A 45,336-nucleotide genomic window follows, 5' to 3' on the forward strand; every position below is an offset into this window, starting at 1 on the left:
GGCGGGCTGCTATGGTCCAGGGTGTTTTCGAATGTCTGAACGTGAGCCGGTAGTGTCCGCTGAAGGAAACGACGAACGCCACCAGCCAGCCGACCAGGTTGGCCAGCAACGGGGCGGCGCCGAAGGCTTCCACGCAGGTGACGGCGACGCCCCAGTGTGTGGCGGCCGCTGCGCATCCGACGGCGATGAACAGGATGACTTGCTGGACCAGGGCGCGCATGTGGGGCGTGTCGACGAAGAAATGCGGGGAGAGGATTTGACCAAACGCATAGTGGTTTGCGGTGATGATTTTGGCATGAATGGCGACATTGATGAAGGCATGATCACGCTCGCCGCGATGGGCCGTTTGAGCGCGGTCAGTTGCCTGTCGCTGGGCCCGACCTTTCTGGCCAATGCCCCTCGGCTGGCGGCGCAGGACGCCGACCTCGGCCTGCATGTGAACTTCACCGAACCCCTTGGCGGCGGCGCCGATGCCGACCTGCCTTCGCTGCCGCGCCTGATCCTGCGCGCCTATGCCCGGCGCCTGCCGGTGGACTGGATCGACCGGCACCTGGCGCGCCAGTTCGACGCTTTCGAAGCCGCTTTCGGCCGCGCGCCCGATTATGTCGATGGCCACCAGCATGTGCATCAGTTGCCGGTGATCCGTGAGCGCCTGTTGGCCTTGCTCAAGCAACGCTACGGGGGCCGCATGCCCTGGTTGCGCCATACCGCGCCCGGCATGCTTTGCGGCATTCCGTTGAAGGAATCGATCAAGGCCCGCGTCATCGGGGCGCTGGGCGCGGCCGCGCTGGCCCGCAGCGCCCGTCGCGAAGGCCTGCGCACCAATCGCCGCCTGCTGGGCGTCTATGACTTCGAGGGTGGCAAGCGGCGCTATGCCGATCTGTTGCAGAACTGGCTGTTCAATGCCCGCGATTGCGATCTGCTGATGTGCCATCCGGCCAAGGATAGTCACGGCGACAGCGCCATGGCGCGCCAGCGCCGCGCCGAATACGAGGTGCTGGCCTGCCCCAAGCTGGGCGATTGGCTGGCGGCCAACGGCGTGCGTATCACGCGCCTGCCGCTGGACGCGCGCGCGGCGCCCACCAGCGGCCGATGCGCCGCGCGCGGCGGCGCGCTCCTCGGCGGACCTCGCTAGGCCTGGGTCAGGTTCTGCAGCAGCCAGGCGCCGGCCGGTCCCAACGGCCGGCGGGTCGACCAGACCGCGTCCACCCGGATCTGGCGCGGCCAGCCCGGCACCGTCAGTTCCACCAGTTGGCCGCCACCGAAGCGTTGCAGCATCCAGCGTGGCAGCTCGGTCCAGCCGAACCCCAGGGTGGCCATTTCCAGCAGCATCAGGTAGCCCGGCGCCGACCAGGTCGAATGCGATGGGGCGTTCTCCCGGTCATCCAGTTCGTAGGTGCTCAGGCGCAGTTCGCGTGCGCGCGTCAGATGGTCCTCGGTCACCGCCGGCAATGCCGCCAGCGGATGGCCACGGCCCACGCACAACACGATTTCCGACGCCTCGCGCAGTGTCGCGCGGGCCATGTCGGGAGGATAGCTGTCCTGCGCCGCCATCAGCCCCAGGTGGGCGCGGCCTTGCTGCACCAGCGCCACCACATCCTCGTATTCCGCGATCAGGCACTCGAAGCGCAGCGTCGGATAGCGCTGGTCGATCTGGCCGAGCATGGTCTCGAAGGTCTCCGACTGAAATGTGTCCGACAGCACGACGGTCAGGCGCGGTTCCAGGCCGGCCGAGAGTTGGCTGGCGCTGCGGTTCAGGCGGTCATTGGCCGCCAATACCTGTAAGGCCTGGTGCAGCAGCACCTGGCCGGCCTCGGTCAGGGTGGGCTGGCGCTGGCTGCGGTCGAACAAGGTCACGTTCAGGTCGACCTCGAGGTTGGCGATGGTCTCGCTGACGGTGGACTGGCTCTTGCCCAGCTTGCGGGCCGCGGCCGAAAACGTGCCTTCGGCGGCCACCTGGGCAAAGGTGGCCAGGGATTCCAGGGAATGGCGCATCATGGGCTGCCTGCGGTTGGTATCGGAATTTCCGATGGATTCTATCTTTATCGTACCGGAAATATCGTCGAAAATCGCCGTGTTCCCGAAGCAACCGACCTTAGAGGTGGGTCATGACGCAAGCCAAGAAAACCATCAAAGAGCGCTTTTTCCACGCTTTTCTGTTCGAAATCCTCGCCATCGGCCTGTGCGCGCCGGTCGCGGCCTGGGCCATGGGCAAATCGCTGTTCGAAATGGGCGTGCTGACCGCGGTGATCGCCTGGATCGCGCTGGTCTGGAACATGATCTACAACGCCGCCTTCGATCGCCTCGAAAATCGCCTGGGCATCACCCGCAACCTGCGGGTGCGCGTGATCCATGCCTTCGGCTTCGAACTGGGGCTGATCCTCATCGTGATTCCGCTGGCCGCCTGGTGGCTCGACATCAGCCTGTGGCAGGCCTTCGTGCTGGATATCGCGCTGGTGCTGTTCTACCTGCCGTACGCCTTTTTCTACAACCTGGGTTACGACCGCGCCCGGCCGCGTGTCATGGCGTGGCTGGCGCGTCGCGCCGACGCTCAGCCGGTCTTGCGCGGATAGGCACGGCTGGCGTCGCGCATGAACGCCTGCACGGCGTCATCGTATTGTTGGCCGCTGCGGAACGCGCCCGAATGGGAAGCGCCCTCGATCTTGACCAGCCGCTTGAGTTCAGGCGGCACGCCGCGCGCGGCGGCATACAGCGCATCGCTCATGGTATGCGGCACCACGCGGTCGGCCGTGCCGTGCAGGAACAGCATTGGTGTATGCAGTTGCGCCAGCGTCTGCACCGAGTCGAACGGTTGCGTGACCAGCAGGCTGGCGCCCGGTACGCGACCCCACTTCATGGTCGCCAGCATGTCGCTGATGCTGGTGAAGCTGGACTCGACGATCAGCCCGGCGAAATCCGGCTGTTCCGGGCGCGCCGCCAGTTTGATGGCGATGGCGCCGCCCAGGCTGTGGCCATAGATGAAGCGGCGCGACGGGTCGGGCTGCAACTGCGCCAGCTCCTTCAGTCCGGCCGTGGCGTCCTCCAGGGCGCTGGCCTCCGAGGGCAGGCGCGGCGTCGATGCGCCAAAGCCGCGGTAGTCGATCGCCAGCACGGAATACCCCTTGCGGGTCCAGCCATCGATCCGGAAAGCGCTGCCATTGAGGTTCCAGCGCGCGCCGTGCAGATACAGCACCGTGGGCGCGCCGGCCTTGGGGCTTTGCCAGTACCAGGCCCGGACCTGCTCGCCATTGGCCAATGCCAGATCGTAGACCCGCGTGCCTTTGGCCGGCTCGCGCCACCAGGTCTGCGGCTCGGATTGCGGCGAGAAAATCCTCTGGCGTTGCCAGGAATCCAGTTGCGAGCAGCCGACCACGCTGGCGGCGGCGAGGACGGCGGCGCCGAACAGACGGCGGACGGTGGGGCGGGGCAGGGCAGGCATGAGGGATCGGACCCACGCCGACGGGCGTGGTTGCGCCGCCAGCATACAACGCCAACTGTTGGCCGATCGCTTCAAGCGGTGTCCGGATGCATCTCGCGCGCCAATGCCAGCCAGGCCTGCGCCGCGGGCGACAGGTAGCCGCCACGGCGCCAGACCAGGCCCATCTCCCAGTCGGTGCGGGCATCGCGCAGCGGCACCAGCGCCACGCCGGCGTGGCGTTCTTCCTCGGCCTTGACGCGGGGCAGGAAGGCCACGCCCAGGCCGGCGCTGACCAGCGCCACGATGAAGTCGATCTGGCCGCTGCGGGCGGCGATGGCCGGGGCGAAGCCGGCTCGTTGGCAGGCGTCCTGGATGATGCGGTTCAGGGCAAAGCCGGTCTCGAACAGGATGAAGGGCGAGGCGCGCAATTGTTCCAGGCCGACGCTGGCGGCGCGGGCGTGGGCATGGTCGGCGGGCAGCAGGGCCAGCAGCGGTTCACGCGCCACCGGCTGCCAGTCGAAGTTGTCCGAGTCCGGCCGCAGCGACGCGGCCAGTTCGATATCGCCGGCCATGACCATTTCTTCCAGCCGATGGCCGCCATGTTCCAGCAGGCTGATCTCGATATGGGGGTAGCGGCCGCGAAAGCGCGCGAACATGGGCGCGAACAGGGTGCTGCTGCCCAGGGGCGGCAAGCCCAACCGCAGCACGCCCCGCCTGAGGCCGCGCAACTCGTCCAGCTCGGCATACAGGTCGTCGCGCTCGGCCAGCATTTTCAGCGCGCGCCGGTAGACGATTTCACCCGCCTCGGTCAGCTGCGGCGGCTGGGCCTGGCGGTCGAGCAGCGGCATGCCGATCTCGTCTTCCAGTTGGCGCACGGCCTTGCTGACAGTGGGCTGGGTGGCGAAAACGACTTTCGCTGCCTGGGAAAAGCCGCCATGGCGGACGACTTCCACCAGCGCGCGCAGGGGACGCAGCTCCATAGTTATGCCTGTTTCGAATAGGTAGATTCAACAAATTCATTTTATCTATGGGCTGGTCCGGCGTAAAACGGTGGGGTTCGCTGGAAATTCCCATGTCTCGCCGTCGCTATCGCACCATCCTGCGCAGCCTGCTGCGCCGCAGCCGCGCGCTGCAAATTGCTGTTCTCATCCTGTTTTCGCTGCTTGGCCAGGCGCTGGCCCATGCCGCCGGCCTGCCGATCCCGGGCGGCGTCATTGGCATGGCGCTGGTGCTGGCATTGCTGGCATCGGGCCGGTTGCGGCTGCGCAATATGCGCCGCGGCGCCAGCTGGCTGCTGGGCGAGATGCTGCTGTTCTTCGTGCCGGCGGTGATGTCGCTGCTGGATCACCGCGAATTCCTGGGCGTGCTGGGGGTCAAGCTGCTGGCCGTGATCCTGCTGGGCACGGCCCTGGTCATGATCGGCACCGCGCTGACGATCGACCTGTGCTACCGCTGGATGAACCGCCATGCGGGCTGACTTCAATCTGCTGTTCTGGCCGCTGGCCACGGTGCTGGCCTATGTGTGCGCGCGCCTGTTCTATCGCCGTTATGCCTATTGGTGGACGTCGACCCTGGTGGTCGCGCCGGCCCTGCTGCTGTTGCTGGCCTTGCTGTTGCATACCGGCTATCGCGACTACATGTCCGGCTCGCATTGGCTGATGATGATGTTGGGCCCGGTCATCGTCGCCTTTGCCCTGCCGCTGTACGAGCAGCGCGCGCTGATCCGGCGCTATTGGCCGGTGCTGGTGGCGGGCGTGGCGGTCGGCAGCGCCATTGCCGGCGCCAGCGCCTGGCTGCTGGGCGGCCTGCTGGACCTGCCGCCCGATCTGCGCTTGAGTCTGTTGCCGCGCTCGGTGGCCACGCCGTTTGCGGTCGCGGTGTCGTCGCACGTCGGTGGCGTGCCCGACCTGACGGCCGTGTTCGTCATCGTCACGGGCGTATTCGGCGCCGCCATCGGCCAGTTCATGCGCCGCTGGCTGCCGCTGCGCTCGGCTCTGGCGCGCGGTGCCTTGTTCGGCATGGGCGCGCATGGCGCCGGCACGGCCAAGGCGCGCGAACTGGCGGTCGAAGAGGGCGCGGTGGCGGGGCTGGTGATGGTGATGGCGGGCCTGTTCAACGTGCTCGTCACGCCCGCCGTAGTGGTAGCGCTGCTGGCCTGAGGGGGGGCGGCGCGCGCCGTTCAGGCCGGCGGCCGCGCGTGGGCCGGCTTGCCTAATGCAACGCTTCCTGCGCCACGGGATACAGCGAGGCGACCAGCAGCAACGCCATGGTGACGTTGAAGGCGCGGATCGTCTTGGGCTTGTGCAGCACCCGCCGCAGCGCCGTGCCGAAGGTGACCCAGATGCCGATGCTCGGCAGATTGACGATGCCGCAAACCACGGTGGCGATGACCAGGTTGGCGAAAAAACCCGTCTGCGGCGTGTAGGTGGCGATGATGCCCACCGCCATGACCCAGGCCTTGGGGTTGACCCACTGGAACGCCGCCGCCTGCAGGAAGGTCATGGGCTTGCCCCGCGCCTCGCCTTCTTGCATGCCGCCCGAGTTGGCGATCTTCCAGGCCAGGTACAGCAGGTAGGCAGCGCCCGCGTACTTCAGCACGGTGTAGAGCACCGGTATCTGCTGGAACGCCGAACCGAGTCCGATGCCCACCAGGAAAATCATCAGGGTGAAGCCCAGGTTCACGCCCAGCAGGTGCGGTACGCTGCGGCGCAAGCCGAAATTCAGGCCGGAGGCGGCCAGCATGACATTGTTCGGCCCGGGCGTGATCGAGCTGACCAGGGCGAACAGCGCCAGGGGGCCCAGCAACGACAGGGAGGCGAGCGGCACATCGGCCAGATTGGGGAACTGCATCATTTCTTGACTCCAACGATCGCGCGGCGGCCGCCGGCGATGACCACGATGACGGCAACGGCGAACAGAAACGTGGTCAGGTCTACCGATTCACCGAAAAACAGGGCTGCAGCCACGACCGTCAGGAACGGCTGCAGCAATTGGATCTGCCCGACGCGCGCGATACCGCCGGCGGCCAGACCGCGATACCAGGCGAAAAAGCCCAGGAACATCGAGCCGAACGCCAAGTAGGCGCAGGCCCAGAGGACGCCGGCGGCGGGCCAGCCCGCCTGGTTCGAGGCCATCCAGCCGACCGGCACGGCGAGCACTGGCGCGCTGATCGCCAGCGCCCAGCAGATGGTGCGCCAGCCGCCCAGCGTGCGCGAGGCGCGCGCGCCTTCCGCATAACCCATACCGCCCAGCAGCACGGCCAGCAACAGCCAGAAATCGCCCATCGCCAAGGTTCCGTGGCCCTCGCGCAGTGCAAATGCGCACACCAGCGCGGCGCCGACCAGGGCCCAGCCCCAGAACGCCGGCGAGGGCCGCTCGCCACTGCGCCAGGCCGCGAAGACGGCCGTGGACAGCGGCAGCAAGCCATTGAACACCGCGCCATGCGACGACGCCACCGTCTGCATCGCCAGGGTCGAGGCCAGCGGCCAGCCGACCACGATGCCGAGCGCGGCCAGGATGACGCCCGGCCACTCGCGGCGGTCGGGCCGCCGGCTGCGCGTCAGCCACAATAAGACCAGCGCCGGCACGGCCGCCAGCAAGGCCCGCCCCAGGCCCACCAGCAGCGGCGGCAGTTCGGCCACCGCGACCCGGGTCATGGGCAGGGTCAACGAGAATACCAACACGCCCAGCAGGCCATAGCCATAGCCTTCCCAGGGCGGGACGGAGGCGCCGGCTGGCGCGGCCTGGGGCGATGGGTACAGCGCGGAACGGGGCATCGTGGGCATCCGGAAATCGGGGGCGGCCCGCAGGGCTTGCAGGTCGGCGCCATTGCTGTCACTCTACGCATAGTCATCGGTACAGTACCGGTACACTTTTGCATGTCACTTTAACCACTGGCCTGGTGAAATCCCCATGACAGTTGCTTCCCCTTCCATGCCCTGGCAGCCGGTGCGCCAGGCCGACGCCACGCTGGTGGCGCAATTGGCCGACGGGCTGGCCCGTCGCATCGACGAACAGGGCCTGCGCCCCGGCACTCGCCTGCCGTCCATCCGGAAGATGGCGGAGCAATCCGGTGTCAGCCGTTTCACCGTGGTGGAGGCCTACGACCGGCTGGTGGCGCGCGGTCTGGTGCAGTCGCGGCGTGGCGCCGGATTCTTCGTGCGGGCCCGCAGCGGTCCGCTGGCGCCGGTCGCCAGCGCCGGGACGCCCGCCTCCCAGACCTTCGTCCCGCCGGCCCGCGTCGATATCGCCTGGCTGTTGCGCAGCATGTTCCGCGAGGGAGGCGGCCCCGGCATGCCGGGAGGCGCCGGGCTGTTGCCGGCCGACTGGCTCGATCCGGAAATGGTGGCGGGCGCGGTGCGCGCGGTCGGCCGTTCGGTGCGCGGCCACCTGGTGTCCTATGGCCACCCGCAGGGGTTTCTGCCGCTGCGCCAGCAGATCGCTGCCTCGCTGCAGAGCGATGGCGTGCCCGCCCATCCCGAACACAACCTGCTCACCACCAATGGCGTCACCCACGGGCTCGACTTGATCGCCCGCCTGCTGGTGCAGCCGGGCGATACCGTGCTGGTCGAGGATCCGGCCTGGTTCGTCATCTTTGGCCGCCTGGCGGCCTTTGGCGCGCGCCTGATCGGTGTGCCGCGGGGTCCCGATGGCCCCGATATCGCGCTGCTCGAGCAGCTGGCGGCGCAGCACAAGCCCAAGCTGTTCATCATCAACAGCGCGGTGCACAACCCCACCGGCCACACCTTGTCGGCTGGCGCCGCCTACGACATCCTGCGCATCGCCGAACGCCATGACTTCCTGGTGGTCGAAGACGACACCTATGGCGAGTTGCATCCCGGCGGCGCCATGAAACTGGCGGTGCTGGACCGGCTCAATCGCGTCATCCTGGTCAGTGGCTACTCCAAGATGCTGGCGGCCAGCCTGCGCGTGGGCTACCTGGCCGCCAACCCCGACATCCTGCAGAAACTCGCCGACCTGAAAATGCTGGCAGGCCTGACCTCGCCCGAACTGGGCGAACGCGTGGTGCACCGGGTGCTGATGGAGGGCCAGTATCGTCGCCATATCGAGCGCGTACGCCAGCGGGTGGACGAGGCCCGCCAGCGCTGCCTGAAAGGGCTGCTCAAGCTGGGCCTGACGATCGAGCATGAGCCGCAGGCCGGCATGTTCGTGTGGGCCGATTGCGGCCGCGACAGCGAAGTGCTGGCCCGGGCCGCGGCCGATCGCGGCATGTTGCTGGCGCCCGGCACCTTGTTTTCGCCGTCGCAGGAGCCATCGACCATGCTGCGTTTCTCGGTATCCATGGCCGACGATCGCGGCGTGTGGAATGTGCTGGAAAAGCTCTTCGCCTGAAGCCGCTCCTACAATAATATGCAGTTCTCTTCATCCAGGAATCGCCATGTCCGCACCGATCAAACCCCTTACCGAGAATTTCGCCGTCGCCCCGCAACTGGGGCCTGAAGATATGGCCGATGTGGCCGCCGCCGGTTACAAGAGCGTCATCATCAACCGGCCCGACTTCGAAGGCGGCCCCGACCAGCCGACCGCCGCCGACGTATCCAAGGCCGCCGCCGCCGCCGGCCTGAAAATCGAATACCAACCGGTGGTCGGCAGCGCCATGACGGCCGCCGACGTGGTTCGCTTCGCCGAGCTGCTGCGGACCCTGCCGGGCCCGGTGCTGGCGTACTGCCGCACCGGCACCCGCTGCACCAATCTGTTCGCCGCCGCCCAGCAACTGGGTTGATGCGCATCAAGGCCCCCGGGTTCGCTTGATGTGAACCTGGCGGGTTTCCGGTAGCATGGAACTTCCTCTCAAACAGGAGCAGGCAAGATGTTCAAGAAGATCCTGATTCCCACCGACGGCTCGCCGCTGTCGGCCCAAGCCGCCAACGCCGGCATTTCCTTCGCGCGCTCCGTCGGCGCCGATGTCGTCGCCCTCTACGTGACGCAGCCCTTCGCCGCCACCATCGGCTTCGACGGCATGGCCGCCGCCTACGCCATCACCGACGAAGACTACGAAAAGGCCTCGGCCGAACAGGCCGACAAGTACCTCAAGCAGATCACCGACCGCGCCGACACCGCCGGCGTGAAGTCCGAGGCGCGCGCCGTGTCCAACTTCAACGTGGCCGACGGCATCGTGCAGGCCGCCGCCGACGCCGGTTGCGACCTGATCTTCATCGGCAGCCACGGCCGCAGCGGCCTGTCGCGCCTGCTGCTGGGCAGCGTCACCGCCAAGGTGCTGTCGCTGGCCAGCACCGCGGTGCTGGTGTACCGCGTCAAGGAAGAAAAGAAGTAATTCCGCGGGCCGCCGCCGTTATCAGGGCAATGTCAGGCCCGCCGGCGCCGATGCCATGCCAAGCCCCTCCTCGCCGAGGGGCTTTTTCATGTCCGCCCGCACCCCTATGGCGCATGTGGCTAAAGCTTGTAATGCGGCTTGCGGCGCGTAATATTCATGGATAGTGCGGGCGCGGTTTCGCAATCCCCGAGCACACCTCTCAACGCGGCATGGCGCCCGCCGCGGCAGTATCCGGTCGGACCTGCCGCCCACTCCTGGTGATTACTGCAAGGAACGAGGCCATGACTCGCAAGACGCCTATCGAGCTATACCGGAATATCGGCATCAGCGCCCACATCGACGCGGGCAAGACGACGACCACCGAGCGCATCCTCTTCTATACCGGCATCACCCACAAGATCGGCGAAGTTCACAACGGCGCCGCCGTGATGGATTGGATGGAGCAGGAACAGGAGCGCGGCATCACCATCACCTCCGCCGCCACCACTGCGTTCTGGAAAGGCATGGCCGGCAATTACCCGGAACACCGCATCAATATCATCGACACGCCGGGCCACGTCGACTTCACCATCGAGGTCGAGCGCTCCATGCGCGTGCTGGACGGCGCCGTCATGGTCTATGACGCGGTCGGCGGCGTGCAGCCGCAATCCGAGACTGTCTGGCGCCAGGCCAATAAGTACCGCGTGCCGCGGCTGGCCTTCGTCAACAAGATGGATCGCGTCGGCGCCGACTTCCTGCGCGTGCAGCGCCAGATCAGCGAGCGCCTCAAGGGCGATGCCGTGCCGGTGCAACTGCCCGTGGGCGCCGAAGACGGCTTCGAGGGCGTGATCGACCTGGTCAAGATGAAGGCCATCATCTGGGACGACGCCAGCCAGGGCGTGCGCTTCGAATACCGCGACATCCCGCCGGCGCTGCAGGCGCAGGCGCAGGAATGGCACGACAAGATGGTCGAGAAGGCCGCCGAGGCCAACGAGGCGCTGCTCGAAAAATACCTGGGCGGCGAAGCGCTGACCGAGGCCGAAATCAAACAGGGCCTGCGCCTGCGCACGATCGCCAACGAGATCGTGCCGATGCTGTGCGGCAGCGCCTTCAAGAACAAGGGCGTGCAGGCCATGCTGGACGCGGTCATCGACTACCTGCCGTCGCCGGTCGACGTGCCCGCCATCAAGGGCCACGACGAACGCGACCACGAAATCGAGCGCCATCCCACCGACAAGGAACCGTTCTCGGCGCTGGCCTTCAAGATCATGACCGACCCGTTCGTGGGCCAGTTGGTGTTCTTCCGGGTCTATTCCGGCGTGGTCAAGTCCGGCGACTCGGTCTACAACCCGGTCAAGGAAAAGAAGGAACGCCTGGGCCGCATCCTGCAGATGCACGCCAACGAGCGGCGCGAGATCACCGAGGTCTACGCCGGCGACATCGCCGCCGCGGTGGGCGTCAAGGACGTCACCACCGGCGACACGCTGACCGACCCGTCGCACGTCATCGTGCTGGAACGCATGGTGTTCCCCGAGCCCGTCATTTCGCAGGCGGTCGAGCCCAAGACCAAGGCTGACCAGGAAAAGATGGGCATCGCCCTGGGCCGGCTGGCGCAGGAAGACCCGTCGTTCCGCGTGCGTACCGACGAGGAATCCGGCCAGACCATCATCTCCGGCATGGGCGAGCTGCACCTGGAAATCCTGGTCGACCGCATGAAGCGCGAGTTCGGCGTCGAGGCCACGGTGGGCAAGCCGCAGGTGGCCTACCGCGAGACCATCCGCAAGACCTGTGACGAAGTCGAAGGCAAGTTCGTCAAGCAGTCGGGCGGTCGTGGCCAGTACGGCCACGTAGTGCTCAAGCTCGAACCGCAGGAACCGGGCAAGGGCTATGAGTTCGTCGACGCCATCAAGGGCGGCGTGGTGCCGCGCGAGTTCATCCCGGCGGTGGACAAGGGCATCCGCGAAGCGCTCAACGCCGGCGTGCTGGCGGGCTATCCGGTGGTCGACGTGAAGGTGACGCTGTTCTTCGGGTCGTACCACGACGTCGACTCGAACGAAAACGCCTTCAAGATGGCCGGCTCGATGGCGTTCAAGGAAGGCATGCGGCGTGCCGATCCGGTGCTGCTCGAACCGATGATGCAGGTCGAGGTGGAAACGCCCGAGGACTTCACCGGCAACGTCATGGGCGATCTGTCGTCGCGCCGTGGCATGGTGCAGGGCATGGAAGACATCGCTGGCGGCGGCGGTAAAGTGGTGCGCGCCGAGGTGCCGCTGGCCGAGATGTTCGGCTACTCCACCTCGCTGCGTTCGCTGACGCAGGGCCGCGCTACCTACACGATGGAGTTCAAGCACTACGCCGAAGCGCCGCGCCAGGTGGCGCAGGAAGTGATGGCGGCCCAGGGCGCGGGCCGCTGATTGCCGTCATGCGATGGCAGGGGCCGCCGATCCGGCGGCTTGTTTTCAGGCCGGCGCCGCGGCGCCGGCCGTTGTGGCCCGCATGCGCGAGGATGCCAGCTTCACGCCCAGCAGGATCATCACGAAGCCGTAGGCATGAAACAGTTGCGGCGTCTCGCCCAGCAGCGGCCAGGCCACCAGCGCCGCATACACCGGCACCAGGAACATCGACAGGCCCGCCGTGGCCGGACCGGCGCGGCTGATCAGCCGGCCGTAGACGTAGTACGCGCCCAGGCTGGGCACCACCGCCAGGAACAGCAGCACCGCCGCCAGCCGTGGATCGCTCCAGGGCGCAACGGCGCCAGCGGCGGCCTCGATGCCGGCGAATGGCGCCAGCGCGATCGCGCCGCCCAGCATCATCGCGGCCAGCCGCGCGCCGTCCGGCACCGCCGGCAGCGTCAGGCGCTTTTGCAGCACGGTATAGAACGCCCAGCCGGTGGCGGCCAGTAGCACCCACAGGTCGCCCTGGCCGAACGCCAGCCGCGCCAGCGCCCAGGCGTCGCCGCGCGTCAACACCACCAGCACGCCGCCCAGCGCCAGCGCCAGGCCGGTGGCGCGCAGCGGCGAGAGCGGCTTGCGCCAGATCACCGCTTCCAGCAGCGCCACCAGGATCGGGCTGCACGAGAAGATCAGGGCGATGTTGGTGGCGCTGGTGCTCTGGGCGCCGATGTATTGCGGCGCCACCGCCACGCCCATGCCCAACACCGCCAGCGGCAGTAGCGTGGGCAGGCCATGCCACAATGCCTGGCGATGCCGCAGCAGGGCCGGTCCGGCCAGCGGCAACAGGATCAGGAAGGCGATCAGCCAGCGGCCGAAGGCCAGGAATACGGGGGGCAGGGCGGCGTCGTGGGCCCAGCGGGCAGCCACCATGTTGGAGGCGAATAGCGCCGGCGCGGCCAGGAGCATGGCGGCGCCGGACCAGCCCAGGCCGGTTCTTGCGGGTACTGCTGCTGCGTGAGACATGATTTCCCGCCGCGCGGATCGGCGCGCGGCATACTGCGGTGGACGACACCGGCGCCAAGGCCGGGTTGTGCCACGGCGCGGGCGCGGGATCCGACGGGCGGGGTAATGCCCGTCTTGCAGGAAAGTCTACGGCGGGATCGGGAAAATAGGTTTCCTGATTCTCGCCATTCTGGCGGTAATGAAGGAATATATATCCTCTAGAATCAGGTTTTTCAGGGATATTCTCTTCTAAAGAGCCTCCGCCGTGTCCAGCCCACCCAAAATCGACGAAACCGACCGCAGGATCCTGCGCGCCTTGCGCGCCGACGGCCGCCTCACGAACCTGAAACTGGCCGAGCAGGTCGGCCTGTCGCCCACGCCCTGCTGGAACCGGGTCAAGGCGCTGGAAGACGCGGGGGTGATCGAGGGCTACGCGGCCCTGTTGAACCAGAAGGCGCTGGGTCTGCCCGACACCGTCATGATCGAGGTCACGCTCGAGCACCACGATGACGACACCCTGGCGCGCTTCGGCGAGGCGATCACGCGCCTGCCGCAAGTGGTTGAGGCCTTCCTGGTGACAGGCGAATACGACTACCTGATCAAGGTGGCGGTGGCCGGCACCGAAGGCTACGAGGAATTCCTGCGCAAGCGGCTCTACAAGCTGCCTGGCGTGCGGCACAGCCGCTCGACCTTCGTGCTCAAACGCCTCAAGCACACGCCGTCGGTCGAACCCTGACGGCGCGCGCGGCTCAGCCGCGCAGGAACGATTCGATGGCGCCGTTGAAGGCGCGCGGGTTGCCCAGGTTCATGCCATGCGACGAACCGGCGATATTCACCCGCTGCGCCTGCGGCAGCCATTGCGCCAGCGCGTCGAGCACCGCGGGATAAGGCGACGGGCTGAGCGCGCCGCCGATCAGCAGCGTCGGCAGCGTCAGCGAACCGATCTGTTCCGGCGCGAGGGCCGCCGGGGTTTCGCGCGCCTGGCCGAACAGCGTGCCGGCGTTGTCGCGCACCATTTCCTTGAACCAGGGCACCATGCGCTGCCAGGTATCCGGCCCGGTCACGGTGTCCACGAACAGCGCCAGGCCTTCTTCCACGGCGCCGCCGCGGATCAGTTCGAGCGCCCGCTGGCGAAACCCGCCGCGGGTATCGTCGCCGCCGGGCAGGGGCAGTCCCGGATCGGCCAGCGTCAGGCTGAGCAGCGCGTCGGGGCGCGCCAGCGCCGCTTCCAGCGCCACGCGGCCGCCGCGTGAATGGCCCACCAGATGGGCCGGCCCGCCCGCCACCCGGTCGATGAAATCGAGCACGTCGGCGCCGTGCTGCGCCACCGAGAAGCCCTCGCCCTCGCCATCCCAGCTTTCTGGCCAGTAACGCCGCAGGCACACCGCCAGCACGCGGAACGAGCGGCCCAGCGGCGCCATCTGCGATTTCCAGTAGCGGCAGTCGGACAGCGAGCCATGCACCAGCACCAGCGGCGCGCCTTCGCCGTACTCGGTGTAGGACATGGCATAGCCGCCGATATTGGCGCTTTGCAGGGGCAGGACAGGTTCGGAACGCATCGGGTCGGGGTCGGGAAATCCAGGCGGGCATTCTAGCCGTTTCACCCCCGCGGCAGCGTCACGCCCGCGCCCACGGCGGGGGCATTGGCGAGACTGATAAACTCGTCACCCGATCTTTTTGTCTTGAACGGAGTTCGCCAGATGTCCATCGCTACCCCCGCCGATCTTCCCGAGTCCGCCCAGCGCGTCGCCCGCCTGTTGGCCGAGTTGGGCCACGATAAGCCGGTAGTGGTGCTGCCGCAGACCGGCAAGACCTCGGCGGAAGCGGCGGCTGGCCTGGGGTGCGAGGTGGCGCAGATCGCCAAGTCGATCATCTTCCGCCGCGCCTCGGACGATGCGCCGGTGCTGGTCATCGCCAGCGGCGTCAATCGCGTCGACGAGGCCAAGGTCGCCAGCCAGGTCGGCGCGCTGGCCAAGGCCGATGCCAAGTTCGTGCGCGACATGACCGGCTATGCCATCGGCGGCGTCTGCCCCATCGGCCACGCGGTCAAGCCTGTCATGCTGCTCGACCAGGACCTGTTCCAGTACGACAGCCTGTGGGCGGCGGCGGGGCACCCGCACGCGGTGTTCAACCTGACGCCGCAGCAGTTGGCCGCCATGACCGGCGCGCCGGTCGCCGATGTGGCGCAGCGCGCCTAGTACATCAGCGTTCCGCGCCGCGCGGCCCCTGTTCAGCGCGGGTGCGCGTCCAGGCCGTCGATCAACACCTGCAAGCGCCCGCGCGAGCAGGCCTCGACCCGTCCCTGGACCCCATACACCGTGGCCAGCGATGCCGGCGTGATGACCTCGGCCGGCGCGCCGGCGGCGGCCAGCCGGCCGCCATGGATCATCACGGCCCGCTCGGCGTGTTGCAATGCCACGTTCAAGTCGTGCAACACGATCACCGTGATCAGTCCGTGCTGCGCGGTTTCCTGCTTCAGCAGCCGCATCACATGGAACTGGTAATTCAGGTCCAGCGCCGACAGCGGTTCGTCCAGCAACAACACACGCGGCCGGCGCACCAGCGCCTGCGCCAAGCCCACCAGCTGCTTCTGGCCGCCGGACAGCGCGTCCAGATAAGACAGCGCCAAGTGGCCGATGCCCAGCCGTTCCAGCAGCCGGTCGATCCCCGGCAGGTCCGCCGGCGGACCCTCGGCTTCGCTGGCGCGGGCCGCCACCAGCACTGACTCGAACACCCGCAGGTGCACGGCGGCCGGCAGGCTTTGCGGCAGATAGGCCAGGTGGCGCGCGCGGGCCGCGAAATCCAGCCGCGCCAGGTCCAGGTCGCCCAGTCGCGCATGGCCGGCGCGCACTTTCACCAGCCCTGCCAGCGCCTTTAGCAGCGTCGATTTGCCGCTGCCATTGGGACCCAGCAGGGCCGTGACCTCGCCGGCGCCCAACCGGGGCAGCGACAGGTCGTGCAGCACCTGCGTGCCGCCATAGCCGGCAGTGATGCCGCCGACCGCCAGCGCCGGCGCGGCGCCCGTCATGGCAGGCTCCGGCGCAGCACCACCGCCACGAAGAATGGAATGCCGATCAGCGAGGTGACGATGCCCACCGGCACGATCACGCCCGGCACCAGATTCTTGGACGCCACCGAAGCGAGCGACAGGATGACGCCGCCCACCAGCGCGCTCCCCGGCAGGAAGAAGCGGTGATCCTCGCCCACCAGGCGGCGGGCGATGTGCGGCGCGATCAGGCCGATGAAGCCAATGGTGCCGACGAACGCCACGGCCAGCGCCGACAGCAGGCTGACGCGGGCCAGCGCCGCCACGCGCACGCGGCGCACGTCCACGCCGAAACTGGCGGCGCGTTCCTCGCCCAACCGCAGCGCGGTCAATTTCCAGGACTGACGCATGGCCAGCGGCAGCGCCAGCGCGAACGCCAGCCCCAGGATGGCCACGGTGGTCCAGCTGGAGCGCGCCAGGCTGCCCATGGTCCAGAACACCAGGTTCTGCAGGGCCTCGGCGCTGGCGGTGAACTGCACCAGCGACACCAGCGCGTTGAAGGTGAACACCATGGCGATGCCGAACAACACCACGCCCGGGGTATTCAGGCCCCCCCGGCGCGCGACGCCGTCCAGCAACAGCGCCGCCAGCATGGCGAACAGGAAGGCGTTGCCGGCGATCAGCCAGCCCTCGGAAATCCCGGGCACGCCCAGGTGCAGCACGATCGCCAGCGATGCGCCGAAGGCGGCCGCCGACGACACGCCCAGCGTGAACGGGCTGGCCAGGGGGTTGTTCAGAATGGTCTGCATTTCGGCGCCAGCCAGGCCCAGCGCCATGCCCACCAGCGCGGCCATCAGCGCGTAGGGCAGCCGGATATCCCAGACGATGACGCGTAGCGTCGGGTCGGACGAGGCTGGCGCGCTCAGGGCCTGCCACAACTCGGCGGCACTCAGCGCGGACGGCCCCACGGTGAAGTCCAGCAGCAGCCCAATGCAAATCGCCGCCAGCAGCAGGGCGATGAGCCCCGCGCGGCGGCGCAGAATGTGCCGGTAGGCGGCAACCGCGGTGGCGGCTTGCGCCATTACTGCAGCAGTTGCAGGCGGCTCTTGGCCGTGGTGGCGGCCGGCGTGGTCGGATAGTCGCGCACGATGCGTTGCAGCGTGGTCTTGGCGCCGGCGCGGTTGTTCAGCTCGATCTGGCTGCCGGCGATGACCAGCAGGGCGTCCGGCGCGCGGGCGTTGTCGGGGGCTTTCTGCACCATGGCGGTCAACTGCTCGATCGCGCCCTTGAAGTCCTTCAGCGCATAGCGGCTGCTGCCCAGGTAGAACTGGGCGCTGGGCGCAAGCTGGCTGGCCGGGTAGAGCGCGGTGAACGCGGCCAGCGATTCGGAGGCGTCCTTGTACTGGCCCTTGCGGAACAGGTCGATGGCGCCATCGTAGGCGGCTTGTTCCTGCGGATCGCCCGCGGTGGCGCCCGGCGGGTTGGCGCCGCCCGGGGCGCCTCCCGGCCGGTTGCCGCTGGGCTGCTGGCGCGATACCAGTTCGAGCTGGTCGCGCAACTGGGCGATTTCCTGCTGCAGGGCCTGGATCTGGTCGGCCAGTTGCAGCTTGGCGCGTTGGTTCTGCTCGTTCTGTTGCTGCACCTGCTGGCGCAAATCCAGGATGGCCTTGCGGGCCTCATCATCGGAGAAAGCGTGGGCAGGCGCCGCCAGGGCAGCCAGCACCAGGCCGGTGGCCGCCAGCAAGGGACGCAGGGACAGAACGGTATCGCGCATGAAAATTCCCAGGGATCAAAAAACAAACGTCGGAACGGCCGGCTGACCGTCCCGACGCGTGGTGGGGCACTTAACTATACGGAAAGCTTAACGCTGATAGACGATATCGGCGCGGCGGTTTTCCGCAAAGTCGGCTTCCGACGAGCCAGTCGCCTTCGGCTTTTCCTTGCCGAAGCTGATGGTCTCGATCTGGTTGTCGCTGACGCCCAGCAGGGTCATCATGCGACGCACGGCGTCGGCACGGCGCTGGCCCAGGGCCAGGTTGTATTCGGCGCCGCCGCGTTCGTCGGTGTTGCCTTCGATCTTGATTTTTTGCTGCTGGTGCGAAGCCAGGTAGCGGGCGTGGGTCTCCACCAGGCCACGGTACTGGTCGGAGACCGTGTAGCTGTCGAAGTCAAAGTATACCGAGCGCTGTTGCGCCAGGATGCTTTGAGGGTTGAAGGGATCAAGGATCTGGCCAGTAGCCGAGGATCCTTGGCCAGCGCCTCCGCCCTGACCCGCTTTATCGTCGAGAGGGACGGAGCTGCAAGCTGCCAGGGTGGCAGCCAGCGCGGCGATGGTTAGGCTTTTGGCAATGCGCGACTTCATGATAGTTCCTTTGCAAAGAGAGTCACACGTGTTATCGGGTAAATGGGCCCCAAGTCGGTTCACGTATTTCCCCGTTCAGTACCGAAAGCGTCTGCCGTACGCGACCATCGCTCGAAACACCTGCAAGCACGCTACGTCCGTTTTGGATGGCGGCGTAGAGGACTTGCATGCCATTCGGCGCGAAGCTTGGCGACTGATCGTCACGACCATCGGTCAGCAAGGTCTCCGTGCCTGAGGACAGGTTCAACGATGCGATACGGAACGCGCCGTCTCGTCTGGCAACGTACAGCAGCGTCGATCCATCTGGGGAAATTCGGGGTGAGATGTTGTAACCACCATTAAACGTGAGGCGGCGAGCATCGCCACCGTCCAGGCCGGTTTGATAAATTTGCGGCCCGCCGCTGCGGTCACTGGTAAAGATAATGGAACGGCCGTCCGGCGTAAAGCTCGGCTCGGTGTCAATCCCGGGAGAACGCGTAACGCGCTTCATATTCGAGCCGCCGGCCGCGCTGACGATGTAAATTTGCGACAGCCCATCACGCGTCAGGGCCACGGCGAGCTGCGTGCCATCGGGCGACCAGCCGGGTGCGCTGTTGTTGCCCTTGAAGTTGGCGACCGGCACGCGGGCGCTGGTGGCCAGCGTATGCACATACACCACGGGCTTGCCGGATTCGAAGCTCACGTAGGCCAGCTTGGAACCATCGGGTGACCAGGCCGGCGAGATGATCGGCTCGCGCGAGCGCAGGGCCACCTGGGGATTCTGGCCGTCGGCGTCAGCCACCTGCAGTTCGTAGGTGGCGCCTTGCTTGAGCACGTAGGCGATGCGGGTCGAGAACACGCCGCGCACGCCGGTGATCTTTTCGTAGATGCGGTCGGCGATCTGGTGGGCGACGCGGCGCAGTTCCTGTTCGGTGCCCGAGAACGCCACGCCATCGAGCTGGTTCTTCTTGACCGTGTCGGCCAGGCGGTAGCGGACGTCGTAGCGGCCGTCATTGCCGCGCACGATGCTGCCATAGGCGATGAAGTCGGCCCCCTTGGCACGCCAGTCGTCGTGGGCGATGGGGGAATCGACATTCAGGCCGGAGCCGGCGGCGCTGATCAGGCGGAACTGGCCGGTGCGGGTCAGGTCGGCGCGGATCACCTCTGCCAGGGCGCGGCCATGGGCGTCGTCCACCGCGAAGTCGGCGATCGCCACGGGGTATTGGGTGGCACCGGTGCCGGAAATGTCGACGCGCAACTGCGCCTGGGCCGGCTTCATGGCCATCAGGCAGGCAAGCGCCAACAGCAGCAGGCCGAGTCCATACGATCGCCAGAGAGCGAGGGGGGGAACTCGTCGGCTAGGGGCGGGAGTCATAATCAGCAATCTCCTGTCAATCATACATTCTGTAGACAACGTCAATGATGGGCTCGTAGCGGCCGGTCGAAGGCTTGGGGAAGGGGTTGCAGCGGCGGATGCCGGTCTCGACCGCACGGTCGAAGCCCGCGTTGCCGGAGGAACTGGTCAATGTGACCCCGTTCACCTTCCCGTCAGAACCTAACTTTACCCGGTATTGGGCTGTCGGATTGTTCGATCCGCTGCGCGGCGGAGGCGGGTAGGCCACGCCAGGTTGCACGCAGGCGCGGACCTTGGCGCCATAGCCGCTGTCGTTGCCGCCACCGGCCTGGTTGCGATCCGCGGTGCCGCCGGGGATGCCGGCCGCGCCCAGGGCGTCGTTGCGGAACGCGTCCTTGAGCGCCTTGTCGGCTGCGGCCTTCTTGGCGGCTTCTTCCTTGGCCTTCTTCTCGGCAGCGGCCTTCGCCGCGGCAGCTTTCTCGGCTGCGGCTTTCTCGGCCGCGGCTTTCTCGGCCGCGGCTTTCTCCGCCGCCGCCTTTTCGGCGGCCGCCTTCTTGGCGGCATCTTCCTTGGCCTTCTTTTCGGCAGCCGCCTTCTCGGCCGCGGCCTTGTCCGCCGCCGCCTTGTCCGCGGCGGCCTTTTCGGCTGCGGCCTTTTCAGCGGCGGCTTTCTCGGCTGCCTGGCGTTCCTGTTCGAGGCGCTTCTTTTCCTTCAACTCGGCCTGTTTGCGCTCTTCCGCCAGGCGCGCCTTTTCCTTTGCAGCCTCGGCCTCCTGGCGAGCCTGTTCTTCCTGCTCGCGCTTTTTCTTGGCTTCCTGCAGGGCGATTTCCGGATCCACTTCTTCCGCTTTGGGCTGGGCCTGCGGTTCCGGCTTGGGCGGCGGCGCGGGCGCCGGCTCGGGCTGCTTCTGCGGCTCGGGCTCGGGCTCCGGTTGCGGCTTGGGCTCGGGTTTGGGCGGTTCGGGCTGCGGCGGGGGGGGGACCGGTGAATTGCCGTCGGCCCACAATTGCACTTGCACCGGACCGGGATTTTCGGTGTGCCAGTTCAGATTGACGATCAACACGGCCAGCAGCAGCGCGTGCACCAGCAACGCCAGGATCAGGGCGATCCGGTTGTCGTTGTTGGGGGGCGTGGCCGGCGGGCCGCTGTGGTGTCGAATAATGGGTGGGGTCATGGGCATTGCGAGCCGGCGGAAGGCCTCGCGTTAGCGTTTTTTCGCAGGAGCGGGCTGATTGCCGCCGGCGGATTGGTCCACCAGCAGGCCCAGGCGGGTGATGCCATTGGTACGCAGTTCGTCCATGACCTTCACCACCGTTTCGTAAGGCACCTTGCCGTCGGCCGCGATCACCACCGGCGTCTCGGCCGTGATGCGCGAACGCACCTGCGCCACCAGCTCGGGGCGGGCGATGTCCTGCATGGTGGCGCCGGGTTCGCGAATGCGCAGCGCGATCTTGCCGTCTTCCGAAATCTGGACTTCCAGGGGCTTGACCGGAACGTCCGACGCCGCGCCAACCGAGGGCAGCTGGATCAGGCCCGGCGTGATCAGCGGCGCGGTCACCATGAAGATGACCAGCAGCACCAGCATCACGTCGATGTAGGGCACCACATTGATGTCGGCCTTCATGCGGCGGCCGGACCTGCCGCGCGAGCTTAGCGAGGGCATCAGCGCACCTGCCGTTGCAGAATGTTCAGGAATTCATCGACGAAGCTGTCGAAGCGGATCGAGATGCGGTCGATGTCGTTGGTGAAGCGGTTGTAGGCCACCACGGCGGGGATGGCGGCGAACAGGCCGATGGCGGTGGCGATCAGCGCTTCGGCAATGCCGGGGGCCACCGAGGCCAGCGTGGCCTGCTGCATGTTCGACAGGCCGATGAAGGCGTGCATGATGCCCCAGACAGTGCCGAGCAGGCCGATATAGGGCGAAACCGAGCCGGCCGAAGCCAGGAAGTTCAGGTGCGACTCCAGCGCGTCCATTTCGCGCTGGTAGGCGGCGCGCATGGCGCGGCGCGGGCCGTCGAGCAGGGCGGTGGCGTCATTGACGGCGCCGCCACGGCGGGCTTTCAGGAATTCGGTCATGCCGGCGTCGAAGATGCGGGCCAGCGCGCCTTGCTCGTCGCGGCGCGATGCCACGGCCTGTTGCAGCATCGACAGGTCGCCGCCCGACCAGAAGTCGTCCTCGAAACGGCGGGTCTGGGCATGGGCGCGCTTGATGGCCAGCCGCTTGGCGAAGATGTAGGTCCAGGACATGATCGAGATGCCAAGGAGCATCAGCATGATCAACTGGACCGGCACGCTGGCGTGCGTAATCAACGAAAGCAACGACATGTCGTTGGTGGCTTGCATGGTTATTCCTGAATTGATTCCAGTTTGGCGCGGACGTCGGCCGGCAGTTCCACCGGCCGCATGTGGACGGCATCGACGCAGCAGACTTGGATATTGCCTTCGGCAAGCAGTTCCCCGTCCCGTTCTGCGCGCTGCGCGAAGTGTATCGAAGCGCGGCCCAGTCGTGTGACCCGGCTGCGTATGGTAAGCAAATCGTCCAGTCTGGCCGGCTTGCGATAGGACATGTCCAGCGAGCGGACGACGAACAGCCGCTGTTCGCTGGCGGCCAGGCCGGATTGGTTGACCCCCAGGTCGCGCAGCCATTCGGTGCGGGCGCGCTCCAGGAATTTCAAGTAGTTGGCGTAGAAAACCACCCCGCCCGCGTCCGTGTCCTCGTAATAGACACGGACTTGCAGGAGGGATTCGGCGGACTTCGGATCGGTCACGATGCGGGTTTCGATAATGCGGGTCGGGACGCGGAAAGTCCGTTCTTGCTTCAGGGTTTAAGGCGGTTCACAGCGTGTCGAGTTTCGTCAGCACGGCTTCAAGCGCGGACTCTACCGGAATCTTGGCCGCTTCGGTTTCGCGACGGGCCTGCAATTCCACCACACCGTCGTTCAAGCCGCGTTCTCCAACTGTTACACGGAGCGGCGCGCCGATCAATTCCCACTCGGCGAACATCACGCCCGGGCGGGCGTCGCGGTCGTCCAGGATGACGTCCACGCCGCGCGCCAGCAGCGATTCGTACAGTTTCAGAGAGGTGTTACGCACGGTTTCGCTTTTGCCCCAGCCCACCGGGCAGATGACGACTTCGAACGGTGCGATGGCGCGCGGCCAGATGATGCCGCGGGCATCGTGGTTCTGCTCGATGGCGGCGCCGACGATGCGGGTGACGCCGATGCCGTAGCAGCCCATTTCCAGGACGGCCGGCTTGCCGGTCTCGTCCAGGAAGGTGGCCTTGAGGGCTTCGGAGTACTTTTTACCCAGGTAGAAAACGTGGCCGACCTCGATGCCGCGCTGGATCGACAGCGTGCCCTTGCCATCCGGCGAGGGATCGCCGGCCACCACGTTGCGCAGGTCGGCCACCCGTTCCGGCTCGGGCAGGTCGCGGCCCCAGTTCACGCCCTGGATGTGGAAATCTTCGCGGTTGGCGCCGCAGACGAAATCGGCCATGTTGGCCACGGTGCGGTCGGCGATGACGTGTACCGGGCGCACGGTGCGCACCGGCCCCAGGTAGCCGGGCTTGCAGCCGAAATGCTCGACGATCTCGGTTTCCGTGGCGAAACGGAAACCGGCCAGGCCCGGCAGCTTGCCGGCCTTGATTTCGTTGAGTTCGTGGTCGCCGCGCAGCAGCAGCAGCCAGATGTCGACCTTGCCCTTGTCGCCGTCGGTGGCCAGGACAATGGACTTCACCGTGCGCTCCAGCGGCAGCCCCAGCAGGCGTGCCACGTCCTCGCACTTGGCCGCGCCCGGGGTGGCCACGTCGGCCATCGGCTGGGTGGCCGCGCCGCGCTCGGCGTACAGGCAGGGCGCCTCGGCCAGTTCGATGTTGGCGGCGTAGTCGGAATCGGCGTTGTAGACCAGCAGGTCCTCGCCGGTGTCGGCGATCACCTGGAATTCATGGCTGCGGCTGCCGCCGATGGAGCCGGTATCGGCCGCCACCGCGCGGAACTCCAGGCCCAGTCGGCCGAAGATGCGCATGTAGGCGGCGTACATGTTGTCGTAGCTGCGCTGGGCGCCGGCCTCGTCGCGGTCGAAGGAGTAGGCATCCTTCATGGTGAATTCCCGGCCGCGCATCAACCCGAAGCGGGGGCGGCGCTCGTCCCGGAACTTGGTCTGGATGTGATAGAAATTCAACGGCAACTGCCGGTAGCTGTGGATCTCGTTGCGGGCGATGTCGGTGATCACCTCTTCGGAGGTCGGCTGCAGCACGAAATCGCGCTGGTGCCGGTCCTTGATGCGCAGCAGTTCGGCGCCGTACTGCTCCCAGCGGCCCGATTCCATCCAGAGTTCGGCCGGCTGGACCACCGGCATCAGCAGTTCGATGGCGCCGGAGGCGTTCATTTCCTCCCGGACGATCGCCTCGACCTTGCGGATGATCTTCAGGCCCAGGGGCATGTAGGTGTAGATGCCACCCGCGAGCTTGCGGATCATGCCGGCCCGGGTCATCAGCTGGTGGCTGGCGACTTCGGCTTCGGAAGGGGCTTCTTTGAGGGTGTTGATGTGGTAGTTGGATGCGCGCATGTTTAAAGGTGGCAGCAGATACGTATAATCGACTGTAATTGTATTGAATTCGGTGGGGGTGGCCCATGCTTGACCGCGAAGGCTACCGCCCCAATGTCGGCATCATTCTCGTCAATAACAGAAACGAGGTCTTTTGGGGCAAGCGTATCAGGGAACATGCCTGGCAGTTCCCGCAGGGCGGCATCAAGTACGGCGAAAGCCCGGTGCAGGCCATGTATCGCGAGCTCCATGAAGAGGTGGGCCTGAAGCCCGAGCATGTCCGTATTTTGGGGCGTACACGCGATTGGTTACGTTATAACGTGACCGATCACTTCGTCCGGCGTGAGTGGCGCGGCCACTATAAAGGACAAAAGCAGATTTGGTTCTTGTTGCGCCTGGTGGGACGTGACAGCGACGTTTGCCTGCGCGCGACGCAGCATCCGGAATTCGACGCCTGGCGCTGGAGCCAGTACTGGGTGCCGTTGGATGCCGTGATCGAGTTCAAGCGCGACGTCTACACCCAGGCGTTGAACGAGTTGTCGGCAATCCTCTTTCGGCGTCATCACGAAACCCGCTACCTGCGTCAGCGCGTGCATGGGCAGCGGACGGCAGAAAACTTGCCCGAAGGAACGGACGGTCATGCGCATATTGTTGGTTGAAGATGAACGGGACATGGCGTCCTGGCTGATGCGCGCGCTCGCGCAAAGCGGGTTTGTGCCGGATCACGCCGCCGACGCGCGCACGGCCGAAGCGTTCATGGCGGGCACCGAATACGATGCCATCGTCATGGACCTGCGCCTGCCCGACAAGCATGGCCTGGTGGTGCTGCGCGAGATGCGCAACCGCGACGACCGCACCCCAGTGCTGCTGCTGACCGCCCAGGGCGCGCTGCAGGACCGGGTGCGCGGGCTGAACCTGGGCGCCGATGACTTCCTCACCAAGCCCTTCGCCCTCGAAGAACTGGAAGCCCGCCTGACCGCGCTGGTGCGCCGCAGCCGCGGCCGCCAGCATCCGCGCCTGCAGTGCGGCTCGCTGTCCTACGACAGCGAAAGCCGCGCCTTCACGCTGGACGGTTCGCTGTTGTTCCTGACCCCGCGCGAGCACGCCGCCCTGGCGGCCCTGCTGACGCGCAGCGGCTATCCGGTGGACAAGTCGCAACTGTTCGGCAAGGTGTTCACCCACGACAGCGAGGCCAACCCCGACGCCATCGAGGTGGTGCTGCATCGCCTGCGCAAGAAGCTGGCTGGCAGCGACGTGCGCATCGTCACCGTGCGCGGGCTGGGCTACATGCTGGAGAGCGTCGCCAGCGAAGCCGCCGACTCCTGACCCCCACGTGAGCCTCCGGATTCCTGGGTTGCCGCGGGTCGGCATCCGCGCGCTGCTGATCATCCTGCTGCTGCCCGGCGTGGTGGCGCTGCTGGTCATCGACAGCCTGAACGACTACCGCACCCTTTCCGAAATCACCAACGAGGCCTACGACAGCGCGCTGGTCGAACCCGCCCGGGTCCTGGAAAGCAGTCTGGAGTTCACGCCCGACGGGTCGCTGCAGGTGGCCACGCCCCTGTACGCCCAGGTCATGCTGGAATCGCGCGCCGGGCTGCGCAAGTACTTCCGCATCGAACAGATCGATCCGCCGCTGCCGGACGGTGCGCCGGTGCCGACCGCGCAGGGCAAGACCCTGCTGGGCATGCCCGAGCTGCCGCGCCCGCCGAGCTGGCCGCGTTCCAATGGCCCGCCGGTGTTCTACGACGGCGTCTACCGCAACGACCCGGTGCGGGTGGTGTCGCTGGTGCGTGACCTGTACTACCAAGGGGCGCATCGCCAGGTGCTGGTGCTGGTCGCCGAAAGCACCGGCAAGCGCATCGAGGCCGAAAACAGCGCCCGCCGGCAGGAAATCCTGCGCGATGCCCGCATGCTGGCGCTGGTGGTGCTGCTGGTGTGGTGGGGCGTGTCCTGGGCCCTGAAGCCGTTGCGCCGCCTGCGCGCCGACATCCGCAACCGCCGGCCCGACGACCTGACCGCGCTCGACGCATCGCGCGTGCCCAGCGAGGTGGCGCCGCTGGTCGATGCCGTCAATCACCACATCGCCCGCTACCGCCGCGTGCTCGAAGAGCAATCACACTTCCTGGCGGACGCGTCGCACCAATTGCGCACGCCGCTGGCCATCATGCTGACCCAGGCGCAATACGCCCTGCGCGAGCGCGACCCGGCCCGGGCCCAGGAGGGATTGCGCGCGATCGTCGACCAACTGGGACGCACCCGGCGCCTGACCGAGCAGTTGTTGTCGCTGGCCCACGCCAACCAGTCGGACCAGGTGCCACGGCAATTGCTCGACATGAATGCCGTATCGCGTGAAGTGGTATTGCAATACCTGCCGCTGGCGCACGAGAAACAGCAGGATCTGGGCTGGGTGCAGGCCGTCAACGAGCAAGGCCAGGAAGCCGAGGCGCCGGCGTCCGGCAACGAAGCCGAATTGCACGAAGCGTTGTCCAACCTGGTGCACAACGCCATCCACTACGCGCCGGTGGGCGCGCGCATCACGGTCTCGGTCGGCCGGGTCGATAAGCGTATCGAGGTGGCCGTGTCCGACAACGGTCCTGGCCTGGAACCGCTCTTGCGCGCCCGGGCCTTCGCCCGTTTCGAGCGGGTCGGCACCGACAAGCCGGTGGCTTCCTCGGGGTCGGGGCTGGGGCTGGCCATCGCCCGCGCCTATGCCCGCCGCAATGACGGCGATATCGAATTGCGCGACGGCGAGCCCAACGCCCAGGGCGGAGTGGGCCTGGCGGCGGTGCTGTGGCTGCCGCTGGCGACGACCGTATCGCAATACCCGCGGTCGGCCGACGCCGAGTTCAGCGGCGAACAATGACCGGCGGGCGCGCAGCCGCGCCCAAGCTTTCATTCGGTTGTCCTCCTCGATCTTGCGCTTCGCTCGGATTCCCATCAGGGATAACCCCCGAATTCAGCATCGCGACAGCGCACAGAAAGCGAATTAGCAGCTTCCTTCCGTAATCTGCCAGCCGGCTTGCTGGAAAAAGCCGGACGGCGCACGTCTTGGGTGCCGTCCCGAGGGTCCGCACGACCCTGCTTCAGGAGGAAGGAAGTGCAAAAAACAATTAATAGAAAGGACTATTACGGCGGTGCGCTGATGGTCCTTGTCGGATTGGGGGCGATCTATGGTGGTACGGACTATCACATCGGAACGCTCAGTCACATGGGGCCGGGGTTCTTTCCCGCGGCACTGGGCGCACTGCTGGCGCTAACCGGGATCCTGATCGCGATCTCGGCGCGTTCCGGCGAATCCACGCCTCCCGCGCCTGGCGACGGCCATGCGCACGGACTGCCGGATTTCCGTGGCAGCGCCTGCATTCTGCTGGGCACGCTGGCCTTCCTGTTGCTGGGCCATTACGGCGGGCTGCTGCCGGCCACGTTTGCCATTGTGTTCATCTCGGCCCTGGGCGACCGCAAGAATACGGTCAAGCAGGCGTTCGTGTTGTCGGTCGGCATGTCCGTCATCGCGGTGGTGGTTTTCTGGTGGGCGCTGCAACTGCAGCTGCCGCTGTTTCGTTGGGGTTGATGCGCCATGATTTCTCAAGCTTTGACCGACCTCTGGTACGGCTTCGGCGTCGCGTTCCAGCTCCACAATCTGATGTGGTCGTTCTTCGGCGTGCTGGTGGGCAACCTCATCGGCGTGCTGCCGGGCATGGGCGCGCTGTCGGCCATCTCGATCCTGCTGCCGCTCACCTACGTGATGCACCCGGTGCCTGCCATCCTGATGCTGGCCGGCATCTTCTATGGCTCGCAATACGGTGGCGCCATCGGCGCGATCCTGCTCAACCTGCCTTCGCACCCGCCGCACGCGGTCACCTGCCTTGACGGGTATCCGATGACCAAGCAGGGCAAGGGCGGGACGGCGCTCGGTATCACGATGATCTGCTCGTTCTTCGCGGCGTCGGTCGGCATCATCGTCATGATCTTCGCCTCGCCGCTGCTGGTCGAAATCGCGTTCAAGTTCGGCCCGACCGAGATCTTCTCGATCATGCTGCTGGGCCTGCTGGCCGGCGCCACCATGTCGCGTGGTTCGCCGCTCAAGGGCGTGGCCATGACGCTGTTCGGCCTGATGTGCGGCGTGGTCGGCACCGACGTGAACACCGGCACCATCCGCTTCTCGTTCGGCCTGCTCGACCTGTCCGATGGCCTGGAACTGGTGGCGATCTCGATGGGCCTGTTCGGCGTGGCCGACTTCCTCATGAGCGTCAACCGCATGACCATCATCGGCAGCGGCGCCAAGCTGAGCCTGCGCGACATGCGTCCGAGCAAGCAGGAACTGAAAAAGGCCTTCTGGCCGATGGTGCGCGGCACGGCCGTCGGCACGCTGTTCGGCGCCATGCCCGGCACCGGTCCCACCATCACCACCTTCGTGGCCTACGCCCTGGAGCGCAAGATCTCCAAGACGCCCGAGAAGTTCGGCACCGGCATGATCGCCGGCGTGGCCTCGCCGGAAGCCTCGTCGCACTCGAAGACGCAGGTCGACTTCATCCCGACCATGAGCCTGGGCATTCCTGGTGACGCGGTGATGGCGCTGATCCTGGGGGCCCTGCTGATCCAGGGTATCCAGCCTGGTCCGCAGCTCATTACCGAGCACCCGGACATCTTCTGGGGCCTGATCGCCAGCTTCTGGGTCGGCAACGTGCTGCTGATGGTGCTCAACGTGCCGCTGATCGGCGTGTGGGTCAAGCTGCTGCAGGTGCCTTACCGGTATCTGTTCCCGTCGGCCATGTTCTTCATCGCGGTGGGCGTCTTCAGTACCCAGAACAGCCTGTTCCAGATCTGGGAAGTACTGGCTTTCGGGGTGATCGGCGCCATTCTGATGACGCTGGAATTCTCGGTCGCGCCCATCCTGCTCGGCTTCGTGCTGGGGCCCATGGTCGAAGAGAACTTCCGCCGTGCCCTGCTGTTGTCGCGCGGTAACCTGGCCGTGTTCATCGAGCGCCCCATCAGCGCCTGGTTCATCGCCGCCAGTACGCTGCTGGTCGTGCTGCAACTGTGGGCCTTTGCGCGCCGCAACCGCAACAAGAACAAGCCTGCGGTGACGCAAGCGGCCTGATCGGCTTGCGGTCGTTGTTTCTGGCGAACGGCCCGGCTTCATGCCGGGCCGTTTGATTTACGCGCCATCTTCCCCCATGCTTGCGGTTTCTCTCGCTCGTCCGGATTCCCGCCATGCATATCCTCTTTGCCTGTCCCCTGCACGACCCCGACGTCTGGGTCCCGCGCCTGGAAGCCGCCATGCCCGGCTGTCGCATTTCCGTCTGGAATCCCGATGGCCCGCCGTCCGGCGCCGAGGTCGCTCTGGTATGGAAACCACCGGTCGAGCTGTTCCAGCACGAGACCCGCATCGAGACGCTGTTCAACCTGGGTGCTGGCGTGGACGCGTTGCTCCAGATGAAAGAGATTCCGCCGCACGTGCGCATCGTCCGCCTCGAGGACGCCGGCATGTCGGTGCAGATGGCCGAGTACGCGCTCTATGCGCTGCTGCGCGTGTCGCGCGATTTCCAGGCTTTCGACGAGTCGCAGGCGCGCCAGCACTGGGACACCCGCGAAGGCACGCGCCAGGCCGATTGGCCGGTGGGCGTGCTGGGCCTGGGCCAGGTCGGCGCGCGCGTGGCGCAGACGCTGGCCGAATTTGGCTATCCGGTCGCGGGCTGGTCGCGCAGCCCGCGCGAGATCCCTGGCGTGCAATCCTTTTCCGGCCAGGACGCGTTGCCGGCGTTCCTGGCCCGCACCCGCTTCCTGGTGAACGTGCTGCCGCTCACGTCCGACACCCGCGGCATCCTCAACCGTGACACGCTCGGCCAGTTGCTGCCCGAGGCGCATCTGGTCAACGTCGGCCGGGGTGAACACCTGGTCGAGGAAGACCTGGTGCAGATGCTCGAAGAAGGGGAAATCGCCGGCGCGACGCTGGACGTGTTCCATACCGAGCCGCTGCCCAAGGACCATCCGTTCTGGCGCGATCCGCGGGTGCATGTCACGCCACACATCGCCGCCCGCACGCTGCGCGACGAGAGCATCGAGCAGATCGCCGGCAAGGTCGCCCGGCTGATGCGCGGCGAACCCATCACCGGCGTGGTCGAGCGCGCGCGCGGCTATTGAGCCGCAGGCGCCGTGGCGCCTTGCTTCTCCAGCCGCTGATAGGTGGGGGGCAGGCGCTGCGACAGGAAGTCCAGCAACGTGCGCACGGCCGGCATCATGCCGCGCCGCGACGGGTAAATGCAGTGCACGATGCCTTCCGGGGATTGCCATTGCGGCAGCACCGGCACCAACTGGCCGCGGCGCAGTTCTTCCTGGGTCGCGATCGATGGCAACAGCGCGATGCCGCGGCCGCGCACGGCGGCTTCCACCAGCACGATGAAGTCATTGCATGACAGCTGCGGCTTGAGCTCGATATGCACCTCTTCACCCTTGTCGTTGCGTAGCGGCCAGCGCACCTCGTTCTGCGGGTCGCTGAAACTCAGCGTGGTATGCGATGCCAGATCCTGCGGCGTGTCGGGCGCGCCGTGACGCTGGATGTAGGCCGGGCTGGCCACCAGCGTGCCGCGCGCGGTGCCCAGATGGCGCACCACCAGTTCGGCGTCGGTGTCGAGCTTGGTGCGCACGCGTAGCGCCAGATCCACGCCCTCGCGGATCAGGTCCACCCGGCGGTTGGTCACTAGCAACTGCACTGAAATGGCCGGCCAGGCGTCCAGGAATTCCGGCAGCAGCGGCGCCAGCACGTCCTGCGCGATCGAGACCGGACAACTGACCACCACCGGCCCGGTGGGCTCGGCCTGCAGCTGGCGCATGGCGTCGTCGGCGGCGCGGGCCGAGGCGGCCATCTCGCGGCAGTAGTGCAGATAGCGTTCACCGGCGGCGGTCAGGCGCAGGCGCCGCGTGGTGCGTTGCAGGAGCCGCACGCCCAGGCTTTCTTCCAGGTGCGAAATGCGGCGTGACAGGCGGGATTTGGGAATATCCAGGGCCCGCGCCGCGGCGCTGAAACCGCCTTGTTCGACGACTTGGGAAAAATAATAGAGGTCGTTTAGATCTTGCATGATTGTTCTATGTTTGGAACGAACAGTTCATCATACCTGGGTTTATGTGATCAATTAAGCGATCTACAGTGACGCCATGCACTCAAGACCCGCGCTTTTCGCGGTCCGCACTGGAGATCACGTTATGAAGACCCTTGTCATCCTGTCCTCGATTCTCGGCAGCCGCTCGCACAGCAAGGAGCTGGCCGACCACATGGTGGCCCGCATCAAGCAGGCCGATCCCGCCGCTGTCGTCACCATCCGTGATCTCGGCGCCGAACCGTTGCCGTACTTCGATGGCGCCACCGCTGGCGCGCTGTTCACGCCCGCCGATGCGCGCACGCTGGAGCAGCAACGCATCGTCGAACGTGGCGATGCCCTGATCGCGGAACTGCTGCAGGCCGATCGTGTCGTGTTCGCGGTGCCGGTCTATAACTTCAACCTGCCGGCCCAGTTCAAGAGCTATCTGGATCACGTGGCCCGTGCCGGGGTCACGTTCCGTTATACGCCGGAAGGCGTGGCCGAGGGGCTGGTGAAGGGTAAGCAGGTGTTCGTGCTGACGGCGCGCGGCGGCAAGGCCGAAGGCACCCCCAACGACACCATGACTCCGTACTTGCGGCAGATGCTCGGCTTCCTGGGCATGAACGAGGTCACCTTCATCGCCGCCGAAGGCATGGCGATGGGCGAAGTCGCGGCGCTCGAAGGGGTGGCGCTGGCGCGCCAGCGCATCGATGCGCTCGACCTGGCGCCGGCGCAGGTTGCGCGGCAAGCGGCCTGAGGCGATAAAAAGCGGACCCGGGGGGCCGCTATTTTCATGCCGGGCGGTCAGTCAATCGCGCAGGCGCTTGATCAGGCTGGACGTATCCCAGCGGCCGCCGCCCATCTTCTGCACATCGCCGTAGAACTGGTCCACCAGCGCCGTCAGCGGCAGGCGGGCGCCATTGTGGCGCGCCTCGGCCAGCACCAGGCCCAGATCCTTGCGCATCCAGTCCACCGCGAAGCCGAAGTCGAATTTATCGTCGACCATGGTGCCGCCGCGGTTCTCCATCTGCCAGCTCTGCGCCGCGCCCTTGCTGATCACGTCCAGCACCAGCTTCATGTCGAGATCGGCGGCCTGGCCGAACGCCACGGCTTCGGACAAGCCCTGCACGATGCCGGCGATACAGATCTGGTTGACCATTTTGGCCAGTTGTCCGGCTCCCGGGGGGCCCACGCGCGTTACGGCGCGGCCGAAGGCCTGCGCCACCGGTTTGATGGCGTCGAACACGGCTTGCTCGCCGCCGCACATGATCGTCAGCGCGCCATTGACCGCGCCGGCCTGGCCGCCCGACACCGGCGCATCGATGAAATTCAGTCCCAGGTCCTTGGCTTGCGCGTAAAGCTCGCGCGCCACATCGGCCGAGGCGGTGGTGTGGTCCACGAACACCGCGCCTGGCGCCATGCCGGCAAACGCGCCGTCGGGCCCAAGCGTCACGCTGCGCAGGTCGTCGTCGTTGCCGACGCAGGCGAACACGATCTGCGCGCCGGCCACGGCCTCGCGCGGCGTCACGGCGCTGCGGCCGCCGAACTCGGCCGCCCAGGCCTGCGCCTTGGACTGCGTGCGGTTGTACACGGTGACGTCGTGCCCGGCGCGAGCCAGGTGGCCGGCCATGGGCAGGCCCATCACGCCCAGGCCGAGGAATGCGACTTTCTGGGCCACGACCGCGTCGTAGCTCTTGGTACCGATCGATGCCATGCAGGGGACTCCGCTGTGGAAAGGAAAACCTGAGGCAGTAACCTTAACGCAATCAAAAGCCGGCGGCGAGTCCATCGCGGCGGCTGTCGCTGGCGCTGACGTAGCCATCGACTGCCGGATCGCCCAGGCGCCAGATGAACTGGCCGGAACCGAAGTCCATATAAGGGTCGTCAATGCCTTGCAGCACATGACCGCGCGCGCGCAGTCCCTGCACAACGGCGGCCGGCATCGAGGCCTCGATGTCCACGGCCAGCCCCTGGTGCCATTTCCAGCGCGGCGCATCGCAGGCGGCCTGCGGCTGCTGGCCGTAGTCGAGCATGCGCACCAGCGTCTGTACCTGACCTTGCGGCTGCATGTTGCCCCCCATCACGCCAAAGCTCATGACCGGCGCGCCATCGCGCATCAGGAAGCCTGGAATGATGGTGTGGAAGGGGCGCTTGCCGCCCGCCACGGCATTGGGATGGCCGGCCTCGGCGCTGAAGCAGTGACCGCGGTTCTGCAGGCTGACGCCAGTGCCCGGCACCACCACGCCCGAGCCGAAGCCCATGTAGTTTGACTGGATGAAGCTCACCATCATGCCGTTGCGGTCGGCGGCGGTCAGGTAGACCGTGCCGCCCTGCGGCGCATGGCCGCAGGCGAATACCTGGGCGACATTGGGGTCGATCAGCCGGGCGCGTTCGGCCAGGTAATCGGCGCGCAGCATCTGCTCGGGCGCCAGGCGCATGTGGCGGGCGTCGGCCACGTGCGTATAGACATCGGCGAACGCCAGCTTCATGGCCTCGAGCAGCAGGTGCTGGGTGTCGGGGTGGTCGATCGGGCGCGCCGCCAGATCGAAGTGCTGCAGGATGCCCAGTGCGATCAGGGCGGCGATGCCCTGGCCGTTCGGCGGGATCTGGTGCAGGGTATGGCCCCGGTAGGCCTGGCTGATCGGCGTCACCCACTCGGGGGTGAAATCCCGCAGGTCGGCCAGCGTCATGGCGGCATCATGGGCCTGGGCGTGGGCCACCAGCTTGTGCGCCGTCTCGCCTTCGTAGAAATCGCGGCCACCGCTGGCGGCAATGCGCTTGAGCGTCGCCGCGGCGCCTGTCAGGATGAAATGCTCGCCGATCTGCGGCGCGCGGCCGCGTGGCAGGAAGTGTTCGGCGAAGCCAGGTTGCGGCTGCAGCATATCGGCCTGCGCGGCCCACTTTTGCTGCACCATGGGGCTGACGGCGAAGCCGCGTTCGGCGTAATCGATGGCGGGCGCCAGCACGTCGGCGAACGCCATGGACCCGAGTTTTTCATGCAGTGCGGCCCAGCCGGCCACGCAGCCCGGCACGGTGACGCTGTCCCAGCCGCGGGTCGGCACCACGCCCTGGTGCCGGCGGCGGAAGTACTCCGGGTTCCAGGCCGCGGGGGCCGGGCCCGAGGCGTTCAGGCCATGCAGCCGGGCGCCGTCCCAGACGATGGCGAAGCAATCCGAACCCAGGCCGTTGCTGACGGGTTCGGTCAGTGTCAGCGTCGCGGCCGCGGCGATGGCCGCATCCACCGCGTTGCCGCCGCTGGCCAGCACGCGCAGCCCGGCCTGGGCCGCCAGCGGTTGCGAGGTGGCGACGATATTGCGCGCGAAGACCGGCGTACGCAGCGTGGGGTAGGGGTTGTTCCAGTCGAAATTCATGTCGAATCATCGCGTGGGGGTAAACCCGTAGCTTAACGTAGATGTCCGGGGTTGCGCGCACACCCTGTATTGGGTCGTAGTGTTTTGTTTCTTTCGGCGCCGCACCCTGAATCGACGAGCCAGCCGCGCGCCCAAAGAAAAACCCCCGGCCGGGGGTTCGGGCAGGGCGGGTAGGCCGCCGCGTAACGCGGCGGCGCCGTCCTCAATCTTCTTCGACGAAAGTCTCTTCGCGCTTCTTGCGGATCGCCGGCAGAGCGACCAGGATCACCAGGAATGCGGCCACGGCCAGCAGCGAGGCCGACAGCGGGCGCGTCACAAAGGTGCTGAAGTCGCCGCGCGACAGCAGCAGAGCGCGCCGGAAGTTCTCTTCCATCATGGGGCCGAGCACCAGGCCCAGCAGCAGCGGGGCGCCTTCGCACTTCAGCTTCGACCAGACATAGCCGATGATGCCGAAGATGGCGGTGGTGAAGATGTCGAACGTGTTGTAGTTCAACGAATACACACCGATCGTGCAGAACACCAGGATCGCCGGGAACAGGATGCGGTAGGGCACCTTCAGCAGCTTGACCCACAGGCCGATCAGCGGCAGGTTCAGCACCACCAGCATCAGGTTGCCGATCCACATCGAAGCGATCAGGCCCCAGAACAGCTCGGGGTGGCTCGACATGACCTGCGGGCCGGGCTGGATATTGTGGATCGTCATCGCGCCAACCATCAGCGCCATCACAGCGTTGCCCGGGATACCCAGGGTCAGCAGCGGGATGAACGAAGTCTGGGCGGCGGCGTTGTTGGCCGATTCCGGGCCAGCCAGGCCGGCCGGGTGGCCCTTGCCGAAGCGCTCCGGATTCTTCGAGATCTTCTTTTCCAGCGTGTAGGAGGCGAACGACGACAGCACCGCGCCACCACCCGGCAGAATACCCAGGGCCGAACCCAGGGCCGTGCCGCGCAGCACCGCCGGCGCCGATTCCTTGAATTCCTGCTTGTTGGGATAGAGCGAGCCGATCTTGTCGGTGATGTCGACGCGGTTTTCCTTCTGCTCCAGGTTGGTCATGATCTCGGCGAAGCCGAACACGCCCATGGCCACGATGGCAAAGTCGATGCCGTCCTGCAGTTCCGGGATGCCGAAGTCGAAGCGGGCCACGCCCGAGTTGACGTCGGTGCCGACCATGCCCAGCAACAGGCCCAGGATGATCATCGCGATCGCCTTGGGCAGCGAGCCCGAGGCCAGCACCACGGCGCCGACCAGGCCCAGGCACATCAGCGAGAAGTACTCGGCGGGGCCGAACTTGAAGGCGACTTCAGCCAGCGGGGGCGCGAATGCGGCCAGCAGCAGCGTGGCCACGCAACCGGCGAAGAACGAGCCCAGCGCGGCGATGGCCAGCGCGGCACCGGCGCGGCCATTGCGCGCCATCTGGTGGCCGTCCAGCACGGTCACGACCGCCGAGGTTTCCCCAGGCAGGGCCACCAGGATGGCGGTGGTGGAGCCGCCATACTGGGCGCCGTAGTAAATGCCCGCCAGCATGATCAGGCCGGCCACCGGGGGCAGCACGTACGTGATCGGCAACAGCATTGCAATGGTTGGCACCGGGCCGATCCCCGGCAGCACGCCGATCAGCGTGCCCAGGATGCAGCCCAGCAGGGCGTAGAGCAGGTTCTCGGGCGTGAACGCCACCGAGAAACCCATCATCAGGTGATCAATCAATTCCATGGCCGCTTGCTCCTCAATTCATACCCAGAAACGACGGCCACAGCGGGAAAATCAGCCCCAGCCCCTTGACGAACGCCAGATACGAGAACACCACCAGGAAGATACCGTTGGCGACAGCCACCTTCAGGTTGAACTCATGGCTGGCCAGGCTGCTGATGACCACCAGCAGGAACACCGAGATATAGATACCCAGCAGTTTCAGGACCAGGCCGTAGAACACCACCGAACCGACCACCAGCGCGACGATGCGCCAGTCGAATTTGTCGACGTGGGTTTCATGGGCCTTCTTCGACATCGAGCCAAGCAGCACGATGGCACCTAGCAATGCGAGAACGATGCCCAGCCAGAAAGGAAAATACCCGGGGCCCATCCGGGCGGCAGTACCCATTTGGTAGCTGCTGGCTTGCCAGGCGAATCCCAGTCCGAGGGCGATGAACATCACCCCCGACCAGAAGTCCTGTCGATTGCGTAGCTGCATGATTGGTTGGCTCCTGTTTACAGCATGTAGATAAAAAGGGTTTGTGGTCTGCCGCTCTCGCCGAAAGGCGAGTGACAGGCACAAAAAAGGCACGTCGGGGTGCCCTTGGTTTTTATGAAAGCGTCGTCGAGGCTTCTTGAAAGGCCGAATGGTAATGGACGCCTGCAACGATGCAAACCCTGTAAGCTAGGTGAAAGCCTGGGGTTTTCCCTAAAATTGGGGAACTCCCGATCCTCAGTTGTAACGGGGGGACCAGATTGAGGGCTTTTTGAAAGCTAAGTGAAAGTTGATAGAAAGAAATGCGAAAGCGGTCCGGCTGGATCGCCGCGATGCGCCGCGCGGGGGACTTTTCTAGTGTGGCCTGATCGGGTATGTTGCCGGCCGCTGGCATAAGTGCCGCATTTCCTACCGAATATTGCCGTGTTTCTCACCTTGCGTGAAGAGGCCCGATTCCCCACTGGATGGTTTACGATAGCGCCCATGCTGCAAGACCTAGACCAACTCGCCGCCCGTATCGGGCAACTGGTGCAACGCACCCGGCAACTGCATGCCGAGCGTGACGCATTGCGCGCGCGCCTGAATGAATCAGAAGCCGAGCAGCGTATGCTCAAGCAACGCGTCACCGAGCGCGATGCCGACATCGCCACGCTGCAAAGCAAACTGCAGGACAACGACGGCGCCGTGACCGCGATGCTCGAGCAGGCGCAGAAGGCCGAAGCGGCCTTGCGCGAACAGCTTGCGCGCGAGACCGCCGAGCGCCAGTCGCTCGAAGCGCGGTTCTCCGCCCGCGAAACCGAACTGCAGGGCAACCTGCAGCGCCGCGACACCGAACTACAGCGCTTGCGCGTGGCTGCCGCCTCGGCCCGCGAGCGCATCGACGCCGTCCTGGCCCGCCTGCCGGGTGCGCCGTCCGGAGAGCAACACTGATGGAACGCGTAGATGTAACGATACTCGGGCGCGACTACTCGCTGGCATGCTCGGCCGAGGAAAAGCCCACGCTGCTGGCCGCCGTGCGTCATGTCGATCAGCTCATGCTGCGTATCCAGGGTTCCGGCAAGGTCTCCAGCAACGAGCGCATCGCCGTGATGGCCGCGCTGCAAGTGGCGGGGGAATTGCTAGCGATGAAAGCGCCGGATGGTCCGCTGGGCGGTTTGGCGGTCGGCGACTTCAAGCGTAGAATCGAGGACATGAACGCAGTCCTGGATGATGCCCTGTCAGGGCAAGAAAAGCTGCTCTGACGTTCATACGCAGTTTTCACCACAGATTTTTCAGTTTGTCCCTGCCGTGTCCGTGACCTGGCCATACATTCTCTGAACCTATGTCTTATGGCATATTGGTTGCGGGAGTGCAGAGCTGGAGCGATTGTCTCTCGTAGACGAACCCGACGCTCTTCGGAACGCGACCACCTTGAACCTCAGGGTTCGAGATGCCGGCCTTGACGGCACAGGCGGGGCATCTTTCCCAGCGGGCCTGCCACGAGCGCAGGTCCGCGTCGGGCGCGTCCCCCCATCGTCCTCCCTCATAGGACCAGTCCATGTCGAAATCCCCCGTTTTTTCGCTGACCAAACTTGGCGCGGCGTGCGCGACCGTGGCCGCGCTTTCCCTGACGCAGCCCGTCTTCGCGCAGACCCAGGCGCCGGCTCCCGCCGCGGCGGAGTCCGCGGCCAATCGCTCGCCGGAACTGACCCTGCAGGCCACCGCATCCTCCGAGGTCAAGCAGGACACGGTACGCATTTCGCTGTCGGCCGAAGTCGAAGCGGCGGACCAGCCCACCGCCGGCAAGAAGCTGACCGAGATGCTGGAAGACGTGGTCAAGCGCGCACGCGACACCAAGGGGGTCGAAGTGCGCACCGGCAGCGTCAACGTCTGGCCCAATACCATCAGCAGCAGCAAGGGCAAGACCAGCACCACCTGGCGCGGCCAGGGCGAAGTGATTCTCGAATCCAAGGATTTCGCGGCCGCCGCCGCGCTGGCGTCCAAGCTGTCCGACAAGACCGCTATTTCCAATATCAGCTTCTCGCTGTCGCGCGCCGTGCGCGATGCCGAGGAACGCAAGCTGCTCAAGGAAGCCGCCCAGGCGTTCAAGGAGCGCGCGCTGGCCGCCGCCAACGCTTTCGGTTTCTCGGGCTACCGCCTGAGCAAGCTCGAACTGGGCGGCGCCGGCGGCGTCACGCCGATGCCGCGCATGATGAACGCGATGGCCAAGGACGCGTCGGGTGGCGCCGGCTTCAGCGCCGACGTTCCCCTGGAGTCGGGGAACGTCACGGTCAGCATTTCGGTCAACGGGACGATCGTTTTGCAGTAAGCACAAACATGATGGCGCCCAGGACGACCATCGGCAGGGACAGCCACTGTCCCATGCTCAACCCGCCCGCGAGCAGGCCCAGGAAGTTGTCCGGCTCGCGGGTGAATTCCACCAGGAAGCGGAACGTTCCGTAGCCCATCAGGAAAACCGCGCTTACCTGGCCCTGGGGGCGCGGCTTGCTCGAGAACCACCACATCAGCGCGAACAGCACGATGCCTTCCAGGCCCAGCTCATACAGTTGCGACGGATGACGCGGGATGCCATCGCCGCTGCTCGGGAACACCATTGCCCACGGCACGTCGGTCGGACGGCCCCACAGTTCGCCGTTGATGAAATTGCCCAGGCGGCCAAAGCCCAGTCCCAGCGGAATCAAGGGCGCGATGAAATCACTAAAGGCGAAAAAGGGCAGGCGCTTCTTGCGGGCGAACAGCAGCATCACCACGATCACGCCGATCAACCCGCCGTGGAACGACATACCGCCCTCCCACAGGTAGGCCACTTCCAGCGGATGCGCCAGGTAGTAGCCCGGCTTGTAGAGCAGCACGTAACCCAGTCGTCCGCCCAGCACCACGCCCAGCACGCTGTAGAAGATCAGGTCTTCCAGGTCGCGCACGTTCAGAGTGGTGGTGTGGCCGCTGGTGATGCGGTAGCGGCCCAGCAGGTACACCAGGGCAAAGCCCACCAGGTACATCAGTCCGTACCAATGGATGGACAAAGGCCCGATCTGCAGGGCAATGGGGTCGAATTTGGGATATTGCAGCATGTTCCGCCCGACACAATGAAGTTGAATGATAATAACCGGCAAGCCCTGCGATAGATCGACAGGCGAGGCGCTCGCCCTTGAATGCCGATGTATCCCGAGACTCGCCCGCGAGCGAGCTGGCCACCCACCCGGGCGCGATCGCCATGTCCGCGCCCTGACGGCCGACAGGAGACAACAGACCATGTCGCACAACGAACGTTCCCGCCACATCACGCACGGCGTTGCCCGGGCTCCCAACCGCGCCATGTATTACGCGCTGGGCTACCAGGAAGCCGACTTCGACAACCCCATGATCGGTGTGGCCAATGGTCATTCGACCATCACGCCCTGCAACAGCGGTCTGCAGCGCCTGGCCGACGCCGCCATCGAGGCCATCCGCGGCGCCAAGGCCAATCCGCAGGTGTTTGGCACCCCCACCATTTCCGACGGCATGTCCATGGGTACCGAGGGCATGAAGTATTCGCTGGTGTCGCGTGAGGTTATCGCCGACTGTATCGAGACCGCCACCCAGGGCCAGTGGATGGACGGCGTGGTGGTCATCGGTGGCTGCGACAAGAACATGCCCGGCGGCATGATCGCCCTGGCGCGCACGAACGTGCCGGGCATCTATGTCTATGGCGGCACCATCAAGCCGGGCCGATACCAGGGTAAGGACCTGACCATCGTTTCGGTATTCGAGGCGGTCGGCGAATACACCATGGGCCGCATGGATGAGGCCGATTTCAAGCAGATCGAGAAATGCGCCATTCCCGGCTCCGGCTCGTGTGGCGGCATGTACACCGCCAACACCATGAGCTCGGCTTTCGAGGCCATGGGCATGAGCCTGCCGTACTCCAGCACCATGGCCAATGAAGACGACGAAAAGGTCGTCTCGGCGGCGGAATCCGCCCGGGTATTGGTGGAGGCGGTCAGGCGCGGCCTGCGTCCGCGCGACATCATCACGCGCGAGTCCATCGAGAACGCCGTCTCCGTCATCATGGCGACGGGCGGTTCGACCAACGCGGTGCTGCATTTCCTGGCCATCGCCCACGCCGCCGACGTGCCCTGGACCATCGACGACTTCGAACGCATCCGCCAGCGCGTGCCGGTGCTGTGCGATCTCAAGCCGTCCGGCAAGTACGTGGCCACCGACCTGCACCGCGCCGGCGGCATTCCCCAAGTCATGAAGCTGCTGCTCAACGCGGGCCTGCTGCACGGCGATTGCATGACCATCACCGGCCAGACCGTGGCGCAATCGTTGGCCGATGTGCCCGACACGCCGCGTGCCGATCAGGACGTGATCATGCCGCTGGACCGTGCCCTCTACCCTCAAGGCCATCTGGCCATCCTCAAGGGCAACCTGTCGCCCGAAGGATGCGTAGCCAAGATTACGGGGCTGAAGAACCCGGTGATCACGGGCCCGGCACGCGTGTTCGATTCCGAGGATGACGCCATGGCCGCCATCATGGCGCGCCAGATCCGCGATGGCGATGTGGTGGTGATCCGCTACGAGGGTCCCAAGGGCGGACCCGGCATGCGGGAAATGCTGGCGCCGACCTCCGCGCTGGTGGGGCAGGGGCTGGGCGAAACCGTGGGGCTCATCACGGACGGACGTTTTTCGGGCGGTACCTGGGGCATGGTGGTGGGCCACGTGGCGCCGGAGGCTTTCGTCGGCGGTCCCATCGCGCTGATCCGCGAGGGCGATTCGGTTACCATCGATGCCCACCAGCTGCTGTTGCAGCTCAATATCAGCGACGATGAAATGGCGGCTCGTCGCCAGGCCTGGGTCCAGCCCAAGCCGCGTTATACACGCGGTGTGCTTGCCAAGTTCGGCAAGCTCGCCAGCACCGCGAGCCGTGGGGCAGTAACCGATGCATTCGATACGTAGTCTGTTGGCGGTCGCCGCCAGCCTGTTGGCCGCTGGCGCGGCGCAGGCGCAAACCACCGGCCTGGAACTGGCCAAGAGCAAGGCCTGCATGGCCTGTCACCAGGTCGACGTCAAGCGCGTCGGCCCGCCCTTGGCCAGCGTGGCCGAGCGCTATGCCGGGCAGGGCGATGCCATGGTGGATTATCTGGCCGGCAAGATCCGCAGCGGGGGGCGCGGCACCTGGGGTGCGGTGCCCATGCCGGCGCAAACCCATGTCAGTCCGGAAGATGCCCGTCTGTTGGCCGAATGGATTCTGTCGCTGGCGCCAGCGAAGAAGTAGTCGTATCGTCTCTGGAAAGATTCAGGAAAGGAATGGTCATGGCAGAACAACCCTCCCCGGGCAATGAGGTCGCCGTCCTCGGCGGCGGCTGTTTCTGGTGCGTCGAGGCGGTCTTTACCGACCTGCGCGGCGTCAAGAGCGTGCTGCCCGGCTACAGCGGCGGACACGTCGACAACCCCAGCTACGAACAGGTCTGCGGCAAGGACACCGGCCACATCGAAGTGGCGCGCGTCGAATTCGACCCGGCCGAACTGTCCTACAGCGACCTGCTGCGCGTGTTCTTCGCCACCCACGACCCGACCACCCCGGGCCGCCAGGGCAATGACGTCGGCCCGCAGTACGAGTCGGCCATCTTCTGGCAGAACGACACCCAGCGCGCGCAGGCCGAAGCCGTCATCGCCGAGGTCGAGGCGCAGAAGGTCTACGACGCGCCCATCGTCACCAAGTTGCTGGCGCCCGCGCACTTCTGGCAGGCCGAGGACTATCACCGCGATTATTTCGCCCTGCATCCCGAGCAGGGCTATTGCCAGTTCGTGATCGCGCCCAAGGTCGCCAAGTTCCGCAAGCAGTTCCAGGATCGCCTGAAGAAATAAGGCAGGCGAAAAAAAACCTCGCGCCAAGCGAGGTTTCAAGCCCAGCGCCGGACACATGAGTACCGGCGCGGGAGGGGGAAGCGGTCAGTCGACGGCTTTCACCACGCCACGGCGCATCTGGTCCAGTTCGATGGACTCGAACAGCGCCTTGAAATTGCCTTCGCCGAAACCGTCGTTGCCCTTGCGCTGGATGATCTCGAAGAAGATCGGGCCGATCTGGTTCTCGGTGAAGATCTGCAGCAGCAGGCCGCCGTCGGGGGCGCCATCCAGCAAGATGCGGTTCTTCTGCAGGCGCTGCACGTCTTCGCCATGGTTGGGCAGGCGGCGGTCCAGCAGCTCGTAGTAGGTCTCCGGCGTATCCAGGAACACCACGCCGTTGGCGCGCAGCGCCTCGATCGTGCTGTAGATGTCCTCGGTGGCCATGGCGATGTGCTGGATGCCTTCGCCGCGGTACAGGTCCAGGTACTCCTGGATCTGGCCCTTTTCTTCCGTGCCTTCCTCGTTGATGGGAATGCGAATGTTGCCGCACGGCGAGGTCATGGCCTTGGACTTCACGCCCGTCACCTTGCCCTCGATGTCGAAGTAGCGCACCTCGCGGAAGTTGAACAGGCGCTCGTAGAATTCCGACCATTCCGCCATGCGGCCCTTGTGCACATTGTGCGTCAGGTGGTCCACCAGCGTCAGGCCGGCGCCGCGGTGGTTCAGGTCGGCCTGCGCGTTCTGCGGATCCACCGGCACGAAGTCGACGTCATAGATGCTGATGTCACCAATGCCGCCGTGGCCTTCCTTGCCATTCCAGCGGTCCACCAGGTAGATCAGCGAGTCGCCGATGCCCTTGATGGCGGGGATGTTCAGTTCCATCGGGCCGCTATGCGAGTCGAAACCCCAGGCGCCCAGTTCCAGCGCGCGCTTATACGCGGCGGCGGCGTCCTGCACGCGAAAGCCGATCGCACAGATCGACGGGCCATGCAGGCGGGCGAAACGTTGCGCGAAGGAATCGGGTTCGGCGTTGATCAGGAAATTCACGCCGCCCTGGCGGTACAGCGTCACGTCCTTGTGGCGGTGCTTGGCGATTGCCTTGAAGCCCAGCAGTTCGAACACCTTGCGCAGCGCGGCGGGGTCCGGCGCGGCATATTCGATGAATTCGAACCCGGCGGTGCCCATCGGGTTGTCCCAGGGTTGGAAAGCGCTGCTCATGTGTCTGCTCCCTTGCGTCGTTGTAGAGGCGACTTGTCGTTCAAGTCTAGGATGAAGATTGTAGGGAGGAAAGGCAGGCAGACAATTGCAAACATGTCGCGAAAGTGGCCTGATTGAGCAATAATATTGCCGAAGATAAAAAATATGGGGCTGAAAATGTCTGACATAGAGCTGGATAGGACAGATCTAAGGATCCTGGCCGAATTGCAACGGGATGGCCGCCTGAGCAACCAGGAACTGGCCGATCGCGTCTCCCTGTCGCCCAGCCCCTGCCTGCGCCGGGTGCGGCGGCTGGAAGAGAAGGGCTTCATCAAGAAATACGTGGCGCTGATCGACGCCGAGAAGGTCGGGCTGGGCCTGCTGGCCTACGTCAACATCCGCCTGAATAAACACAGCGGTTCCAGCCACGCGCCCATGAGCGACTTCGCCCGCGACGTCCAGCTCTGGCCCGAGGTAGTCGAGTGCTACGCCATGTCCGGCGACATGGACTACCTGTTGCGTATCCAGGTCGCCGACCTGGCGCATTTCTCGCGGTTCGCCATGGACACCTTGATGCGCCATCCCGCGGTGGTGGATATGCGGTCGTTCTTCGCGCTTCAGCAGATCAAGGAAACCACCGAGCTGCGACTGTAGCGGAAATGGGGGGAGGCCCGCGTCTGCAGCGCTCTCTGTATATAGGAGAGGGCTGCGGGAGGCGGAAGAGGCGGGTGTGCCCTCTATATATAAGAGTAGAGGCTGTTTCCCAATGGATAGCGGCAGTCTCTACATATAGATATTGCGTGCAGAGGGGCCGCCTATCAGCGAGCAGGCCGAAATCCAGGGCCACGTAGGGGGCGGCAAATATCGCGGCTGTCTCTACCCTCTATATAGAGAGAGGAATGAACTGCGTCAGCCCCGAGGGCGCGACAGGATCGTTGCTCCACTACGGCGCTTCGCTGGAGGTGCGTCGTAAGGGATGCGCAGGCCCGGTAGCGCAGAGCGGATGCCGCTCGCATGGCAAATAAGGGGTGTGTCCCTGTCAATCATCATCTTTCTGCAAAATGCCTGTCATGCTGGCGTGACAAGCCGAAATTCTGTGCTATAGTCTCGCTCCTTCGCAGTTCAAGCAGTTTTGTTGAGCGGCGGGGCCAGGCAAGTGCAACGGATTCGAAGGCTACGGCAAGCGGGTTTGTCGCAGGGCGGCAAGGCGGTGGGTCAGTGATGATTCTCTCGAACCGGCGGTCAGCGAGTTTTGCGTAAGTCGGTGCAAATCAGGCAGAAGCCAGTTGCACGATCTGCAAAAATTGTGCTATAGTCTTGGGCTTGGCTGGTGACGGCGAATCAGGGTTTACCCGGTAGGG

49 protein-coding genes and 1 other RNA gene (1 of these 50 only partly in view) are annotated in these 45,336 nt (G+C 65.9%); 25 read left to right on the forward strand and 25 right to left on the reverse strand.

Annotation, left to right across the window (positions count from 1 at the left end; translation table 11 throughout):
- Positions 1 to 220, reverse strand: partial view of a GtrA family protein gene (locus tag HV701_RS18615; RefSeq protein WP_236755114.1) — the 5' portion only. The gene continues 176 nt to the left of window position 1, outside the view; only the first 220 of its 396 coding nucleotides appear in the window; it begins with the start codon at positions 218 to 220; its stop codon lies off the left edge, out of view.
- A 36-nt stretch (positions 221 to 256) separates the two neighbouring features.
- On the opposite strand from HV701_RS18615, the gene HV701_RS18620 reads away from it, so the two are divergent.
- Positions 257 to 1,135: a ChbG/HpnK family deacetylase gene (locus HV701_RS18620; RefSeq protein WP_254595209.1), complete on the forward strand. Its 879-nt coding sequence runs from the start codon at positions 257 to 259 to the stop codon at positions 1,133 to 1,135.
- On the opposite strand, the gene HV701_RS18625 is transcribed toward HV701_RS18620, so the two are convergent.
- Positions 1,132 to 1,995: a LysR family transcriptional regulator gene (locus tag HV701_RS18625; RefSeq protein ID WP_175134546.1), complete on the reverse strand. Its 864-nt coding sequence runs from the start codon at positions 1,993 to 1,995 to the stop codon at positions 1,132 to 1,134. The two genes, HV701_RS18620 and HV701_RS18625, sit on opposite strands and share 4 nt — an antisense overlap.
- Before the next feature lie 113 nt (positions 1,996 to 2,108).
- Between HV701_RS18625 and HV701_RS18630 the strand changes: the two genes are divergently transcribed.
- The gene (locus tag HV701_RS18630) at positions 2,109 to 2,573 is read left to right on the forward strand and encodes a multidrug/biocide efflux PACE transporter (protein WP_175134502.1); all 465 of its coding nucleotides are present in this window, start codon (positions 2,109 to 2,111) and stop codon (positions 2,571 to 2,573) included.
- On the opposite strand, the gene HV701_RS18635 is transcribed toward HV701_RS18630, so the two are convergent.
- Together HV701_RS18635 and HV701_RS18640 are read right to left on the reverse strand one after the other, a co-directional pair.
- Positions 2,552 to 3,439 carry an alpha/beta hydrolase gene (locus HV701_RS18635; protein WP_175134503.1) on the reverse strand — a complete coding sequence of 296 codons (888 nt, stop codon included), beginning with the start codon at positions 3,437 to 3,439 and terminating at the stop codon, positions 2,552 to 2,554. The two genes, HV701_RS18630 and HV701_RS18635, sit on opposite strands and share 22 nt — an antisense overlap.
- 71 nt (positions 3,440 to 3,510) lie before the next feature.
- A complete protein-coding gene (locus HV701_RS18640; protein ID WP_175134504.1) occupies positions 3,511 to 4,398 on the reverse strand; it encodes a LysR family transcriptional regulator in 888 nt (295 codons plus the stop codon).
- A gap of 92 nt (positions 4,399 to 4,490) precedes the next feature.
- Here HV701_RS18640 and HV701_RS18645 point away from each other — a divergent pair, with 92 nt between their 5' ends.
- Both HV701_RS18645 and HV701_RS18650 read left to right on the forward strand, forming a co-directional pair.
- A complete protein-coding gene (locus HV701_RS18645; protein ID WP_175134505.1) occupies positions 4,491 to 4,895 on the forward strand; it encodes a CidA/LrgA family protein in 405 nt (134 codons plus the stop codon).
- The gene (locus HV701_RS18650; RefSeq protein ID WP_175134506.1) at positions 4,885 to 5,577 is read left to right on the forward strand and encodes an LrgB family protein; all 693 of its coding nucleotides are present in this window, start codon (positions 4,885 to 4,887) and stop codon (positions 5,575 to 5,577) included. The genes HV701_RS18645 and HV701_RS18650 overlap by 11 nt, the downstream gene beginning before the upstream one ends.
- Before the next feature lie 52 nt (positions 5,578 to 5,629).
- Here HV701_RS18650 and HV701_RS18655 read toward each other — a convergent pair whose 3' ends face one another.
- Together HV701_RS18655 and HV701_RS18660 are read right to left on the reverse strand one after the other, a co-directional pair.
- Positions 5,630 to 6,271, reverse strand: a complete 642-nt coding sequence (locus HV701_RS18655) for a LysE family translocator (RefSeq protein WP_175134507.1) — start codon at positions 6,269 to 6,271, stop codon at positions 5,630 to 5,632.
- Positions 6,268 to 7,194 (reverse strand): DMT family transporter, encoded by a 927-nt coding sequence (locus tag HV701_RS18660; protein WP_175134508.1) that lies wholly within the window; start codon positions 7,192 to 7,194, stop codon positions 6,268 to 6,270. The genes HV701_RS18655 and HV701_RS18660 overlap by 4 nt, the downstream gene beginning before the upstream one ends.
- A gap of 136 nt (positions 7,195 to 7,330) precedes the next feature.
- On the opposite strand from HV701_RS18660, the gene HV701_RS18665 reads away from it, so the two are divergent.
- From HV701_RS18665 to fusA, 4 genes are all read left to right on the forward strand, one after another.
- Complete coding sequence (locus HV701_RS18665; protein ID WP_236755112.1) at positions 7,331 to 8,770, forward strand: aminotransferase-like domain-containing protein; 1,440 nt, start codon at positions 7,331 to 7,333, stop codon at positions 8,768 to 8,770.
- A gap of 46 nt (positions 8,771 to 8,816) precedes the next feature.
- On the forward strand, positions 8,817 to 9,161 hold the full coding sequence (locus tag HV701_RS18670) for a protein tyrosine phosphatase family protein (RefSeq protein ID WP_175134509.1): 345 nt from the start codon (positions 8,817 to 8,819) through the stop codon (positions 9,159 to 9,161).
- Positions 9,162 to 9,248: 87 nt separating this feature from the next.
- Positions 9,249 to 9,713, forward strand: a complete 465-nt coding sequence (locus HV701_RS18675) for a universal stress protein (RefSeq protein ID WP_006388728.1) — start codon at positions 9,249 to 9,251, stop codon at positions 9,711 to 9,713.
- 281 nt (positions 9,714 to 9,994) lie between these two features.
- On the forward strand, positions 9,995 to 12,106 hold the full coding sequence (gene fusA, locus HV701_RS18680; RefSeq protein WP_175134510.1) for an elongation factor G: 2,112 nt from the start codon (positions 9,995 to 9,997) through the stop codon (positions 12,104 to 12,106).
- A gap of 45 nt (positions 12,107 to 12,151) precedes the next feature.
- Here fusA and HV701_RS18685 read toward each other — a convergent pair whose 3' ends face one another.
- Positions 12,152 to 13,108 (reverse strand): DMT family transporter, encoded by a 957-nt coding sequence (locus tag HV701_RS18685; protein WP_254595210.1) that lies wholly within the window; start codon positions 13,106 to 13,108, stop codon positions 12,152 to 12,154.
- 244 nt (positions 13,109 to 13,352) lie between these two features.
- Between HV701_RS18685 and HV701_RS18690 the strand changes: the two genes are divergently transcribed.
- On the forward strand, positions 13,353 to 13,823 hold the full coding sequence (locus HV701_RS18690; protein ID WP_175134511.1) for an Lrp/AsnC family transcriptional regulator: 471 nt from the start codon (positions 13,353 to 13,355) through the stop codon (positions 13,821 to 13,823).
- Between the two features lie 13 nt (positions 13,824 to 13,836).
- On the opposite strand, the gene HV701_RS18695 is transcribed toward HV701_RS18690, so the two are convergent.
- Positions 13,837 to 14,646 carry an alpha/beta fold hydrolase gene (locus HV701_RS18695; RefSeq protein ID WP_175134512.1) on the reverse strand — a complete coding sequence of 270 codons (810 nt, stop codon included), beginning with the start codon at positions 14,644 to 14,646 and terminating at the stop codon, positions 13,837 to 13,839.
- 141 nt (positions 14,647 to 14,787) lie between these two features.
- Between HV701_RS18695 and HV701_RS18700 the strand changes: the two genes are divergently transcribed.
- Entirely contained in the window at positions 14,788 to 15,285 is a 498-nt protein-coding gene (locus tag HV701_RS18700) for a YbaK/EbsC family protein (protein ID WP_175134513.1), read from the forward strand.
- Positions 15,286 to 15,317: 32 nt separating this feature from the next.
- Here the strand turns inward: HV701_RS18700 and HV701_RS18705 are convergent, their stop codons facing one another.
- The 10 genes from HV701_RS18705 to HV701_RS18750 form a co-directional block, all read right to left on the reverse strand.
- Complete coding sequence (locus HV701_RS18705) at positions 15,318 to 16,115, reverse strand: ABC transporter ATP-binding protein (RefSeq protein WP_175134514.1); 798 nt, start codon at positions 16,113 to 16,115, stop codon at positions 15,318 to 15,320.
- Entirely contained in the window at positions 16,112 to 17,155 is a 1,044-nt protein-coding gene (locus HV701_RS18710) for a FecCD family ABC transporter permease (RefSeq protein WP_175134515.1), read from the reverse strand. The genes HV701_RS18705 and HV701_RS18710 overlap by 4 nt, the downstream gene beginning before the upstream one ends.
- Positions 17,155 to 17,847, reverse strand: a complete 693-nt coding sequence (gene ybgF, locus HV701_RS18715; RefSeq protein WP_175134516.1) for a tol-pal system protein YbgF — start codon at positions 17,845 to 17,847, stop codon at positions 17,155 to 17,157. The genes HV701_RS18710 and ybgF overlap by 1 nt, the downstream gene beginning before the upstream one ends.
- Positions 17,848 to 17,934: 87 nt before the next feature.
- Positions 17,935 to 18,435: a peptidoglycan-associated lipoprotein Pal gene (gene pal / locus HV701_RS18720; protein ID WP_175134517.1), complete on the reverse strand. Its 501-nt coding sequence runs from the start codon at positions 18,433 to 18,435 to the stop codon at positions 17,935 to 17,937.
- A gap of 31 nt (positions 18,436 to 18,466) precedes the next feature.
- Positions 18,467 to 19,789 (reverse strand): Tol-Pal system beta propeller repeat protein TolB, encoded by a 1,323-nt coding sequence (gene tolB, locus HV701_RS18725; RefSeq protein ID WP_175134518.1) that lies wholly within the window; start codon positions 19,787 to 19,789, stop codon positions 18,467 to 18,469.
- 16 nt (positions 19,790 to 19,805) lie between these two features.
- Positions 19,806 to 20,942 (reverse strand): cell envelope integrity protein TolA, encoded by a 1,137-nt coding sequence (tolA, locus tag HV701_RS18730; RefSeq protein ID WP_175134519.1) that lies wholly within the window; start codon positions 20,940 to 20,942, stop codon positions 19,806 to 19,808.
- A 30-nt stretch (positions 20,943 to 20,972) separates the two neighbouring features.
- On the reverse strand, positions 20,973 to 21,431 hold the full coding sequence (locus HV701_RS18735) for an ExbD/TolR family protein (RefSeq protein ID WP_175134520.1): 459 nt from the start codon (positions 21,429 to 21,431) through the stop codon (positions 20,973 to 20,975).
- Positions 21,431 to 22,111: a protein TolQ gene (tolQ, locus tag HV701_RS18740; protein ID WP_175134521.1), complete on the reverse strand. Its 681-nt coding sequence runs from the start codon at positions 22,109 to 22,111 to the stop codon at positions 21,431 to 21,433. The genes HV701_RS18735 and tolQ overlap by 1 nt, the downstream gene beginning before the upstream one ends.
- A gap of 2 nt (positions 22,112 to 22,113) precedes the next feature.
- Positions 22,114 to 22,536 (reverse strand): tol-pal system-associated acyl-CoA thioesterase, encoded by a 423-nt coding sequence (gene ybgC, locus HV701_RS18745; protein WP_175134522.1) that lies wholly within the window; start codon positions 22,534 to 22,536, stop codon positions 22,114 to 22,116.
- Between the two features lie 67 nt (positions 22,537 to 22,603).
- Positions 22,604 to 24,334, reverse strand: a complete 1,731-nt coding sequence (locus tag HV701_RS18750; protein ID WP_175134523.1) for a proline--tRNA ligase — start codon at positions 24,332 to 24,334, stop codon at positions 22,604 to 22,606.
- A gap of 65 nt (positions 24,335 to 24,399) precedes the next feature.
- On the opposite strand from HV701_RS18750, the gene HV701_RS18755 reads away from it, so the two are divergent.
- The 6 genes from HV701_RS18755 (at position 24,400) to HV701_RS18780 (ending at position 30,460) form a co-directional block, all read left to right on the forward strand.
- Positions 24,400 to 24,972 (forward strand): RNA pyrophosphohydrolase, encoded by a 573-nt coding sequence (locus HV701_RS18755; protein ID WP_175134524.1) that lies wholly within the window; start codon positions 24,400 to 24,402, stop codon positions 24,970 to 24,972.
- Positions 24,953 to 25,639, forward strand: a complete 687-nt coding sequence (locus HV701_RS18760) for a response regulator (protein WP_020925157.1) — start codon at positions 24,953 to 24,955, stop codon at positions 25,637 to 25,639. Before HV701_RS18755 ends, HV701_RS18760 begins: the two co-directional genes overlap by 20 nt.
- 7 nt (positions 25,640 to 25,646) lie before the next feature.
- The gene (locus HV701_RS18765) at positions 25,647 to 27,179 is read left to right on the forward strand and encodes a sensor histidine kinase (RefSeq protein WP_254595211.1); all 1,533 of its coding nucleotides are present in this window, start codon (positions 25,647 to 25,649) and stop codon (positions 27,177 to 27,179) included.
- Between the two features lie 279 nt (positions 27,180 to 27,458).
- Complete coding sequence (locus HV701_RS18770) at positions 27,459 to 27,887, forward strand: tripartite tricarboxylate transporter TctB family protein (RefSeq protein WP_175134525.1); 429 nt, start codon at positions 27,459 to 27,461, stop codon at positions 27,885 to 27,887.
- Between the two features lie 6 nt (positions 27,888 to 27,893).
- On the forward strand, positions 27,894 to 29,417 hold the full coding sequence (locus HV701_RS18775) for a tripartite tricarboxylate transporter permease (protein WP_175134526.1): 1,524 nt from the start codon (positions 27,894 to 27,896) through the stop codon (positions 29,415 to 29,417).
- Between the two features lie 113 nt (positions 29,418 to 29,530).
- On the forward strand, positions 29,531 to 30,460 hold the full coding sequence (locus HV701_RS18780; protein WP_175134527.1) for a 2-hydroxyacid dehydrogenase: 930 nt from the start codon (positions 29,531 to 29,533) through the stop codon (positions 30,458 to 30,460).
- On the opposite strand, the gene HV701_RS18785 is transcribed toward HV701_RS18780, so the two are convergent.
- Positions 30,454 to 31,395 (reverse strand): LysR family transcriptional regulator, encoded by a 942-nt coding sequence (locus HV701_RS18785; protein ID WP_175134528.1) that lies wholly within the window; start codon positions 31,393 to 31,395, stop codon positions 30,454 to 30,456. The two genes, HV701_RS18780 and HV701_RS18785, sit on opposite strands and share 7 nt — an antisense overlap.
- Before the next feature lie 124 nt (positions 31,396 to 31,519).
- Here HV701_RS18785 and HV701_RS18790 point away from each other — a divergent pair, with 124 nt between their 5' ends.
- On the forward strand, positions 31,520 to 32,152 hold the full coding sequence (locus HV701_RS18790; protein ID WP_175134529.1) for an FMN-dependent NADH-azoreductase: 633 nt from the start codon (positions 31,520 to 31,522) through the stop codon (positions 32,150 to 32,152).
- Positions 32,153 to 32,203: 51 nt separating this feature from the next.
- Here the strand turns inward: HV701_RS18790 and HV701_RS18795 are convergent, their stop codons facing one another.
- The 4 genes from HV701_RS18795 to HV701_RS18810 form a co-directional block, all read right to left on the reverse strand.
- Positions 32,204 to 33,109 carry an NAD(P)-dependent oxidoreductase gene (locus HV701_RS18795; RefSeq protein WP_175134530.1) on the reverse strand — a complete coding sequence of 302 codons (906 nt, stop codon included), beginning with the start codon at positions 33,107 to 33,109 and terminating at the stop codon, positions 32,204 to 32,206.
- Positions 33,110 to 33,161: 52 nt separating this feature from the next.
- A complete protein-coding gene (locus HV701_RS18800; RefSeq protein WP_175134531.1) occupies positions 33,162 to 34,766 on the reverse strand; it encodes a gamma-glutamyltransferase family protein in 1,605 nt (534 codons plus the stop codon).
- A 202-nt stretch (positions 34,767 to 34,968) separates the two neighbouring features.
- Positions 34,969 to 36,474: a tripartite tricarboxylate transporter permease gene (locus tag HV701_RS18805; RefSeq protein ID WP_175134532.1), complete on the reverse strand. Its 1,506-nt coding sequence runs from the start codon at positions 36,472 to 36,474 to the stop codon at positions 34,969 to 34,971.
- A gap of 13 nt (positions 36,475 to 36,487) precedes the next feature.
- Complete coding sequence (locus HV701_RS18810; RefSeq protein ID WP_175134533.1) at positions 36,488 to 36,952, reverse strand: tripartite tricarboxylate transporter TctB family protein; 465 nt, start codon at positions 36,950 to 36,952, stop codon at positions 36,488 to 36,490.
- A 480-nt stretch (positions 36,953 to 37,432) separates the two neighbouring features.
- Between HV701_RS18810 and HV701_RS18815 the strand changes: the two genes are divergently transcribed.
- From HV701_RS18815 to HV701_RS18830, 4 genes are all read left to right on the forward strand, one after another.
- Positions 37,433 to 37,879 carry a hypothetical protein gene (locus tag HV701_RS18815; RefSeq protein ID WP_175134534.1) on the forward strand — a complete coding sequence of 149 codons (447 nt, stop codon included), beginning with the start codon at positions 37,433 to 37,435 and terminating at the stop codon, positions 37,877 to 37,879.
- A complete protein-coding gene (locus HV701_RS18820) occupies positions 37,879 to 38,190 on the forward strand; it encodes a cell division protein ZapA (RefSeq protein WP_175134535.1) in 312 nt (103 codons plus the stop codon). Before HV701_RS18815 ends, HV701_RS18820 begins: the two co-directional genes overlap by 1 nt.
- 35 nt (positions 38,191 to 38,225) lie before the next feature.
- Positions 38,226 to 38,410: non-coding RNA, 6S RNA (gene ssrS / locus HV701_RS18825), on the forward strand.
- A 76-nt stretch (positions 38,411 to 38,486) separates the two neighbouring features.
- Complete coding sequence (locus HV701_RS18830) at positions 38,487 to 39,257, forward strand: SIMPL domain-containing protein (RefSeq protein ID WP_175134536.1); 771 nt, start codon at positions 38,487 to 38,489, stop codon at positions 39,255 to 39,257.
- On the opposite strand, the gene lgt is transcribed toward HV701_RS18830, so the two are convergent.
- A complete protein-coding gene (gene lgt / locus HV701_RS18835) occupies positions 39,232 to 40,020 on the reverse strand; it encodes a prolipoprotein diacylglyceryl transferase (protein WP_175134537.1) in 789 nt (262 codons plus the stop codon). The two genes, HV701_RS18830 and lgt, sit on opposite strands and share 26 nt — an antisense overlap.
- Before the next feature lie 181 nt (positions 40,021 to 40,201).
- Here lgt and ilvD point away from each other — a divergent pair, with 181 nt between their 5' ends.
- The 3 genes from ilvD to msrA are packed head-to-tail and all read left to right on the forward strand — an operon-like array spanning position 40,202 to position 42,799.
- Entirely contained in the window at positions 40,202 to 41,887 is a 1,686-nt protein-coding gene (ilvD, locus tag HV701_RS18840; RefSeq protein ID WP_175134538.1) for a dihydroxy-acid dehydratase, read from the forward strand.
- Positions 41,871 to 42,206 (forward strand): c-type cytochrome, encoded by a 336-nt coding sequence (locus tag HV701_RS18845; protein WP_175134539.1) that lies wholly within the window; start codon positions 41,871 to 41,873, stop codon positions 42,204 to 42,206. The genes ilvD and HV701_RS18845 overlap by 17 nt, the downstream gene beginning before the upstream one ends.
- Positions 42,207 to 42,244: 38 nt before the next feature.
- Positions 42,245 to 42,799 (forward strand): peptide-methionine (S)-S-oxide reductase MsrA, encoded by a 555-nt coding sequence (msrA, locus tag HV701_RS18850; RefSeq protein WP_175134540.1) that lies wholly within the window; start codon positions 42,245 to 42,247, stop codon positions 42,797 to 42,799.
- A gap of 84 nt (positions 42,800 to 42,883) precedes the next feature.
- Here msrA and hppD read toward each other — a convergent pair whose 3' ends face one another.
- Positions 42,884 to 43,996, reverse strand: coding sequence for a 4-hydroxyphenylpyruvate dioxygenase (hppD, locus tag HV701_RS18855; RefSeq protein WP_175134541.1), 1,113 nt, complete (start codon positions 43,994 to 43,996; stop codon positions 42,884 to 42,886).
- A gap of 156 nt (positions 43,997 to 44,152) precedes the next feature.
- Here hppD and HV701_RS18860 point away from each other — a divergent pair, with 156 nt between their 5' ends.
- Entirely contained in the window at positions 44,153 to 44,629 is a 477-nt protein-coding gene (locus HV701_RS18860) for an Lrp/AsnC family transcriptional regulator (RefSeq protein WP_175134542.1), read from the forward strand.
- The last annotated feature ends 707 nt before the right edge of the window (positions 44,630 to 45,336 follow it).

The sequence above is a fragment of the Achromobacter pulmonis genome (genome assembly GCF_902859765.1).
Classification (GTDB): Bacteria; Pseudomonadota; Gammaproteobacteria; order Burkholderiales; family Burkholderiaceae_B; genus Achromobacter; species Achromobacter pulmonis.

What these genes read in the sequence shown, in the direction of transcription:
- HV701_RS18670 (WP_175134509.1), top strand. Translation starts at nt 8,817, where the DNA reads ATGTCCGCACCGATCAAACCCCTTACCGAGAATTTCGCCGTCGCCCCG.
- HV701_RS18845 (WP_175134539.1), top strand. Translation starts at nt 41,871, where the DNA reads ATGCATTCGATACGTAGTCTGTTGGCGGTCGCCGCCAGCCTGTTGGCC.
- pal (WP_175134517.1), bottom strand. Translation starts at nt 18,435, where the DNA reads ATGAAGTCGCGCATTGCCAAAAGCCTAACCATCGCCGCGCTGGCTGCC.
- HV701_RS18800 (WP_175134531.1), bottom strand. Translation starts at nt 34,766, where the DNA reads ATGAATTTCGACTGGAACAACCCCTACCCCACGCTGCGTACGCCGGTC.
- tolQ (WP_175134521.1), bottom strand. Translation starts at nt 22,111, where the DNA reads ATGCAAGCCACCAACGACATGTCGTTGCTTTCGTTGATTACGCACGCC.
- HV701_RS18830 (WP_175134536.1), top strand. Translation starts at nt 38,487, where the DNA reads ATGTCGAAATCCCCCGTTTTTTCGCTGACCAAACTTGGCGCGGCGTGC.
- fusA (WP_175134510.1), top strand. Translation starts at nt 9,995, where the DNA reads ATGACTCGCAAGACGCCTATCGAGCTATACCGGAATATCGGCATCAGC.
- HV701_RS18775 (WP_175134526.1), top strand. Translation starts at nt 27,894, where the DNA reads ATGATTTCTCAAGCTTTGACCGACCTCTGGTACGGCTTCGGCGTCGCG.
- HV701_RS18650 (WP_175134506.1), top strand. Translation starts at nt 4,885, where the DNA reads ATGCGGGCTGACTTCAATCTGCTGTTCTGGCCGCTGGCCACGGTGCTG.
- HV701_RS18675 (WP_006388728.1), top strand. Translation starts at nt 9,249, where the DNA reads ATGTTCAAGAAGATCCTGATTCCCACCGACGGCTCGCCGCTGTCGGCC.
- lgt (WP_175134537.1), bottom strand. Translation starts at nt 40,020, where the DNA reads ATGCTGCAATATCCCAAATTCGACCCCATTGCCCTGCAGATCGGGCCT.
- ilvD (WP_175134538.1), top strand. Translation starts at nt 40,202, where the DNA reads ATGTCGCACAACGAACGTTCCCGCCACATCACGCACGGCGTTGCCCGG.
- HV701_RS18735 (WP_175134520.1), bottom strand. Translation starts at nt 21,431, where the DNA reads ATGCCCTCGCTAAGCTCGCGCGGCAGGTCCGGCCGCCGCATGAAGGCC.
- ybgF (WP_175134516.1), bottom strand. Translation starts at nt 17,847, where the DNA reads ATGCGCGATACCGTTCTGTCCCTGCGTCCCTTGCTGGCGGCCACCGGC.
- HV701_RS18760 (WP_020925157.1), top strand. Translation starts at nt 24,953, where the DNA reads ATGCGCATATTGTTGGTTGAAGATGAACGGGACATGGCGTCCTGGCTG.
- tolB (WP_175134518.1), bottom strand. Translation starts at nt 19,789, where the DNA reads ATGACTCCCGCCCCTAGCCGACGAGTTCCCCCCCTCGCTCTCTGGCGA.
- HV701_RS18660 (WP_175134508.1), bottom strand. Translation starts at nt 7,194, where the DNA reads ATGCCCCGTTCCGCGCTGTACCCATCGCCCCAGGCCGCGCCAGCCGGC.
- HV701_RS18790 (WP_175134529.1), top strand. Translation starts at nt 31,520, where the DNA reads ATGAAGACCCTTGTCATCCTGTCCTCGATTCTCGGCAGCCGCTCGCAC.
- HV701_RS18780 (WP_175134527.1), top strand. Translation starts at nt 29,531, where the DNA reads ATGCATATCCTCTTTGCCTGTCCCCTGCACGACCCCGACGTCTGGGTC.
- HV701_RS18705 (WP_175134514.1), bottom strand. Translation starts at nt 16,115, where the DNA reads ATGACGGGCGCCGCGCCGGCGCTGGCGGTCGGCGGCATCACTGCCGGC.
- HV701_RS18640 (WP_175134504.1), bottom strand. Translation starts at nt 4,398, where the DNA reads ATGGAGCTGCGTCCCCTGCGCGCGCTGGTGGAAGTCGTCCGCCATGGC.
- HV701_RS18785 (WP_175134528.1), bottom strand. Translation starts at nt 31,395, where the DNA reads ATGCAAGATCTAAACGACCTCTATTATTTTTCCCAAGTCGTCGAACAA.
- HV701_RS18750 (WP_175134523.1), bottom strand. Translation starts at nt 24,334, where the DNA reads ATGCGCGCATCCAACTACCACATCAACACCCTCAAAGAAGCCCCTTCC.
- HV701_RS18820 (WP_175134535.1), top strand. Translation starts at nt 37,879, where the DNA reads ATGGAACGCGTAGATGTAACGATACTCGGGCGCGACTACTCGCTGGCA.
- HV701_RS18695 (WP_175134512.1), bottom strand. Translation starts at nt 14,646, where the DNA reads ATGCGTTCCGAACCTGTCCTGCCCCTGCAAAGCGCCAATATCGGCGGC.
- HV701_RS18700 (WP_175134513.1), top strand. Translation starts at nt 14,788, where the DNA reads ATGTCCATCGCTACCCCCGCCGATCTTCCCGAGTCCGCCCAGCGCGTC.
- HV701_RS18770 (WP_175134525.1), top strand. Translation starts at nt 27,459, where the DNA reads ATGGTCCTTGTCGGATTGGGGGCGATCTATGGTGGTACGGACTATCAC.
- HV701_RS18795 (WP_175134530.1), bottom strand. Translation starts at nt 33,109, where the DNA reads ATGGCATCGATCGGTACCAAGAGCTACGACGCGGTCGTGGCCCAGAAA.
- msrA (WP_175134540.1), top strand. Translation starts at nt 42,245, where the DNA reads ATGGCAGAACAACCCTCCCCGGGCAATGAGGTCGCCGTCCTCGGCGGC.
- HV701_RS18710 (WP_175134515.1), bottom strand. Translation starts at nt 17,155, where the DNA reads ATGGCGCAAGCCGCCACCGCGGTTGCCGCCTACCGGCACATTCTGCGC.
- HV701_RS18665 (WP_236755112.1), top strand. Translation starts at nt 7,331, where the DNA reads ATGACAGTTGCTTCCCCTTCCATGCCCTGGCAGCCGGTGCGCCAGGCC.
- HV701_RS18635 (WP_175134503.1), bottom strand. Translation starts at nt 3,439, where the DNA reads ATGCCTGCCCTGCCCCGCCCCACCGTCCGCCGTCTGTTCGGCGCCGCC.
- HV701_RS18815 (WP_175134534.1), top strand. Translation starts at nt 37,433, where the DNA reads ATGCTGCAAGACCTAGACCAACTCGCCGCCCGTATCGGGCAACTGGTG.
- HV701_RS18860 (WP_175134542.1), top strand. Translation starts at nt 44,153, where the DNA reads ATGTCTGACATAGAGCTGGATAGGACAGATCTAAGGATCCTGGCCGAA.
- HV701_RS18810 (WP_175134533.1), bottom strand. Translation starts at nt 36,952, where the DNA reads ATGCAGCTACGCAATCGACAGGACTTCTGGTCGGGGGTGATGTTCATC.
- HV701_RS18685 (WP_254595210.1), bottom strand. Translation starts at nt 13,108, where the DNA reads ATGTCTCACGCAGCAGCAGTACCCGCAAGAACCGGCCTGGGCTGGTCC.
- hppD (WP_175134541.1), bottom strand. Translation starts at nt 43,996, where the DNA reads ATGAGCAGCGCTTTCCAACCCTGGGACAACCCGATGGGCACCGCCGGG.
- HV701_RS18645 (WP_175134505.1), top strand. Translation starts at nt 4,491, where the DNA reads ATGTCTCGCCGTCGCTATCGCACCATCCTGCGCAGCCTGCTGCGCCGC.
- HV701_RS18655 (WP_175134507.1), bottom strand. Translation starts at nt 6,271, where the DNA reads ATGATGCAGTTCCCCAATCTGGCCGATGTGCCGCTCGCCTCCCTGTCG.
- tolA (WP_175134519.1), bottom strand. Translation starts at nt 20,942, where the DNA reads ATGACCCCACCCATTATTCGACACCACAGCGGCCCGCCGGCCACGCCC.
- HV701_RS18625 (WP_175134546.1), bottom strand. Translation starts at nt 1,995, where the DNA reads ATGCGCCATTCCCTGGAATCCCTGGCCACCTTTGCCCAGGTGGCCGCC.
- HV701_RS18755 (WP_175134524.1), top strand. Translation starts at nt 24,400, where the DNA reads ATGCTTGACCGCGAAGGCTACCGCCCCAATGTCGGCATCATTCTCGTC.
- HV701_RS18805 (WP_175134532.1), bottom strand. Translation starts at nt 36,474, where the DNA reads ATGGAATTGATTGATCACCTGATGATGGGTTTCTCGGTGGCGTTCACG.
- HV701_RS18630 (WP_175134502.1), top strand. Translation starts at nt 2,109, where the DNA reads ATGACGCAAGCCAAGAAAACCATCAAAGAGCGCTTTTTCCACGCTTTT.